The organism is Teredinibacter waterburyi (genome assembly GCF_001922985.1).
Classification (GTDB): Bacteria; Pseudomonadota; Gammaproteobacteria; order Pseudomonadales; family Cellvibrionaceae; genus Teredinibacter; species Teredinibacter waterburyi.
Window position 1 is genome coordinate 115,343 of record NZ_MRUH01000169.1, and the last position, 50,922, is coordinate 166,264.

Below are 50,922 nucleotides of genomic sequence, written 5' to 3' on the forward strand. Positions count from 1 at the left end.
ACACAAAACCTTTGCTGGCGGGTGGCTGGGGCCTATTTCGCGCGAGTTATTTCATCGCGGCGAAGCAGCCGCAGCTATTGTCTATGACCGTAAACAGGATCTCGTTGGATTGATCGAGCAATTTCGCATCGGAGCTCTGGATTCTCCCTACGGCCCTTGGTGCCTGGAAACCGTTGCGGGAATGATGGAGCCGGGTGAGAGCGGCGATGGTTTAATCGCTCGCGAGCTGGAAGAGGAGGCCGGTATTGTTGGCGCTGAGTTGGTGTATATCACCAGCTATTATTCATCGCCGGGTGGTTGTAACGAAAAGATTCACCTATATTGTGCATTATGCGACCTAACCGACGCGGGTGGTCACTTTGGTTTGGCGGAAGAGCATGAAGACATCCGCTTTTCTGTCCATCCCGCCGAAGAGGTGTTCGCAACCATGTACAGCAATCGCACCAATAATGCGGCAACCCTTTTGGGTTTGCAGTGGCTGCAATTAAATCGGTCGCGCCTGCGTGAGCAGTCGCTTTGAGGTATCAAAAAAGCGATGGTGGATTCATCTAAGCCAGACGGTAGGTCTGAGCGCGTCGAGAAGCACAGTTCTGCAAGCGCGCCGGCAGTGGAAGCAGCGTTCGCGCCTATGCCCACTCCGACTAAACTAACCCCCAAAAAAAATATCTCTGTCGATATTAAAAGTCACCATGCTCAATGCGAGCTGAACTTTCATCGCATGCTTACGCTGATGCCAAAGTGGGATGAAGGTGCTCGCGATTGGTCTTTTGCCCTGGGGGCTGGCGGCTTGTTCGTGGTACAGCTTACTGTGCTGGATGCTGCGCCCTATACGACAACCGTTGAGGTTGTGCAGCGGCAGCAAGGTTTACAGCCACCGAGATTAGTGGTGCGGTTATATCACGATGCCAATATGGCCGAAATCGTGTCTTGGGATAGGCATCGGAACTGGCGTCCTCAGTACGAGTATCCCAACCCGCAGATGTACCACGCCGACGAAAAACTAGAGTTGAATCGCTTCCTTGGCGAGTGGTTGGAATTTTGTCACAAGCAGGGTTATGCACAGCCATACAATTGTGAAGTGGTTCGCGTAACCAAGAAATAGCCTCTACGCATTTCGGCAAAATCGGCCCAAACTATTGTCTACAGATACACGGCTCTTCGATGCGGGGCTTTTAATTTATAGAACCTTCAAACGCGAATTGGAGATCATTCAACCCAGTTTTGGTCGATTCGTGAATGCTAGGTATACAAGCGACAAGAACTTAAGAGCTTAAGCCTCAACGCGCTTTCGCTGAGTATCTTAGCTAAGTATTAAGGATAACAAGGATTGCGAGTGGCGCTATGAGACCATTTAGACTTTTACAGATAACGGATTGTCACTTAGGTAGTCAGCCAGGCGAAAAGCTTTTAGGGCTAGATACAGACCAAAGCTTATACGACGTCCTGCAGCTGCTTCAGGCCAACGAGGCGCCAGATATGATCCTCGCCACTGGAGATATCTCCAATGACGGCGGGGTTGCTTCTTACGAGCGCTTTATTCATATTATTGAACGTTACTTCCCCAACACCCCACTGGCATGGCTCCCTGGTAACCACGACGAACCCATGAATATGGATCAGGTGGCGCGCTTACCGATAGAAGCTCACTGTGTGCGTGGTGGCTGGAATATGATATTTCTCGATTCGCGTATACCAATGGAAGAAGGTGGCGACTTGCCTCCTAATGAATTGGAACGCTTGGACAAGCAGCTCGCGGCCTATCCGCGCTTACCTGCGATGGTGTTTCTGCATCACCAGCCGGTACCGGTTGGCAGTGCTTGGCTTGATGGCTATGTGGTGCGCAACCATGAAGACTTTTTCAGTGTTATTGACCGCCACCCTAACGTTAAGGCTATTTGCTGGGGGCATGTCCACCAGTATCACAACAGCCAGCGCAATGGTGTCGAGCTACTTGCTACCCCCTCAACCTGTATTCAGTTTCTACCCCACTCGGACAAATTCGCGGTGGATACAGCGATGCCTGGGTATCGTCGATTCGAGCTACATGCAAATGGCCACTTTGCCACTCAGGTAAGCCGAGTACGTCAAAAAGTCTATAAAATCGACTTCGCCTCTTCCGGCTATTGAGTACATTTTAATTAAGCCTTATCGGGCTAACCCTTCCTAAAAAACCCCGCAATAGCGGGGTTTTTCAATTCTGCGCGCCAATTTTATCCAATTATTAAAAAACTGTTGACAGCGACCGCTCTCGAGAATAGTGTACCACCACACTAGTACACTATGTTGATGTGTGTTGGTGGTGCAGGGCTACTACTGAGCCCTTCATAAGGTACTTATTAATACTAACAATTTAAATCGAATGCCATTTGGCATAACTAACCTAGAAGGAATCGCAATCATGTGGAAAATATTGACTACTCTAACTATCGTCGACGTTGTTTTGTTTGTTGGTATCGCTACTGCTCCAGCCCATACTCGCGCTGTAGGCTTGGATGCCCCCAGCCCAGTTGTGGTTGAGCTTGCTGCTGAAGTTGCCGTTACTGATGTAATTGTTGAAACTAACATCAACGCAGCGCGCTGAGCGTGGTGATTATAGTAGCGGCTGCGATCGCCACTAACCGGCGAATGACAGGTACAATAGCGGGTCTCGCAGTCGCTCTAGTGTTGAGCAAATCAGTATCTTAAATACGTAATTTCGGTGAGTTTTATGGCAGCACTTATTTATGTACATGGATTTCTCAGTTCACCGAAGTCAGCAAAGGCTCAAATTACCAAACGATGGCTAGCAAAAAATCGCCCAGATATCGAGTTCTATTGCCCTAGTTTAAGTGCGTATTCAGAATTGGCGCAGGCCAAACTTGAGGGATTAATAAAGACATTAGAATCCCAAACGGTGTATCTAATCGGCAGTTCGTTAGGCGGCTTCTGGTCTACCCATCTAATTGAACGATGCAGCGCAGACAAGGCTGTACTTATAAATCCAGCCGTGGCGCCACACACTCGCTTTAGTAGTTGGGTTGGCGAAACATTCCAAAGCTACTATTCCGACGACACTTACGAGCTTGATCAAACCGATATCGACAAGCTGGCAGAGTTGGATTGTGCTACATTAACGCACCCCGAAAAATACTGGTTAATGGTTCAAACTGGCGATGAAACGCTGGACTACCGCGATGCAGTGCAACGTTACCGAGCCTGTAAACAGCTAGTGGAAGAGGGCGGCGATCATAGCTTTAGCGGTTATCAAGATTGGTTGCCCGCGATCATAGAATTTTTAGAAGCCTAATAACGATTAGCTTAAATCGAAATACGTCTAAACCAAAACACTCCATACCTCAACAATAAGAGCAGTAACTAGAGCGACATGGCAAATTACAGCGCAGAAGATATTGAAGTACTGACAGGCCTAGACCCTGTTAAAAAACGCCCAGGGATGTACACCGATACAATTCGCCCCAACCACCTAGCCCAAGAGATTATCGACAATAGCGTCGACGAGGCGCTAGCTGGGCACGCACGTAAAATTGAAGTGGTGCTACACAAAGATCAGTCGGTAACGGTGAGTGACGACGGCCGCGGTATGCCAGTAGATTTACACCCGGAACAGAAAAAACCGGGGGTGGAAGTGATTCTTTCTACACTCCATGCCGGTGGAAAATTCTCGAATAAAAACTATCAGTTTTCCGGTGGCTTGCACGGCGTTGGGATTTCCGTTGTGAATGCCTTGTCGCAAATATTAGAAGTGACGATTAAACGCGATGGTCAGGTTTATCGCATCGGTTTTGAAAATGGTGACAAAACCGTAGACCTGCATGTGATTGATACCTGCGGTAAACGCAATACGGGCACATCCGTTCGCTTCTTGGCCAACCCCAAATATTTCGATTCGCCTAAAATTTCTGTCTCGCGTATGCGTCATGTGCTACGCGCAAAAGCGGTACTTTGCCCCGGCTTAGAAGTTGTCTTTACCGATGAGCAATCTGGCGATGTCGATACTTGGTACTACGAAGACGGCTTAAAAGACTACTTAGTTGCCGCGACTCAAGGTTGGGAAACACTACCGGCGAGCCCTTTCATTGGTAGCTTTAGCGGTACCACCGAAGCGGCTGATTGGGCCGTACAATGGTTGCCAGAAGGCGGTGAGGTAATCCAAGAAAGCTACGTTAACCTAATTCCTACCGCTCAAGGCGGCACCCACGTAAATGGCTTGCGCAGTGGCTTGATGGACGCCATGCGCGATTACTGTGAAATTCGCAATATCATTCCACGCGGGGTAAAACTTACTCCAGATGATATTTGGAGTAACTGTTGTTTTGTGCTCTCGTCTAAGTTGGCCGACCCACAATTTTCCGGGCAAACCAAAGAGCGTCTATCGTCTCGTGAGGCTGCTGCATTTGTGTCCGGTGTCGCAAAAGATGCGTTTAGCCTCTGGTTAAATCAGCACACAGAAGATGGTGATAAGCTCGCCGAATTTTGCATTAATAATGCGCAACGACGCGTTCGCTCAAGCAAAAAAATTGCACGCAAGCGCATTACCGCTGGCCCCGCGCTACCGGGAAAACTCGCCGATTGTTCGTCTGCTGACCCCACTAACAGTGAAATATTTTTTGTGGAAGGGGACTCAGCCGGCGGTTCAGCAAAACAAGCCCGCGACCGCGAGCATCAAGCTATCATGCCGTTGCGCGGAAAGATTCTAAATACCTGGGAAGTCGATAGCCAAGACGTATTGGCGTCGCAGGAAGTTCACGATATCTCCGTTGCGCTGGGAATCGATCCCGGTTCCGATGACCTCACTAATTTGCGCTACCACAAGGTTTGTATTCTCGCCGACGCCGACTCTGATGGCCTTCACATTGCCACTTTGTTATGTGCGTTGTTTGTAAGGCACTTTCCGGCGTTGGTTCATTCAGGGCATATCTATGTGGCGATGCCACCCTTGTTCCGTATTGATATTGGTCAGGATGTTTACTACGCATTGGATGAAAGCGAAAAGCAGGGTTACCTCGAGCGCATCGTTGCCGAAAAGAAAAAAGGCAAGGTGAATGTGCAGCGCTTTAAGGGGCTGGGTGAGATGAACCCGCTACAATTGCGAGAGACAACCATGGCTGTCGATACGCGCCGATTAGTCCAGCTGACGATTTCCGCTGAAGACGATACCCATCAAATTCTCGATATGTTACTGGCAAAGAAGCGTTCTCCCGATCGCAAGCAGTGGTTGGAGTCAAAGGGGAATCTGGCGGATGTAGAGGTGTAGCGTTTAGCTATATCAAAGAAAGCCCAGCAATAATACTCCGGTTATCCTAAGCATTCGATATTAACAGGCTAACCGAGTATGTTTTTACAGGGCGGTGTATACACCGCCCTGTAAATTGTTTGTAACAAAACATTGGCTGATATTAATGGCTCACAATATTGAGGTTATCATTCACTTCGATCCAAAGAGCGACCGTACGCTCAACTCCAATTTGTTTCATTTTTCCTTCTCCCATACGACGAACGTTTACACCTAGCTGTCGCAATAAACGCTCACAGGCCAAGCTTGTAACTGTGACGTAGCTTTTTACATTATTTTCTTTCGCGAAATCGTAAAAAGATCTCACCAAATCCAACGTAACGTTACCGAAATTTCCTCTTGCCTTATCAGCCGATCCTTTCTTTACTGCAAAGCGACTGATTTCCCATATCCCTTCGCGTTCTGGTGCGGTCTCGCCTTGAAGTAATTCCGGGAAAATAGATTTAAGCATGTAGTCGCCTGTAGTTGGCAGTGCACGCCAGCATCCTTTTACTTCCTGTGTTTCATCGGTAACGGCAATAAAGTGCGGGTTGAGTTCGTCAAACTGGTCGCGCTCACGGCCATTTTCTGAAGGGATTTCCCAGTCGAGTCGTTGAATAAATGTTTCGTGGCGAAGTTTTAATATGCCATCGATGATTGAAAGGTTGTTGGCGTCGGCTGAATTTTCGGTAGTAAAGATTGTGGTGTTCATGATTGGTCTCGCTCCGTGTTTGTTTGCGAGGTCCAATCTATTTTTTAGGGGGGGTGCTGGTTAGCTGTCAGAAGTGACACTTTCGGAGTGGTGTTGAAAAATACCGTTTAAAATCAGTCGTTTACGGTCTGGTTTTTTGCGACCTGCTAGATCTTGCAGGTAGTACCTAGGGGCGTGCTGGGATAGCCGTAGTGGCATATAGGAAGTGTGAATAACGGGAGTTTGTGTAGTTCGTTTTGCTGATATAGGAGAGGAGATTTACTGAAAGTAAGGCGGTAACAATAATTATTTTGTGATGCGTGACGCGGTAATTGGAGTGGCCTTCATGATGGCGAACTAAATATTGATTGCAGGTAGTGAAACGACTCCGACAATTTTAAATTTACACAGAAGTTAATAAATTTTGAAAGTCGACCGTAAGTGAATGGGTTTAACCGTGTGATGAAAATAGAGTCTGTATCTGCTACCTGCAATTACTGACAGGTAGGCAGATACCTTAAGCATTGATAAATTGTGCTTCATCACGCGAACAAAGGTTAGATGTGAATTTCGTCGTGCCGTGCACAAGCGATAATTTATTGTTGTATTACGTTCGTATATAACAGCCGGTTAACCGGTTGTTGCTTTTCTCCTTACTAGAAGTCCGAGGCAGAGTTGAAGAATTTATCCTCAAACGATAAACCCGCACGCGTACTTAACAACGCCATTAATCTGGCGCTCACCAGTGCGCAAAAAAATTCTCGTCGCGCTGGCGTTGGCTGGAGCTTAACAGACGAAAACTATAACCATCTAAATAGTGGTGGCATGATTGCAGGTGCCGATCCCCTAACATTGCCAGCGGTGATTGACCGCTACGGGGATAAGCTACATTCGCTTGTAATGACTCTTGAACCTCTGCCACGAATTATGGATGTGCAGGGTCTGACTGAAGCACTTGAACGTTCCAGTTGCGCAATAGTTTATATCTGTTATAGAAACGATGAGATGGCTGAAGCGAGCCACTATTGGCAGGATTGGATAGGTGGTTGGCACGGCGAAGTGGTGTACCTTCCATCTAGTGCTGCTGCAATTGAATTGGCTTTGGGGCCCGCAAAGGTCATGCGTCAATTACAGCCGTGGGTAACCGCTGTGTCAGCGGCTGATATGACCGGTAATTCGATACCACTTAAAACTTTCGAGCAGGAATTTGGGTTTAGTGCACAGCTTGATGAGTTGGTAAATCAGTCTCGCGCGATTTGCTATTCAACCTCTCAGGCTGATGCTGTGTCGCTTCTGTCGGAAGATAATTATTCTGGGGAGTTGTTGGAACTTTACGAAGTAAATGATGTGCAGTCGTTTGCGGCGATACTCAAACACTGCGCCACCGAAAGGCGCTGCAGTGTTGTCGCAATAGTGGATGTACGCTTTTTGGCGGAGATGATAGAGAGTAATCTGTGTAACGAAATTATTCATCACCTTGCCGTAGCTGACTGTGTACCAACGACGCCAGCCTCTAGTTTAAATGGGCTTACACCGCCAGTACCCCATTTGCCCTTGAGTAATTGGCAGTTGATAAATAGCTCGTCAATGGGCAATTGTACCCAATTAATTTTACGGCCAATAGAAAACGCTTTGCCGGAGGCGGCGCTAGGGCATAGCCTTAATTAGGCCATACATTATGGCTTTTGCAACGGCGTGTTGGCGGTTGGCCGCGCCGAGTTTTTTGGTTGCACCGGTAAGGTGAAAAATAGCGGTACGTTCGGAAACATTCATGATCTGCGACATTTCCCAGGCCGTTTTTCCTTCGCATGCCCAAAATAGACTTTCCTGTTCGCGAGGAGTTAAGGGATCTAAGGGGGAGCGATCGATATTTAGCTTTAGGTAGGTTTCAAATAGCGAGTAGCTAAAGTACTGAGCAAAAGGCAGCGCGTTCAATAAGCGTTGGTCGAGATCTAGCTCAACCGTGCTGGCGAGGCTAAGAATACACACTTCACCGGACGGTGCTTTTACGGGTACCGATAAGCCATCTACAAGACCGCGAGCTTTCGCGGCTTCCATTAACTGTACTCCAACCGCATCGCAGTACTTATCCATACGCATTAGGCGATTCCACGTAATGGGTACGGTATTGTCGAAGCAGTAACGAACAACTGGATCGCTTTTTTGCATATCGTTTTCAAAGTATCCCTCAGTCCAGTCAGTGGGGTAGTTTGAAATAGTGAATATTTGTGGGGCACTCAACGACGTGGCATTACAGACACCAAACAAATAAAACTCGAGGTCGCAAAGCTTACAGAATTTTAAGCAAATCTCTTCGATTTCGGTTGTTGTCTTGATTTGAGAAAGGGTATCGATCAGAGCGTAAAGCTCATCCATGTGAATGTTCATAAGCGATTACTTTCATACAGGGTTAATTAGTGGTGTTATCCTTTCCTAACTAATTTGTCGGATCTAACCTATTTTATTGTTATTCAAGATCGGTATTGCCTTTAAGAAGACGATTCTAATAAAGATAGAGCCCAACGGTTTAGTTTGGGGTAGCCCTGCTGATACGGAAATTAAAAAGACGCACTGGCATTTAATAACACTGAATCGCTACCGGCTTGAAGAAACTAGCACAGCCGATTAATACAATACAATAGAAAACTAACGCTAATTAAAGTATTCGGCCAAGCATATAGCTGTTGGTGCGGAGTTTACAGACAGTATTAATCAAAGTTGGCGTCTATTATCGGTAATTATCGCTTAAACTAGCAGATATCGGGAGCTCGTTAACGTTAATAGTGAACAATAATGCCTGATGAGTAGACTGTCCAAAATCGTGAATTTTTTAGGGCAAGAGGAATTGCGCGACAGGTTTGCGCTGATGTGGCGGATATAAGATCGTAATAGTTTGGGGAAAGATTTGCGGTAGTGGTGAGGTTTGTCCGATGGTCTTGCCCAGAAGGACAAGACCAAACGTTGGAACTGAAGGCTTAAACATCGCACCCCGATCCTGATAGCGCTAGTGTAATTCTTAAGACTGCAAATCTAAGCGTTACAAGTATGGGCATTCGAAATAAGAACTTTTGAATTAGTAATCGTCAACCATTAACCCCCCATCAATACTTTAGCTAGCACTACAAACAGCTTGATAGTCGGCAAGTTCAATCTCTGCAGTATTGTTTGAGCAGCATTCGCACTTTTCGTCCTTGTGTATATTCAGCTCTCGGAAGCGGCTATTCAAGGCGTCGTAGCTGATCATTTTGCCGACCAATGGACGACCTATGTCGAGTAAAAGCTTCAGTGTTTCAACCGCGCAAAGCATTCCTATCACCCCGGGCAAGACACCTAATACACCCGCATCGCTGCATGATGGCGCTAGCTCTGGTGGCGGTGGCGATGGATAAACGCATCGATAACAGGGCCCCTTAGACGGCCAAAATACACTCATTTGGCCATCAAAGCGGAATATTGAGCCGTGAATAAAAGGCTTATCCAGTCTAACGCAGGTGTCGTTTACAAGGTAGCGTGTGGCAAAGTTGTCGGTACCATCGACTACTACATCGTATTGTTCAAATATTGATAATGCGTTGTCAGCCGACAGCCGTATTTGATGCTCGACCACTTTTACATCGGGATTTAAATGCTCGATGAATGCGCGCGCGCTTTCCGTTTTTGGTTTCCCAATCGTATCGGTGGTGTGAATAATTTGTCGCTGTAAATTAGACGCGTCGACAATGTCGTCATCAATAATACCGATGGTGCCGACGCCGGCCGCCGCCAAGTACATCAATATTGGGCTGCCAAGTCCGCCGGCGCCAATACAGAGTACGCGAGATTCCAGTAGTTTTATCTGACCTTCTTCTTTAACTTCGGGTAAAGTAATGTGGCGCAGGTAACGCTGACGTTGGCTTTCGTCTAGGCTTTTAGGTTGAATAAAGTTATAGCCGGCAGCTTTCCATCCTTCGAATCCTTGTTCCATATTGTAAACATTGGTGTAGCCCATAGTTTGTAGTGTGTTCGCCGCGAGTAACGATCGCAAGCCGCTAGCGCATGTTACTACAACCTTTACGTGCGGATCTTTGAGTTCGCGCTCTGCCTGCATCTCCAGAACGCTACGATCAATATGGATAGAGCTGGGTATAAACCCTTGCGCGCGTTCATCGTGCGAACGAACATCAATAATGACCACTGATTCGCCAGCTACGATTAAATTCTGAAGTGATTGAGGTGTGAGATGCGGAATGCTCTTTTGTAAGCGTTCTCGCAGGTCTTGAAAATGACTACCGCCGGAAATTGCTGGAAGAATTTCAATGACATCGCCATTGGCGATAGCACTATCCAGCCCGTCGTACATTCGGATGTCATCGTTGTTGAGAAAAATATTCACAAACCGATGCAATGATCCGGCTTCGGAAAATAGCTGCTTGCCTACGTCGTGAAACTGCTCGGTTAGATGAGAAAGCGCTTGGCCGACAGTTTTGCCGCTAACTTCCACTTCAGACTGACCATCTGTGTGTAAGCGAAGCGGGCCAGGAATGAGAATAGTCGTCATGGTCATAGTGTCCTGTTGTGAGTGGTGTGTTGATTCAGCATTTACGATTTCTATCGTATTTTCGTTCCAGTGATCCTTGTTACGACTCCACGCTGTTAGCGTTTCCGCAACTCCTGCATTTACGCTAACAATAAGGTAGCTATAGCCCGGCCAAGGGTTGCTCTCGCGCAAATCCGCCTGGGACGGCTTGGCAATATCATCTGGATGGCTATGATAAAAACCGACAATATCTAAACCCATCATTCTCGCATGGTGACTTGCGGCTACCAGCGCATCAGCAGCGAAACTAAATTGCCAGCTGCGATCGCTTTTATTGGCCGCATTGTTTAGCGGAATTGTAGTGCTTACGTACTGTCTTTCGGTCGTAGATTCGTTTGTGGCGCCAATGAGCAAACCACAGGCTTCATCGGGGTAGCAGCGCGTAGCGTGCTGTTGGATCTGCTCCAATGAAGTGGGTGTGATCTGTATCTTACGCACAGGCAAGTAACACTTCTTCGATAAAGGTACCTTTGTCGAGCCGGAATGAAGTGCGTGCGAAGCTTTGCGCGGTTTGATCATGGGTTACCATGATGATGCTTTTACCAAAATCTTTATTTAGCAGACGCAGAGTTTCCAATACTTCATTAGACGTGTCGCGATCCAAATTTCCTGTAGGTTCATCACAAAGCAATACCGGTAAATCCGCAACCAGTGCACGGGCAATGGCGACGCGCTGTTGCTGGCCGCCGGAAAGCTGCGCAGGTTTATGCTTGGCTCTATCGGTCAGCCCGACAAGTTCTAAAGCCGCAGCAACTTTACGCTGACGTTCAGTTCGGGTTAACTTGGTCATAAGCAGAGGCAGCTCAACATTCTGCTGTGCACTTAACAGCGAAATTAAATTAAATTGTTGGAAAATAAAGCCGACATTCTGGGCGCGCCAACGGGTGAGTTGTGATTGGTTAAGATTGTCGATACGAGTATCGCGAAACCAAATTTCACCACTATTAATCGTGTCAACGCCGCCGAGTATGTTGAGTAAAGTTGTTTTCCCCGATCCGCTTGGACCGAGAATTGCGCAAAACTCACCATCTTTTATGGTCATATCTAGCTTGTCGAAAATACCGACGCGCTCATTTGAATCGCTGTAAAACTTATCAACTTTTTTAAGAGTAAAAATCGCATCTTTCATGATTGCACCTGGCTCTAGGCTTTGGGGGGCGCGAAACTAACTTTCACGCCCATCTCGGGAAGAATTTTTGAATCTACATCGGCTATCTTTATACGTACGCGAATGGTCGCTTTAGCTCTATCTGCAGTGGGAATAATACGAACAACCTGACCGCTAAACTTCCAGCCAGGATAGGCATAGAGTTCCCCGACAATTTTTTGATTTTTACTGATTCTTTCGATAAACGATTCATTAACGTCGACGACGATCTCTAATGAGTCCATGTCAACGATCGTACATAAACCGGTACGTGTGTAACCGCCACCCGCTGTACTCGGCGAGATGATCTCCCCTAGCTGTGCATTTTTCTCTGTGACAACCCCTGAAAAAGGTGCCGTTATTACGTAGTCGTTAAGTAGTGTTTGCTGTTTTTTAACTTGCACGATTGATGTCTCGTACTGAGATTGGGCGACTTCAATCTGATTCTGTAAGCTTTTAACCTGGGTACCTAGGCGGGAATAGTTTGCATCGTTGGAATAGCCAGAGGAATGTAACTGCTCTTCACGTGCCAACACATTTAGTGCTTGTTCTAACTCTAATTCTTTGGTGTGAACTGCTAAAAGCAAACTTTTAGATTGCGATTGCAGCAGTTCTAGATCGACTCTAGCTTGAGCGTCATCTAGGGTTGCAATCACTTCCCCTTTTTTAATATAGGTGCCTTCTTCTACATTAATGCTAGTGATTAGGCCGAAATTTTTAGCGGAAACGGTCGCCATGCGCCGTGCAACTATGTAGCCAGATGCTTCAAGAGCGGCGCGCGCGTTCAATTCGCGTGAAGTGTCTGTAGAAGATTTAGGGGCGGAGACTGGCCTAGCTTCGAGAGTGTAGGTATCCTTTAGTTCTGGTGCGGCATCGAGCACGAGGCTTTTGCTATCCAGTGCTACCGATTTACTAGTGTCACCAATATTTGAATATTGGTAATAGGCTACGACAGGCAAGGAAACTAATAAGCCTGCAGCAAAAACCGGCCAGACTACACGTTTGCTACGCGTTGCTGGGACTGCGCGCTCCATACTGAGTTCTTTAAGAAGCTGTTCTTTTGTATTCATTGGGCTGTCACCTTGAGATTGCAAAAATTACAGCGCTAAGCGCTGGTTAACACCTCGATGAGCGGGGATGCATACCGCCAAGAATCCGACTATTGCTGATAATAAAAATGCTTGTAAGGCTATGCTGCCGTTAACCGATAAAGAATAAGAAACTGAATCAAAACTGCTGCCCATAGTGGTGGCGATAAATCCGTCGAATACCAGCAGCGCAATACCAATACCTACCCCGGCACCAACAACGGAACAAAGCAGCGACTCAAATAGGACGCTAATAAAAATACCCCAGCGACTAAAACCCAGCTGCCGTAAAATGACGAACTCGCGACGACGTGAGTCGATAGAAATTTGCATCGCGTTATAGATGCCGGTGAAAGTTCCAATGGAAAGCAGTATCGCGAGCGGCCAGGCGAGGTATGAAACCAAGTTAACCATACCTTCGGTTTGCTTAGAGAAATATTGCTTTTCGCTCTGCACAGCCAAATCTAAACGAATGTCTTCCGCGGAATATAGGGTTAGGTCGAAAAGAGCATCCTTATCAATTAATGCAATGCGTGCTGACTGATATTGATTGTGACGGTTATAGGCGCTTTGAACGCTGCTAAGATCGGCCCAAACTTCAGATTCAAATAAATTACCAGCGAGAGAGAATGTACCAACGACAGTCCAGTCGGAACCGCTTAGGCGCAGGGTGTTACCGACATCTAAGCCTTTTACTTCGCCAGCAATTTTTTCGCCTACCAGTATTTCATTTAGGCCGGGGGAGAACATTCTGCCAGAAGTGAGCTTAAAGCCTTCACGCAATACCGGTCCGTACTTAGTCATGCCTCGCAATGTAATATTTCGTTTAATGTTTTCGGCACGAGTACGGACGCCGACGATAACGCTGAGTTCGGAAGATAAAAGTGTGTTGCCATCCAATTTTTTTACGCCTGGAGCAGACTGTAATAATTCGATTTGCTCACGGGTAAGCTGACTGTTCATTTCGTTCTGTGCCTGACCACTCATCAGCATGGCGATATTTTCAGATCCGGTATTGTTTAGTGCTTGCCGAAACCCTTCGGACATCGACAAAAAACCAACTAAGACAATGACCACCAATGTAGACGCTAAAACAATGGTTCCGGAAACCCAGCGGCGTTTAAAAATATTGCCGAGTGTTATATAAATAAGTCGACTTAAAATTGCAGGTGACATAACTAGGCCTCGCGAGAGAATGCGTCGATTGGTTTCATGGTTGCGGCTAATAACGCTGGTATGCTACAAACTATAGTGCCGATCGCAATTGCAATAGCGAGCATCTCCGTCAGTACTTGAGGAGTAATACTTAAATTGGGTAGCAAGTCTGGAAGGTTCACGCTAATTAGGTGGTTAGCTATCATGGCGAGAAGTAGTCCCGCGATGGCGCCGAGCAATATTAGTAAAAATCCTTCGCTAATGATTAGTGCTAGCACCCCAGTCTTGCCGAAGCCTAGCATTTTCAATATTCCGATATCGCGAGTACGCTGTCGAACAGTTAGTGTCAGGGTGGAGCACACAACTAAAATAATGCTGGTAAAGGCGATAAATAAAATACTTTGTATCATCAGAGAAATATCGCCCAGCTGTTTAAAAAACTCGGTGTGAAAGGCGCGGTCGGTGGTGGTGCTAGTACGGTTATAGAATTGACTGAAGTGCTCATCTATTCGCAACGCCAAGTTCTCTACGGATACTCCGGGGGTGGCTGTAATTACGTAGGTTCCAGCGGTATCTCTAAGAGACGTTCGTGCTTCATTTAAATACTTGTAGTGAGTGATAATATAATTTCGACCACCTGCCTCGGCAGAGTTCTCAAACGTTCCACTCACCGTAAAGGGCCAAAAGTCTTCACCATTGTCGGGGAAAAACATAATGCTTTTTAACGGTATTCTATCGCCTACCTTCCAGCCGTATTTTCGCATTAGTGCTTCGCTTACCAACATTCCACCCGTAGTGGTAAGAAAATTGTTGCGATGCTCATTACTCATCTGCATTTCCGGGTGCTGCTGTATCCATGATTCCCCTTGCACAGCAAACGCCATTAGCATTTTGTTAGGATCTTGATAATAGGCTCCTATCCACGTCGCTGGCGTCACGGCGCTAACGCCCTCAATCTGTTTTATTCGGTCGCGATAGTTGATTGGCAACGGCTGGGTCATGCCTGCCTCGTGAGTCATAATCAAGCGATTCTTTCCGAATTCGTCAGTACCACCGAACATCGAGAAGCGCAGTGCGCCGAGCACGCCATATACTAAGAAGGCAACAGAAATTGTAATGACTAGCAACGAGCTACGCGATTTGTTGGCGATTATTGACTGATAAATTAACGTGTAAAAACTCATTTTTATACTCCTTGTACCGCATTCGCTAATAAGCGAGCGAGATAGCATTCCTGAGTTGGGATTACGCCTAAACGGTTGTTCATCATATGTACCTGCGAACTCAGCATCAATTGCACGGCTGTGTGGAAGTCATCTTCTGTTTCCACTGGAGCACCGGTTAGCGGCGATACTAATTCGCCATTCTTCCAAATACTTTCAAATTCTGTGATCGCATCGCGGATTGAAGCAGACCAAATAGTCTCTAACGTTTGCTTGCTATCGCGATCATTAATACTGTGAAGTAACTCCCCGACAGTTCTAACAATACCGGCATTTGCCTCTTTACCCGCGGATAGTTCCGCCTCTGCTGCGGCTTCAGAATAGGTTCGCCAATAGCTGGCGTAGCCATCAAAAAAATCAAAACCGGAGTTCGAGTCACAGCTGTAGCCGAAAAAAGTTGCCGCCATCAATGACATGGCGCGCATTAAGTGTTGCTGTACGTTGGTATTAGGTTCGCGGCAGATACGCAAAACAATATCGCTAGAAACCTGAAATAATTGTTCGTTAACTAGAATTGCCTGATCACCACCGTAGCGGGTAATCTCTGGTTCGTAGCTAATTGGCACTACTGCACCTTCGCCGTACCAATCTAATGTTTCGATGTTAAGTGTTTCTCCATCAAAAGAGTGCGCGCCATAGTATTGCTCACGGGTTATTGCCTTATCGGCGCTGTAGTCGACAATGACTTCTTGCAGCGCGTTTTGTAGCGCATCAGATTGATATGGTTTGTTGATTTTAAAACGTAGCCGCAGGTGTGGACCACCGTCCCAGTAGCGAATAAAGAACCAACGATCTAAAGAGTTTGAATTGACTAAACGCTGAACTTGCGGTGCTAACCATTCATTGAGAAAGCGCAAGGATTTCTCTGGGTCGGACAAGAATACATGCAGGCTTAGCCAATTGTTTTCATTCATTAGATTAATCCAATTTTATAGTTGGTGCGCCGGTTGAATCCCATTAATACCTGGTAAATAAGTTGCCCGGAAAATTGTAAGTCGTGCTCAATCTTATTTTCCTTAAACATTCTTACCGGTCTGGAAAACAACCCAAACGCGGTTGCAGTTATATTTAAATCTTGTGCCAACATGCCTGCAGCGATATGTACTCGGCGGAACATTTCATCGTCATGCTTTGTCTGTGCTTCGGCAAGATCAACAGTCATCAGCACCGATAGCGTCATAGCAGACATATTAAATTTCAAAACCTTATTTGGTAGCGCCGCTTGCATGTCAGTGACAAGTTCCCGTCCTGTTTTTTGCTGAAGCTGCACAACGCCATCTTGATCGTACAAAGCAACCGGTGCAGAGTTGGCATCCAACCATAAAAAATTTAATTTAACTGAGTCTTCACCAGGGTATACGGGTCGTCTAGCGCGTAGCGCATGAAATGTTGCTAGTAACTTATCCAAAAAGTCTGCAGGTAGCGATTTACTGCTAGGGGCAAATCCTGCGGCATCATTTCCGGAATTACGTTTTCGGAACAGTTTCAGTATATCTATGTGGTGGTGGGGATCGTCACTGTCAGTTGTTACAGGCGAGGCTGCTGCTGCAGGGCTGAACATTGGTATGGGGTTTGCCGAAGGTGCTTGAAACAATGCGACGAGTGCTTCTAGTTTTGAAAATCTTGACGTTAGATCTTTGCGGCGCTGCCACTGTGGGAGGGTGCGCACAACGGATGGCAGCGTTGCCAAGGATAGCGTGGCATCAGGCAGTTTGGCGGGTAGGGCAAACACGGTTGTTTCGAGCTTGTCCACACAGTCGAGCGATTGGTTCCACGTTTCGGGCTTTATCTCGCTTGCTAATTGCTGCCAGCCTAACAAGGTTAAAAGGTGCTCTGCTTGAGATTTAAGCCCACCGATCTCCAGATTTACAGGAAAGGGCGAAAATTCTCCGTACTTGTCTGCCAATTGCCAGTAGTGTGCAACGCCGACTATTGCCAGGGTGGCGCTGCCTAGTAGGTGCTGAAATTGCTCGCCTTCGGCAATCAATTCCAGCGCGTGGTAGTTGGCGTGGTATTGATATAAGCGTGGAATATCTTCGGCGACTACCACCATTACTCTATAAGGGCGAAGGCAGCGTACCGAAGGCACTGGCGTGTGCACTTTATAGGCGTTTTGCGGCTCAAATGTTTGTAGTGCAGCGAGGTAACGTAAGTAGAGCGATAGCTGCTGGCAAAATGGAAGATTAGTCGCGGCTTTGCCACCTTGAAGGTAATCTTTAAGAGACAGCAGTGTGTCTGGCAGGTGAGTGTCGAGGAGCCGCAATTTTGCGGCTCGCGTCGATTGTATCGGTGTGTAAACCTCACCCGCTTTTGGCGGGCGGAACGCCGGCACATCGAGTGAATCAAAGCGGCGATAGGTTCCCATAGCCCACGCTTCTTTATAGTCAAGTCGTTCCATATCGTCGTGTGGCTGCATGATTGATGCTCCTATGGAAAGTTATGTGGGTATGGGTTCAAGTCTTCACGTTTAAACTCACGGCCGGTGTCTAGGTGCGCACTTACTTTGTTGATGCGGTCGAGCGCTTCGCGGCGGTACTGATGCCCAAAGGTGACCGGCGACAAACCCGGTGCCAGAACCTTTACGCAGCTCAGCCCAGATTTTTCTAGCTCGTCAAAATTGAGGTCGATTGCAATCATATCTGTAGCAACATTCAAAACTTTGTCGATGCAATGGCGTAAGTCGTCGGTAAGATCTGGGTTGCGCATTTGTAAGTCTTGCTGCGAATAGAGCTCGTCCAAGGTGTATTTGTGTTGGTCGCCCTCAAACAAAAAACTAAGGCGTTGATAACTTTCCGGTAGGCTATAAAGCAGCACGTGGTCGTTCATTTCACGTACTTTATTTGCGTCGTGCAATAACTCGTGTGCACGCTCACGAAATTGCGGCAAGGATTTCTGGTAAACGCCCATGGAAGTTGTAACTTCGACCAGTGCACCAAAGATGGCCTGTTGCGGGTCGAAGTGGGCACCTGCAGCGCAGTAAGATTTAACTGGGGCATTATCGGAAGGGTCGACGATCATTGCCCACACCACGGGAATGTCGATATCTAGGCGTATATCAAATACATGAAGCTCGAAGCCCTGTGCTTTACTGCGTGCTATTAGCGTTCGAATACGTTCATCTTCCAGGCTCTCTAGGTCGAGCTGACGCGGTGGTATACGCGCATACCAAGAGGTAAAGTAAGCATCGCGCTCGACGACTTCAAGTAAGCCGTACAACATTGCTTCCTCGCGCGAGCCCCCCAGTGCACAACCATTGGATGAGTCGTACACGAAACGGTTAATAGGGTTTTTTATCTGGTCGGCTTTCAGCCAGTAGTAGACCAGTTGCTCCGGCACTAGCACGGGCTTTTGCAGGCGAAACGAATACCCCCACTTCCAGTTGTACTCGAGGTCTTCAGAGTAAGCCATCATATTAAAGCCGGGCATATCCAATTGGTCGTGGTTGTGTAACACAAAATCGCGCGGGTCAACGGCGTGTTCTTTAAGATCGCGGTAGCAACCACGCACCAGGTTTTTTACACCGCGGGCCGCTTGTCCAGAATAGCGTTCGAGCGCTTCGAGTATGGAAACCAGTTCGGATTTTTCACGTGTTTCGGTGCGCCCGTATCCCACTTCGATATTGTTGTCGTGGAAGATCGGTGCCTCTGCCGCGTAAAGTGGCATAAGGTCGGAATTAATGCTGTGAAATACGTGCTTAATCAACCCTGTCCATCTATCGACGTAGGTTTCTTTGAGGTTGCTTAAATCAAGCGTGCTGTTCGCTGCACGAAAATCTCCCGGGTTATCTTTTATTCGTGGCTGTAATTCTAATGCCACCAATTCTGCAGAGTCGTCTGGGCGAACGTCGCAAACAGGGCAGGCTGGGTAGGAAATAACGGGGTGACGGGTAATCTTAAGTGCGTGAGTTTGAATGCGTACCGCGTCTTGGCAGCGGCCGAGGCCCTGCTCGATGTCGTTTAAACGGGACGTTAACTTTTGTACAAAGGCGTCGCGTACCGGTTGGGAAAGAGGTTTACTCGATGTGCGTAGCCGGTCGGTAGGCAGCGTGTCTTGCGCTGTCCAATGATTGCTCTGTCGTAGATTGTTGTTAGCCCACTCCTTCAGGCAAAAAAAACAGCCAGATTTATTAGTGAGCAAGGTTGGCGCCAACCAAATGTCACCTGGCTCGACGGCAATAACAAGCGCGGGCGTGCCGGCGAAGCGCACCTGTGTTAGTTGGCGCTGAATAAAATCGCTAGCATGTACATCGGCGATAATAATGACCAGCTTGGCACTTGCAGTGTCCAGTGGTAATTCTGCAACCACTTGTGCTTGTTGTTGGTAGGCGAGGGATACCGCTCGAAGCGTTGGGGCTTGTAACCCAGTACCCTGATCGACGATTAAAATAGGTTTGTCTGCTGGATTATTCACTTTATGCGCTCCTCGCTATAGTGACAGATCCCACTACGTAGGAATTGGTGGTGAAAACAGTGTCCAATAATTGTTCGGTAACGTTTATTGGGATTAATTGTTCCGAACCCATATCATCCAACGCCTTGCCGCTTAGATATGAGGTTGCAGTTTGGAAGCTGGTAATTATGTCTATGTCGGAACGGTGCTCCAGGTCCGGTAACTGGAAGCGACTACAGGCGGCGCCAAGTGCCTCAGAAATCGCTGTAATGGCATCTACGCCGTACCCAAGTCCAAGAATGTTCGTGTCGGCAACAGCCCGTGCTGCCCAAGCGCGTATGCCTGGCTCGCGGAAGAGCTCAACTTTAATGCGCTGTGGTTGGTAAAGCCGTAGTACGCGCAGTAGCATTTGAACCTCTTCATTTTCAAGTTCGTCTGGAAACGCGTAATAGGACACGGAGTGTTGCTTGAATTCAGCGCTATTGATAACCGCTAGGGTTGTCGCTAGCTGTTTCCACGACTCATAGTCATAGGAGGAAACAATATTGCTATCGTTAATGTTAAAGAGTGTTTTAGCGTACTGAGTAAGCGACCGAGAAAGCGTGCGCATACCGGCGTCTTGTGCGCTTGTTCCCCAGCCGTGTACATCTTGATTGGCGGCGTTAGCGCTACGCGGGTAACGTATGCGAATCGCGTCGTGGTACAGCGGTAATTGTTTTAAGCGTTTGGACGGCTCAGGTGAAAAAGGCCCGAGTATCTCGTCAAAACTCGGCGCTAAGTTCATCAGTAGTGTCTCGTAATCACTGACTGGTCGCCCATCTGGAACCTCAAATTCAACTCGAAAATCGATAGGATTAAGTGGTGCGTTACGATCCAGCGTTGCTACCGGCAGAATCGGGTGATAGTCAACATCTAGCCAGGGTGAAATAATTGCGCAGTGATTGCGCATTTCAGATTTATAGATATTGAAAAAGTGGTTAATAAAACTGTATGCGCACACCGAGCCAATAAGCGCATGGCTAGCGGGAGAATGTAAACTGTCCTGATCGTAATCGAAGTTGGCTGGTAGCCAATTTAAAAAATCTAAATAATTGGTGAAGCCCTGTTCATTCAGCGGGCTGACGAAGCCGTGATTACGGGTTGAGGATGCGACCATAAATGCATGATTGTTCAGCCGAATACTTGCTGAATCGGACACGAATCTATCGAGTACTTGAACTTCATCGGCGGCAAATAGAACGAATTCTTGTCGGCCGGATGACAGCTGCTGGTTAAGCATGTCCTCATTTAAAAGCGTATAGCTAAACCCGCTATCATCCTTAGCTCGACTATCCAGTAACTGTTGGAATTCCGCTAGCTTTAGGCGCGAAGTTTCCATACCTGTGAACAGGATGTCGACATGACCAATGCCAGACATTACCAAACCGTTAAGTGTAGATTTTAGGGTGTGGCCGTTGCCAACAAGGACTATCCGTGTCTCACGCCAGCGGTTGAATTCGGTTAGATATTCACTATCGAGGTTGTCTTGTAGGAACCGCAAAAACTCAAGCGTCTCGCTGTTTTCTCCGAATTGTTCGCAGATGGCTTTTTCTGCAGTCGCATCTATTAGCATGTCGTGTGCAGTTAGCTCTTCGAATAAACGATTAACAAATGGCGCGATTTTATCTGGCAAATTATTGATGATGCTTTCCCTATCGCTACCGGAATCCATAAAGTGAATGACGCGAGAGACTAGCGGATACAAGCCTTTTCCTTTTAGTGCAAAGGTCTTTGCGCCAGCTTCAAACAGCACGCCATCTTCGGTTTCTGCGAAGTACACATAGTTTTTAAGCTTTAACCATTGTGAGCTGATCATGCTGTAGCCTCCTTGCGTGACTCTGTATACCCTGGAATCATAATGTCTTGCCAAGTGATATCGAGAAGGCCCTCAACCGTGGCGGCCGTCATATTACAAATGCAGTATTTTTCCGCAGGTGATACGTTAAGTGCCGGTAGTAGAAAGTAGAAAAAGTTGATCAAAGTTCGGTAGGACATAAACTCCGGAGATTGCAATAGCTTTAATCCTTCGTCATTCTCCAAGGCAATCGCCATTGGGCCTTTTTTCTCACCGTAGTGGAGCTCATCGGGGATGTCTGCTGCAATCACTTTGAGATTGTCTTGAAAAATATTTTCGCCGACTAAAAAATCATGGTTTGTAGCCACGATATTCTCGATACGCTGATAGCAGTCTGCAGCTATCGGCATCCATTCGGAAAATAACGACTGCAGCTCTGGGTCATCGCTAACATTGCCGAAATCGCCAGATAAAATTGCCGCTATAGATACGTCGAGCGAGGCTTTATATTTATTTGCTACGTTATCGAAGTGCGTACGAATGCGGCCGTCATTGTCGTAATGGACCATAAAGAATTCAGCGTGGGAACGGAACGAATTAAAACCGCGCCCTAGCCCATGATTTCGGTAAAAGGTGCCGGCGCCTGCTAAAAGTATACTGAGTGCGACAAAGAAATCGGACTTACGGTGTTGCTTAAGTGACTGCAAACGAAATACTAGGGGTAAGGTCGCCGCAAGGAAGCGGGATTTTAGTTCGCCAAATTCGTTCAGTTTTAAGGTGGAATTTTGAATGAACTTAGCTTTGCTAATTGAGTTGTTTTCTAGCAGTGGTAAATAGGGGCCCGGTTCAATTTCCACCAAAGCGAGTTGCTGAGATGTACGCTGGTAGCTGATTGGGTCTAGCTTTTGGGTTGAAGGATTTTCCTCTAGCCAAGCTAGTAAAGTACTTTCTGATGCGGGGTAAATATCATGATCGAAAGTCTCTGCATCGCAGTCGATTACTAAGTCTACGTGAGGCCCCAGCTTCCAGTGTGGAGCGATAAATACTTGCGATACACGTGTATCGCTGGATAGCTGCTCGACAATTTGACGAAGTGGCCCCGCAATTAGAGCGCTATTATCGGGCTCGAAGTAGGCCACACGAATAACATTTTTCATTTTAATACCCCTTTTACGCAAAAATAGTTAAGTTAGAATTATTATGGGTCTTGCCGATCGGCAGCCTGCCGCGACAATTCAATATGGAATTCGGCGACGTGCTTACGATCGTCTACCTGTACGTGCTGATCGTCTAAACGGGGAAGTACTTCTGCCAATGTCAAATCGAACTGACTGCGCTTTAGAATGCGCGCTAATTGGCGGACGTAGCGTGGGTCGTCGAACCGAACATAGAAGGGCTTGGCATCTTTAAATGACACTTGATTCCAGTCGATACCGCTGTCCGCACCGGCTACTTTGCCATCACCTATTGGAAAGGCTCGTACAAAGGCCTCGTTGGGAAGGTTGTATTCCTCTTTCCATTTTTGGACGGCCATAAAGAAATCAAACGGTGTTAGATTTTCATCTGGAACAAACTCGCGCGGCACCAGGTGCATGCTTCGAGAGATAACCACATTGCCAACAGAAACGCGCGGAATACGGGTAATTTCACCCTCTTTAATTAAGCCGCAATTGAACAGTGTTCCAATGGTATAAAAGTTAAGACCGTTAGCATTATTGATAGCTATAAAGCGTTGCACCTGTGGCATTAGGCTTGGTATTAGGAACCCCTGGTACCAGACATCCAAAATCTTATCGTCTGAATCGATAAAGACAACTTTGTGGGTAACTTCGTCATAGCGCAGGCGTAGATCGCGTATAGATGTTTTTTCGGTTTGCTGCCAGTTGTTAGCAAAGGGCTCAATGGTGATTTCCTTATCGGCCATACGCGGGTGCTTGTTGGCATTAAACCCAAATACCCCAGGCATTTCGGCATACTGCCCCTCCCGTGAACAGCGATTGAGGTAGTCCTTAATGTGTTCTAGTTGGTCGTCGGGCAAAATTTCTAAGAAACGAGACATCAAACCAGAGTTACCGCCAAAAACCTGATTGATGACAAACTTGGGGTTAGTGTCTGCGTTAAAAACCTGTCCTACATAGCTATGGGAAACGTTGCGATTGCGAATTTGTTGAGGCAATTTTGCGGTCAATTCGCGAAGTGTTTCGGCTGAGACATCGACATCAACATCGCTGGCAAGGTAGGGCGCCATAAATGCATCCCAAGAGTCGGCGATTTCGGAATAATTTTTATAGGTATCTGAATCTGGGGCCATCTTATCCCAGCTGGGTTCAAAGCCGAATTGGGCTACACCATAAATGTCATCGAACTCGCGAATCAGATCCAACGGGTTGGTGCAGATATGGTCAGCACCATAGCGCCAGATAAAATAATCGGCGAATTGTGCTTGAATCTTCTGGTTCATGTCCAATATTGGTGAGAGTTCAAGAATCGCGTGTAAGTCGTCACTAAAGGCAGAAATTGTCGATTCCGATATATCGCTCGCGCAATCAGTTAGATAGGTGTTTTCAAAAAAAGCTGGGCGCTCCATAGTGGGATCAATACTTGACCCAATAGAGCTGGCGAGCTCTTGAGATAGAGCCTCTATTTTTTCGGTAACGTCTGCGCGTGTGGCGTGGTCTTGATTTGCGTAACTTTGTACGTACTCACGTAGTTCGCGAATTTTTAAGACCCCGGTATCAAAGCGGCCATCAAAAGCGGCCAATACTTGTTCTGCCCAGTCGAGTATGTCGACCTGTTCGGTAGCGCCGAGGTCAGGTAGTACCAAACCAATGCTAAACAGCTTGTTGATATAGGCAAACGTGGTTTCGTTGTTTAGCTTGGGCGCCTTTTCGCAAACTCGTGCAATTAATTCGTCGGTATATATTCCTGGGTGATCGGAGAGTGTTTGGAGTATGCACTGCAACGCACCGTTAAGCGGAAGCTCAACTCGAGACTCGCCTGTTCCCCAGGTTTTTCCACCGGCGGTATTGCCTTTGTTCACTTGCGTAAAGCGAAGTTTACTATTGGCAAGTTCGATACTTGAGTTCAAGTACAGAGGGAAATAATCTTTCCAGCCAGTGAAGTCTTCAAGAAGTCGATCGACTATTTGTTTTAAAAGCCCAGACTTATATTCAACGCGACTTTCGGTAGAACTCTTGAATTCTATATGAGGACTGGTGCGATTATCGTTAGCCCAGCTACCTACATAAACTACCGTAAGCGCGGACAATGGGCTGGTCTTTGTAGAGCAACGTGTTAGGTACTGGAATAGGGTGTCGTCTAGTTTGCGTTTTTTCTTCGCATTAATAGGGCGAAGTTCGCCATCACCATAAGTATTCTCAAAATCGCGGAATAGCTTTGGATTTGAATAACTAACGCCTTGACGCATGTTGTTTCGTCGCCAGCTGTTACCTAGGTGACGATAAGCACTAGCGACTTCGTTCTCGTATGCTGTTTGGATTTCAGCGTCCATCTGTTCGAGCTTTACGAGTAAGTCATTTGCAGAACTAATGTGGCTGAATGCTTCGTCGTCGAGTTGGCTTTCCAGGTTGGCTAAAGCGCCCGCTTTAACGCGTTTGCCGTTAAAAAGTGCGCGCTTGCTATTAAGTAGATCACGCGAAAGTGTTTTATCTTCGACCCCGGGAATAAGCGCTTCAAGCGTGGCAACGGCGCCAGCTAATGCTGACGATAAGGTTGTTTCGATATGGCGCTTCTTTTCTATGCAGCGAACGGTTAGCCCGCAGCCAGGAAACTTAAGCAAGTCGACAGGTTCGCCGGCAACTCGCAATATATAGTTAGGGTGATAAAAAATATCTTTTGTCGATGATTCGGCGTTGATAGACGTCTTAATAGCAAGGTTGGTATTCATGATTAATCCTTAATTATTATTTTGCTGACCAGCGAAAAATTCGGCTTGATACGACTAGCCCAATTATCCCTGCGGCAACGCAAATGGATGTAGGTAGTAAAGCGACGCTACTAAATAGACTGCCCTGCCACGATAACCGCAAAATATCGACAACATGTTTCATCGGAATAATGTTGGCAATAACCTGTACGAAACCTGGTAGCTGTTCTAGCGGCATGCCTGCGCCAGAAAGCATTAGCATCACCTGAAAAGTAACAATGCTTGCGCCAAAGGCTGCACCGGACGTTTTGAAGAAGGAACCAAACATGAAGCCAAGAGAAAATAGTGCGAATCCGCTCAGGCTAAGGCCAATAAATATTTGACCAATATGCTCAGGTGGAACCCGATCAAACATTAGCCAGCCAAGAATAAAAATCTGAATTGTACCGCCAAGAAAAAGTAGGAATGAACGTATCGTTGTCGCACTAAAAATGACGCTCATGTGCAAAGGCGTAATTACCAGCCGGCGAAAGAAACCACGCTCTTTATATATAGCTAACCCTGGGCCAATATTAAACAGTGCTACATTTAATAGAATAATCCCCATAAAGCTCGCCGTGTACTGATCGTAGTAGCTGACGCTTCCTTCGCCATAAGTCATGTCACGAAACATAAACCCGAAAATCAAATACATTAAGGCGGGAAATACGAACGCGAAAAACATAACCATTGGTTCACGCATAAAAAGTTTACAGTCTAATAAAAGGTACGATTTGAGCTGTTTGGCGTACATTACTGCTGCTCCTGTTTTTTACTTACATAGTATTCGAATGCTTCATCTAGACCGCCGCCTAAACTTGCGGCTTTTTCTCGAATTTCTTCGGGTAACCCGTTAAACACCACACGCCCCTCTGAGAGCATAATAATTCGGTCGCCGAGATTTACCGCTTCATCCATATAGTGGGTAGTAAATATTAGTGTTTTGCCACGTGATTTAAGTGATTTAAGGCAATTCCACAAATCGCGCCGTGAAATCGGGTCGAGCCCTACGGTAGGTTCGTCGAGCAGTACGATATCGGGGTCATTAATAACGGCGAGCGCTAGTGCGACACGTTGCGCCATACCGCCGGAAAGACTTTTAATTTGTATGTCTAGGTATTCGCCCAGTCGTAGCCACTTTACGATCTCGTCGATTGGCAAGGTTTTTTTATAAAGGGATTTGAAAAAGTTTAGGTAGTCGCGTGCTGTAGCACGTTCGAACAGTTGGGTTTCTTGAAGCTGAACACCGATGCGTTCGATGTGTGCGCCAGGGTTTTTAATAAGGTCGTGATCGAATGCTTTTAGCTCACCGCCAGTGTCAGGTGTTTGTAGCCCGCATAGCAATTCCATCAGCGTTGTTTTACCAGCTCCGTTTGGGCCCATAAGAACAGTGGTTTCGCCCAGGAAGAAATTGATGTCGGTTGGCAGAAGTGCTTTTTTGTCGCCATAGGTTTTAGCAACTTGCTTTACGCTTAGCACACTATTTTTTTCAGTCTCTACTGAAGGTGTTGCGGTGATGTGGTCAATCTTTTCTGCCGCTTCCATGGGTATCTCCAGAACTTTTTAATAAAATTAAATTCGCTATAGTTGGTCGGTGAGAGGCTGCCACGCAATGAGGGTGAAACATTGCGTGGCAGTCTCACCAGACTTAATTAGCCGCCAGTACTTGAACAGCTAGAAGAAGAGCCGCAGCTTGAGCAGGAGTTACAAGAGCTAATACCGCTGGACGCGCCAGTTTCCGGTAAAGCCATTGCATCTTTCATGCTTACTACTTCTAAGTCATTCAAATCCAAGCTATCTACATCTACGTCGTTAAAATCAATTTTGTTAGACATTGGTTATTCCTTTTTAAGTTAAGTTTTAAGTTAATTTTTAAAGCTAATGCCGATTAACGGTGAACAGTTGTCTCGGCGATTACTCCTCACAAAACAACGATATGTAATTTAGTATTCTCAATAAAGTTGAGCGATCCATTTAGGGTGTGACACTCGCTCTATTGATAAATAGTAAAACCGGATTTCATTCCTATACATATTTCGCTGCTTCGTAAGTTGTGTCGATGTTGTCCGACGGGGATCACTCTACCAAACATAATTATTTGAACTAGATGTAACAAGTGACAGTGCGGCGGCTTGAAACTCGCTATTGCGGGGGAGCTGAATGCGGTGTTTTGGATGGCAATAGTTATGTAAGTTTATGTTTTAAATGGAATAAACTCGCCGAATATGAAATCTATTATTAACGACGGGAAAGATGTTTTTAGAAGTTAGATAAGCTGTAACTTCTGCCAGTATCCCGATGAATTTTTGCCGTTATTCATAGAACGATATTGGCGTTGTTACGCTGAAGTGAGTATCGCAAAAAGTCTTCATTCTTTATTGGAATGGCGGAACCTTAGCCGTGATTGGTATTTGAATCTGCGAACTCTGCTACCAGGGAGGGGCGGTAGTAATCATTTAGTGGGTGGCGTTAGCGCTCTGTGTTTGTAGGGGGGGGCGCAGGACGCGCTGAATAGCCTAGCGGAGTTTAGTTTGCTAGCGAATGGGGTTGGCATATCGGCTATTTAGAGGGCGATACCTGCAAGATCTTGCAGTAGTGCGATTCAGCGCTTTTGCCTATCCTGTCGTTACGTTGATTACGTTGCTCTTCTGTAGTTAGCCAGTCAACGTTTTTTGGTTTCGAATGTTTGCGTATCCGAAACGCCAAGGACGGCATCCAAACCACTATGGAAAGGTGGAACCAGCATTTGAAGCTCTATCTAATTTGTTAGGCTGGCAAAAATTGCCCGACCGAATTCAGGAGATGAACATGAGAAAGTTTACTTTTAAAACCATCGCACAAGTGTTTGTCGGTGTGGCCTTGGTTGCAGCCCAGCAGCCCGTGATCAGCGGTACTGGTGTAAACGTTACCGTTGCTATAACCGGTGTGCGTTCCGATGAAGGTAGCTTACGCACCGCATTGTGTACCAGTGAAGACAGCTTTCCGTCGGACTGTAAAATTCGTAAAGAAGTTAAGGCTTCGCAAGGCACCGTAAAAGTGGAGTTCGAAGGTGTGGCGCCAGGCCGATATGCATTTGCGGTATTTCACGATGAAAACGCCAACGGGCGAGTGGATATGAAAAATTTTATCTTTCCAAAAGAGGGTTTGGCATTTGGAAAGGATGCAATGGGTACTCGCGGTATTCCAAAGTTTGAGCAGGCCGCCATCGAGATAGAGGGCGAAAGTAAGAGCGTGGTGAAAATGCGTTATATGCGCTAACAGTAACGAAGAAAATCATTCGCTACGTCGCCGTTAATTCGGCGCGCTAGTTTTTGTTGTGTGGTAATTCCCATACGCCACAAGTATTGCCACAAAACACGCTGTAGGAAAGTAGGAGATCTTATGTTTGCAAACCATAACGCTCAGGATAAGACCTATTTTGATGGTACTCATCGAGCCTGCAGCCCCGAAGAAACCTTTAATCGTAATTGGCCGCTGGCAAAACAGTTGGGTATTACCCGCGTAGCGGATATTACCGGGCTCGATACTATTGGTATTCCAGTGTGTGTTGCTATTCGGCCAAATTCACGTGGACTATCAACTTCGCAAGGCAAGGGCTTAGATCTATTTTCGGCCAAGACATCGGCGTTAATGGAAAGCATAGAAAGTTGGCACGCCGAAAATATAGATTTGCCGTTGCGACACAATTCTTATGCGGGCTTAATAAACGCCGGCGAGCAAGTGGTGGACATAACCAGCATCAGTACCTACACCGATAGCTATGTAAGTTCGACCACACCCATCTATTGGGTGCAAGGGCAAGATCTGATTAGCCGCAAACCGATGTGGGTACCGTTTGATACCGTAAGTACGAATTTTACTTGGTCCGGGCGGGGTAGCACTCAGGCCAATTTTGTTATTTCCACTAATGGACTTTCATCTGGTAATACCCAGCAGGAGGCCATTGCCCACGCGCTTGCGGAGGCTGTGGAAAGAGATGCAATTGAACTTGCACGAGACGCCATTCGCGCAGGTGCAACTAGTATCAAGGTAAAACCAGAGACCATAAATGATGCGAACTGCCAAAAGCTATTCGACGCACTAGCACAGGCGGATATTCTCTATGGTGTCTACAACATAACCTCCGATTTTAAGATTCCATGCTTCTCATGCACCATCGTCGACCGAGAGTCTCAAGGACGCTGGCGCACGCTACCGGCTTTTAGCGGGTATGGTTGCCATCCCTCCCCAGAAGTTGCGGTTATGCGTGCGGTAACGGAAGCAATTCAAAGCCGCTTGACGCATATTTCCGGTAGCCGCGACGATATCTTTTGGGCCGAGTACAGTAAGTTGGGCAACAGCGATGACCTAGATCAATACCGTCGTATTATTGAAGATATACCGGCGAGCGTAGACTTTACTAAAATCGAATCGATTAGCAGCCAAGGTTTTAATACCGATATCCAGCAAATGTTGGATATATTAGATAATAAAGGTGTAAGCCAAGTAGTGGTGGTTGACCTTTCTAAACCGAATATAAATGTGCCCGTGGTGAAAGTGGTCGTAGCTGGATTGATGTCGCCCAGCGAGAAATCCGGCACCAAACAAGTGCGCGCTATAAAGCGCGAGGTCAATACTGCGCGAGGATTAACTGCATGAGTGTCTATGTCTTTTTAGGCCCGAGTTTGCCTCTAGCTGAAGCGGAAGCGCTATTAAGTGCGGAGTATTACCCGCCGGTGGCGATGGGTGATATCTATAACATTGTTAGCCAGCGAGCCAAAAGCGGTGATTGCCTGTTAATTATTGATGGTGTGTTCGAACAAGTACCTGCGGTGTGGCACAAAGAAATTCTGTTCGCTTTATCACAAGGCGTACATGTTATGGGAGCTTCCAGCATGGGCGCACTGCGTGCCGCGGAGCTAGATAGCTTTGGCATGCGAGGCTTAGGCGACGTGTACGAAGCCTATGCGAACGGCAGTATAAATGATGACGATGAGGTTGCAGTCGCTCACGCATCGGCGGAGTCTGGATACCGTTCTCTTTCCGAGGCAATGGTGAATATTCGTGCAGCGGTCGCAGACGCGCAGCAGGAAAACTATCTGGATGTGAATACAGCAAGCTGGATCATTAATACTGCAAAAGCGCTGTACTACCCAGATCGAAACTGGCCGACGTTGTTGCAGATTGGCCGCGAGACTGGTTACGAGCAGCAGCTTACGGCTTTCAAAACATTTTTACGAGAGCGCAAGCCAAACCAAAAACGCGAGGATGCAATTGCGGCACTTAATTTTCTAGCACAGCCAGAGAATTTACCCAGCACGCCGTTTAAAGCGGAATTCGTTTTTGAAACTACCAGTTTCTGGGTTGGCCTTACTCGCACCGCTGCAATGAAAGTTACCCTACCTAGAAGTGATGCCCGTGCTAAACCTAACGTTGTTGCCGAACCTTCGATTGGTGAAGGACGGAATGTCGGCATAGATGAACAGGCGGCGCTTGCGCACTTGAAGTCTCAACCCGTGCAATGGCAGAAATACACCACTACAGCTCTAATCGGCAAGTTGGTTAGTGCGTTAGGGGATGAGCTTCATGTTAGCGCAGATGATTATAAGCAGGCTTTAAGCGAGTTCTGTGTAGCGGAAGATCTTCGCTCTGGTGTTGCACTAGAGGCGTGGCTTAGTGCTCGCCAGTTAAGTCGTGCGCAATTTAATGCCGAGATAGAAAATAGAGCGCGGTTGGCAATATTTACGCGTATACACAGTCACGATATTGAGTATCGCGCCCAGGTTCAAAGTAAGCTTGATAATCGCTGGGGGGCCGCGGTCGACTATACGCACAAGGCAAAACTAATGCTGTCGCAGCTGGGCATTCAAAAGCCGAACCTTGAGTCTGCTGGTGTTACAGCCGATCAGCTGCAAGCGTGGTACGAGAAAACCCACAATGTAAATATAGATTTTTCGGATCGCACGGTCGCTCGCTTGGGGTTTGAATCTACACGCGACTATATCAATCAATTACTTATCCAATATATTGTTGAGCAGCGAGCGGCTGCATAACAACGTCGTTCCGTTCAATACTCACGTTTTTATCTAGGTTTCGGTTAGGCCAAGACTTGGGCGCAGGCTATCGAATTTAGCTGAATACGAAAGCATACGTACTATCTCTAAGAAATTTAATCGATATTCGCTAATATTTTTTTAATTAAGATGGTGATCGTTGTTTGGGCAAGACCGTACGAAGGTTAAACCAGCTGTGATAGAGGGAGCCAATTGTACATATTGCAATAGATGTCATTAAAAACCCCGCCTGTAGCGCTTGCCACGATATACCAATAGTGCCACGGAAGTTACCATTCATAACGTGAACGCGAAACGCCCACCACAACAGAGCCTTATGGTTACTGGGATAGGTGCGAAAGAATAAAGGATGGCATTTAAACAGATTTTCGTAGGCATAGTTACGAGAGTAGGACGAGAAAGTTCCAGAGGTTAACCTGTTCGTATGTAACTCATTTTTAAGAATTCCTACGCAGGGCAAGTAATAGGGTACGGCTTCGTTTGTTAGCAGCTTAATAAATAAATCGGTATCTTCGCCAACGTTAAACTTTGGGTTGAAACCGCCACACTCCTCGAACACTTCTTTACGTATCGCTAGGCCAAAGCTAGCGCCAAGGGCAAGGATATTGGCTATTTTTTCGTGTTGTGTCTCAGCGACGGCAGGCTTTCGTACAATTTGAGTCAAATGTTTTCCGCCGACGTGTTGCGGTGGGAATACAAATTTTACACCGCACCAACAATAATCAAACGTCTCTGTTTTAATCGCGGTTGCCACCGCATTTAGATAGCCTGGTGCCATGAGGTCGTCGTCATCTAAAAAAACAATCCAATCGCCACTTGCGTTTCGTACACCGGTATTGCGAGCGACGGATACGCCTAGCGCATTCGGTTGTGTTATGTAGTTTACCGATTTGCCAAATTCTGCTAAGAAATCGCTGTAATCCTCATTGGATCCATCGTTTACAACAATTATTTCGCTGTCGGGTACATCTTGGGCGATAAGCGATTTTACCGCACGACGCAAATGATTAGGTCGATTATGCGTTGGTATAACAATTGAAAATTTAGGCGGAGTCATAGCGCTATCCGGTAGTGTATTAAATATAGTCTTATGTCATTACATACTACCCTTTTGCCCATGCTTAGCACCTCTAAGATCTAACAGCTACGTTAACTTTTTGTGTGGGGTAAGCTAACTGCCAGTATGAAAATATAATTTCGCAGCGTAATTAGTCGTAACTAATTAAGGTTTTTACAATGTATACACCTCCGCCAGAGATATTCTCCACCTTGTGCGATTTCCGTTCTTACTCTCCCGCCCCCTTGTCGGCGGATAATATTAAGTGGTTTAAATATGCTGCAAGGTGTGAAACGGCTACGCTACTTTATAACGAGTTTAACGAACCCAAGGGCTATGTAGTGTGGGCTGAGATCAGTCGAGAAACACTGAATATACTTTGGAAAACAAATCAATTTCCACGTTACATTTACGAATGGGAAGAAGGAAAAATTCGTTTGATTCTCGATGTTTCAATTGACCCGGGCGAACGCGAATCAATAGTCAAGGCGCTGCGAACACTACTGCGCAGCTGGAAAATAGTTGCGTTCAAACGTCGCGAGTTACGCCTGTATGTTCGTAATAATATGCGATTTAAAAGACTCTTCTAGCTCCATATCCATAGGAAATTTGTTGTGAGACCATCCAAATTATTACCGGAAATGCTGGTGCCCTGTGAAGTGAAAAATATGCCAACAGAAGGGTTGGTGTGGGCCGATAGTGCGTTTATTGCTGCTCAATCGTCTGACGCGGCTGTAGCGGATAAGCGCCAAAAAATAACCGATGATTGGTCTATAGGTATAGATGGGTCGCCTTGTTTCGAAGGTGTAGATTTTATCGGGGGCACCGAACAAAAAGTGTTTGGTGAACGCTATGGCGGCTTTGGTACGGCTAAAAATGGTGGTGGTGTACGCTGTGTTAATCGTGGTGACGTGCAAGCTAAAGGTATCGGCGTTAACCCATTAATAGGGCGAGACGCGTTAGAGGGCTACTGTACAGGCTCGTTAAATTTACTGGAAGGTGTTACCGAAACGGTATTTTCGAGAGTGCTGAATCGGGTGTTCCCGTTGGGTGCCGCAAAAATATATGGCTTGATTGCTACCGGCCCGAAAATGTCGACTTATAAAAATGCCGATGTAGAAAAATTCGCGAACGGCGTTGATTGTTGGGGGGCGATTTTGCTGCGTGAAGCCTGTGTCAGGCCAGCCCATTTTTTTCGGACAATCGACTACCAGCGTCACCCAAACTATAAGCACCAGCTAATGTCGGATGTAGCGCGAGTGCGTCGGGTTAATCGTGAGTTTCGAAAATCTTGTGGTGACGATAAGGGTTTTTTGGGCGTGCTTGGCCAGTTTATTAAAAATCATGCAAATCAATTTGCCTTCGCTAGGGTAGCGCGTTTTGCACACGGGGCGGCCACAGCTTCTAATTTGACCTTGGACGGGCGCTGGCTTGATCTGCCTATCTCCAGCTTCCTGCCGGGCAATCGGAACTATCGCTTGTCACTCAATCAGTTGCCATTTTTTAGCGAACACAAGGTTTTGGACCCAACAATTGTCGAGCTGGCCTATACCTATGGGAAGTACAACGAAGTACATATCGATCCGAACCCCTTAATTGAATACTACCATCGGCTTTATCGTTATTATTTACATCGACATTGCGGTTGGGTGTTGGGAGTTTCGAGTGACGCTTGGCCCAAGCCGGGCCAGTCGGCGGGAGCGGATGACTTTGTCGAAATACTGCTCGATATGCTTGATGATAATAAACGCATGATATGGAATTCGCCCTATGTACTGGAGAGCTACGACCCTGTTTCGCAGTTGTTGACTTATTTATTTTCCGAAGGCGGACAGTTGTACCCAGTAGATACCGATCTGCCAAAGCGAATTCAAGCGATGCTGGATGAGCGTTTACCAGCAAATAAAGGTTTAGAGCTTGTGTCGAGTTTTTTTCTGGGTTCGGCCAATGCAGCGGCAGAGACAGTTGCAACGGCGATTCGTGCATTAAAGCGAACGCTGTTGTCTTCGTTATTTTATAGCGGCAGAGTTCGCAGTCATTTAGAGTCGCTGATCGATGCTGAAGATATAAGCGTTTATGAAGAGTTTATAGAGCGATGCGACCGCCAAGCCGATTGGATTTTTGAGGACGATGGCAACTTGGTATATCTGTATCGTTCGTCGGATGCGTGCCTAGCCTGGTCGGTGAACGAAGCGACGTTTGTTGTCGCTAGCTCCGACGGCGTTTTACAAAAATGCAGCTCAGCTTCACAGTGGTTACAGTCAAAGCCTAAGCATATTTTTTGTGTCGACGGCTACGACTTTTTTCCGGTGGTACTGAAAATACTTTCAGCTGCCGAGGCGATTACAGTGGTGAAATCTCAGCCGTACGAGGCGTGCAGTTCCTTTGCGGCTAGCCGTTAGTTGGAATAAAAACCAAAGGCTGGCAGGTTTGATTTTGCATTCGCTGCCATATTAGTCGCCGCAATCAATGCCTTTAGCTTCAATCAAGTGCTGGTAGCGGCTGTCGGTTAAGGTACGTAAAAAACATACCAGAGCTTCAACCTCCTCGGCGGATAATTTATTGCCGTCTTCCAATTCCGTTAAGGCTACCGTTTCACTAACTTCTGGCTCACGCCAAGCCAAGCCCGTTTCTGGGTTAAGGGTGTGAACCGAATCGGTTAGGAAGTGATCGTAAAATTCAATGACGGTTTTTAAATCCCTAAATACACCGTTGTGCATGTAGGGTTCCGTTACCGCCACGTTGCGTAAGCTCGGCACTTTAAACTTGCCTACTTCGCCGCGATCGCTAACAGCGCCGTTTTCGAACAAGCCTTCGTCGATAAAGTCTTCGCCTTTGCCGTTTACTGCACGTATATCGACATTCGCGGGCACACCGATATTGTGATATTCGAAGTTGGTGAACAGCTCTTGTTTGTGGCTGTTGGCGTGTAGCTGGTGGCAGGTGGCGCAGTTGGTAAACTGCTGGGAGAAAAACAGTGCCTTACCTTGCGCCGCTTTCGATAGAGGGTCGTACTGGTATTCGCCTTTTAGCGATAAGTCGTAGAGCGAATCGAAGGGCGCGAATTCCGGTGTTTTTTCAAACTCGCCAATACTGTCGGCCATGGCGGCATAGGCCAATTCCGTATTGTCGAATATGGTGCTGCCGTAAAGCCGTTTCAGCGCGGCAACATAGTCATCGTTTTCTTCTAGGCGCATTACCGCCGTAGCTTTGTCGGCCAGCCCCATTTCAATAGGGTTGGTTGGTGGTGCCTCGGCTTGGGCGGCAAGATTGGTGGCGCGACCATCCCAAAATTGACCGCCAACAAAGCCGGTGTAATCACCCTGTTGGCTATTAAAGCGCGCGTGACTGCTCTGCCCGAAGGGGGGGCTAAACATCGCGTAAGCGGCGCTCGGAGTATTGCGATCACCGAGGGAAAGCTCGTCGTCACCGAGCGACACTGCTGGAATTTCACCCTCGGCATTTAAACGATTGTCGATAAAGGCGTGGTCGGGGTTGTGGCAGGTGGCGCAGGACTGGCTACGATTCTCGGAGAAATTAACATCCGCAAACAACAGTGCGCCTAGCTCAGCTTTTGATGTTATGGCGCTGCCAGACGAGCTGCTAGTAGAGGAGCTGCTCGACGATGAACTGCTGCTAGAGGAACCCGAACCATTACTACTACCAGAAGTTCCGCCGCCACAACTCGCCAAAACAAATGCGCTGCTCAGTATAAGTGGTAGGAATCGCTTGCCCTGCTTACTGCATTTTGTCACCGGAACACCCGCCTGTTAATCACCTAGTATTTGTGAGGAAAAGCACTTTATCACAAGCATCACATATAGTTAACAATAATCGTTCTCGTAAGTAGTTGATAGTAATTATCATTTAGATTATGATCTCCACCACTAATCTTGGCTTCAAACTTTGGCCCCAATGCCTGTATTCAGGTGTTCTTATGTTAAGTGGAACTTCGTTATGACCCTTTTTGTTGATCTGCATAAAAGCGCTACTCGCGCAGTTTTCGGCATTGCTCTCACCTCACTGTTAGCGGCTTGTGGCGGTGGCGGCTCTTCTTCTAGCTCAGATGGAGGCTCGTCATCTAGCTCTTCTTCATCGTCCAGTTCCAGCTCGTCCGGTGCGATGCTTAATATCGACAATGTACGCAAGGTGTTAAACACCAACGCAGACATTGCTTTAGCCGTTTATAGTGACGCGGTCGATACTGCAGTTGAATTGCAAACAGCTATTGCGACTTTTAAAGCCGAGGCAACACAAGATAATTTGGATGCCGCCAAGCGGGCGTGGTTGGTCGCGCGCGAGCCCTACGGTCAGAGTGAGGTTTACCGCTTTCGTTTAAGCCCTATCGATTCTACCGATTACCAAAGTGAAGACGGCCCGGAAGGCGATATTAATGCTTGGCCGTTGGGTGAAGCCTTAATCGACTATGTTACCACCGGTACCGATTTTGGTGATGACCAAGTAGGTGTGAGCGAGCACGCTACTGGTGTGAATTACCCAACTGAAAATATTATTAACTCAAGTGTTACCATTGATACCAGCTTAATTGCCAACACAGCAACTGCAGGTGACGAGCACGATGTTATTGCCGGTTACCACGCCATAGAATTTATGTTGTGGGGGCAGGACTTAAACAATGACGGCAGCGCAAATACCGAATCCGATCGTGAGTTATCGTCCGGCGGCAACCTGCTAAATTCTGGCGGGCATCGACCGCTAACCGATTTCACTACCGACCAGTACGCGGCGCGTCGTTTTCAATACCTTGAAGTTGTAGCCGAAAAATTGGTGGCAGATTTAACCAGTGTGCGCGACGGTTGGGTTGCCGGCGCTAGTTATCGCAGCGCCTTTACGACTATCGAAAACGAAACCGAAGCGAAAGCGAAGTTGGCCGAAATTCTTACCGGTATGGGCACCTTGTCTGAAGGTGAGCTAGCGGGTGAGCGTATGCAAATCGCGTTTAGTTCGAACTCCCAAGAAGATGAGCATTCATGCTTTTCGGATAATACCCACCGCGATGTGTGGCTAAATGCTGAAGGTGTAAGTAATAGTTACTACGGTGATTATACTGGCTACGATAGCACCCTCGACGGCATTGATAATACAACCGATCGTGCGGTTAACGGCTATGGTTTAGATGACTATCTACTCGATGCAGGTTTAACCGATCTTGCCGATTCTGTGGCGGCGGCACTTAGTACCACTGCAACTCACTATACCGAGATTGATTATTCAGCGCGGGTAGACGGCAAGCCATTTGATGTTTTGATCATGGACGAAAACCGCAATGCGGCTAACCCCATATACAAAACGATTATCGCCTTGAATGCACAGTCGACACTTATTGCGGAAGTAGCTAATACCTTAGATGTTGGTGTGGCTGTGGTAGATGGTGATGCTTCTAGTTGTGATACTACTCAGCCGGGTAATAGTTGCGACTAACTTAGTTGGTTGAGACGTTAATATGTCTAACCCGAAATGTATGTTCAACCCGATGTAGTTTATGGGCAAAAAATATCGTTTCGTAACCTTTGTAAAAAAGCCGGTTTTTACCCGGCTTTTTGCGTTTTTGTTTGTATTGCTTGCCAGTTTAAGTTACGCAATATTTTTACTCGGTTGCGATCCTTATAACTCCCCCGTAGGTAGCCGCTTTGATGTGCCCGCACCAACTAAGGCCGAGCTTTTACCTGCAGGAGCGGCGACCATCATGGGGCAGGCTTTTCCGCGCTTTGATCAGGCGGCAGCCAACCTACCGCAAGCGCTCAAGGCGAATTTTTTCGCCGGGAAAGCGCTCGCCGAACAACCTTGGATAAAAGCCCCAGCAACTACCAACGCGCGCGATGGTCTCGGCCCAATCTACAACGCACGCAGCTGTTTGGCCTGTCATATCCAAGGCGGTCGTGGAATTATTCCGGCCAACGATGGCGCCGACTTGGTTAGTGCTATTGTCCGATTAAGCGTCGCGTCGCCGTCTGCAAATGAAATGCAGTTTGTCGAAATTGGCGTATGGCCAGAGCCTCGCTACGGCGATCAACTGCAAACCCAGTCGACCGCCTTGGCGCATCAACTTGGAAAAATTAAAAACCCGCAACAGGGTTACGAGCCCAGTGCCGGAGAAGTACTGCCCGAGGCTTACGTCAGTGTCGATTGGTTAAATGAGCAATTTGTTTACCCCGACAAGACCGCAGTGCAATTGCGTCGCCCCAAGTTAAACTTTAGCTTTATGGGCTATGGCGAATTTGCCGAGGGCGTACAAATAAGCCTACGCAATGCGCCGGCCATTCACGGCATGGGTTTGTTGGAATTAATAGACCAGTACGATATAAATCGCTGGGCAGATCCAAGTGATAATAATCGCGATGGTATTTCGGGTCGAATCAATCAAGTGTGGGATTCGGTGCTACATACCCGACGCCCTGGGCGTTTTGGCCACAAAGCAAACCGACCAAATGTGGCCAGTGCGGTTGCCGCGGCCTTTGTCAATGATGTCGGTATTACCAACCCTATTTTTCCGCAGCAGCCCTGTACCGAATACCAATTAAATTGCCTGCAGCAAATTCACGGCGCGGCAAATCCGTCTGTAAACAAGAATCAACTGGAGCGCACTTCGGGTAAAACGAATGATGACGATGCGGTTGAACTACCACAACATCTTTTAGAACTCGTGATAAATTTTAATCGCAATCTCGGAGTGCCCCAGCGACGTGATGCAACGAGTGAAAGCGTTTTGGCTGGGCGCGAACACTTTTATAGATTGGGGTGTGCGGCTTGTCATAGACCGAGTTATACCACGCAAAAAAGTGCCGATTTTCCGCATTTGTCTGAACAGATTATTTGGCCCTATACGGATTTATTGCTCCACGATATGGGCCCAGAATTGGCCGATGGCCGACCCGACTTTCTCGCCAGCGGTAGCGAGTGGCGCACACCACCTTTGTGGGGCTTAGGCTTAAGCGAACAGGTTAACGGCAGTAACAACCTACTACACGATGGCCGCGCGCAATCGGTAGAAGAGGCCATTCTTTGGCATGGTGGCGAAGCCGCTGTGGCACGGGATCGCTTCGTGCACATGTCGGCAACCGCTCGGGCAAGCTTAATTGCTTTTGTAAATTCACTTTAAAATTACACACTATGATATTCAGTCGAAAAAAAATCGCGGGTCTTGATCTTGCTCGGCGCCGTTATCTTGCGGGTAGCAGCGCGTGGCTGGTGAGTTTGCCTTTTACGGCGAGTCACAGTTTCGCAAATGCCAACACCGGTGTGCATAAAAAGATAGGGTTTGACGATTGCTGGGTGTCGGCTCAGGGCGATAGCCCTGCAACCTACGGCACGGCTTGGCTAAACAGTCGCGACCAAATGATACAAATCGCGAACAGTGGCTTTCGTGGTCACGACTGTGTTGCCCTGGCAAATAAAGACAACCACGTGTTGATGATTGCGCGTCGCCCCGGTCGAACTGCGACGGAATTAAATATATTGTCCGGCGCGCAGAGTGCGCAATTTAGTTGCCCTGAAAATCGTCAGTTTGAAGGTCACGCCTGTTGTAGCGGGGATGGTCGGATGTTGTACACAACAGAAACCGATCGCTACAGTGGAGAGGGCTATATCGGTGTCTATCGCAGTTCCGATTACCATCGTATTGGTGAGTACCCAAGTGGTGGCATTGGCCCTCATCAATTAAAACTTATGCCAGATTTAACCACGCTGGTGGTGGCCAATGGCGGTATGCGCGGCAAAGCCAATAGCGAAACCTGGTTGCCGACAAATTTGGATAGCATGCAGTCGAGCCTAGCCTACTTAAACGCTGCAACCGGCGAGTTGCTGGAGCAGCGTTTTTTAGCGGAAGAAAAAGCCAGTATCCGTCACCTAGATGTTACCGCCGAAGGGGTTGTTGTCGTGGGGTTACAGGTACAGCGCAGCGCAATGACGAGCGATAAAATCGTCGCGCTCGGTGCAGTGCATCGACGTGACAGTGAACTTAAATTGTTAACGGCCCCCGATATCCTCTGGCAAAATATGCGCGACTACGTTGGCAGTGTCGCAGTCAACAATCAGTTTAATCGTTTGGTTTTAACCAGTCCGCGCGGTAATGTAGCGGCGTTTTGGGAGATCGAATCTGGCGAGCTTGCGGGCTACCTCAGCTTGCATGATGTGTGTGGGGCGGCCATGACTGCAGACCAAAGTGAATGCGTACTCTCTAACTCCAGCGGCGCGTTGCGTTTTATAAATATGGCGAATTTGCAAGAACAGCGCGCTAAGCGCCTAGCGTTCGAACAGTTACGTTGGGATAACCATTTGGTTAATGTAAGTGCTCGTTAGCGGGGCGTTAGATGGGCACAATTGAATTTAATATGCTCGATCTCATTGGTCGACGAATAAATATATCCACAGGGGTGGTGTAGATGCAGTTTAGAAAAGTGAGTAGTGGCTACCGTTTAGTAGTTCTGACGGTATTGTCGGGCGTGTTACTGGCCAGTTGCGGCGGTTCGCGCGGCAACGATCCGGTGGTGGCGAATCAGGCTAGCCTCGATGAAACCTTAGTAAGAATAACCGAGAAAACCCTAGTGCCAGCGGTTAATAATTTTGCTGGTGCTGCTGCTCAGTTCGATGCAACGGTTGCCGATTACTGCGCGGCGCCAAGCGAAGCGGTATTGATTGCACTGCAGGATAATTGGCGGCAACTGGCGTCTAGCTGGTATCGCGTTATCCCCTATAACTTTGGCCCGCTTAACGATGATGTGGTCTTCCCCGAATATATTCAGTTCGACTCGCTGCGGTTGCGCGGCACTAACTACCGGGCAACGGTTCGCACACAGGTAACCCAAAATATTCAGGCAGAATACGCGTTAGATGAAGCTTATTTTGCATCGCAAGCCTTTCAGAAGATGGGTTTGTTAGCGCTCGAAGTGTTGGTTTTCGAAACCTCGGGTTTAGCGGATGGCGAAACGATCAGCCCGGCTGAACCGACCAGTGCGAATATCAATTTTGATTATTTTCTATACCCGCGCAAGTGCGAGATGTTAATAGGCGTGTCGCAACAGTTTACCGCGCGCGCCGAAGCAGTTCAGCAAGGTTGGACTACGCAGTATAAAAATAGCGGCAGTAGCTATGCTCAGCTTTTTGCTAGCAATAATTTAGATGCGGGAACCGATAACATCACGGTACTGCTTACTAGCGTGCAGGAGTTTTTAGACTATTTAAAACAGCGTAATGTGGTAGCCATTGCGGCGCAGTCGTCGGGTTACGCTTGGACTTTGTTAGAGCAAAGTATTGATGAGATAGACGGCTTATTAAATGGGAGCCGCACAGACAGCTTTAATATATTCGCCATTATGACGGCCGCAGGTTACACCCAGCCAGTGGCAACGGTGCGCGAAAATATCGCTTTTGCACGAGCCAGCATCGCAAACAAAAATGCTATCGACTTAGGTGTTGCCTTGGCGTTACTAGACGGTAATTTTAAACGTGAAATACCCGATAGCCTCGATGTGGAATTGGGAATCAACTTTACTGACGGCGACTAATGCCAGCGGCAGTCAAGGTCGACGGCCAGAGCGTCTATTCACGAAATTATAATTTTTAAATTGCACATAATCACAGGACCAGAACATGAATTTCTCCCCAAAACATATCTTGCTGCCATTTACCTTTAGCGTGGCAGGCGCGGCACTGGCTTCGTTTAGTTATGCTGCAGAAACCCCACCGCCGGAAGTCGAGGTGCGGGAAAAGCAAACGGTCGAAGCATTACAGCAGCGTATCGAAGAGCTAGAAATAACCCTAAACGAGCGCTTAGAATCCTTGGCAGATGCAGTAGAAGCTAATCCGTCAGCCGAGGCAGTCAGTAGCAATCGTGTGCATATTGGTGGCTACGGTGAAATGCATTACAACAACCTCAGCATAGAAACCAATAGCGAAACCCCAGACCAAGACTTTCGCCAGTTAGAACTACACCGCATGGTGTTGTTTATTGGTTACGAATTTAACGATTGGGCGCGCTTTATTACTGAATTCGAAGTGGAGCATGTTTTGGTTAGCGATGGCGCGCGCGGCGCAGTTGAAATCGAGCAGGCCTATGTCGAATTAGACCTACAAAAAAACATGCATCTAAAAACCGGTGTGCTACTTGCGCCCTTGGGCATCATTAACGAAACCCACGAACCGCCAACCTTTTATGGTGTTGAGCGCCCCATCATCGAAACCACCATAATTCCAACCACCTGGTATGGTGCCGGTGCAAGCCTAAAACAGAGTTTCGATAACGGCGTAACCTACGATTTGATGATTTCGGAAGGTCTCAAAACCGACGACCCAACCTCTAACCCTAATGCCGAGCCATTTAATTTAAAGCAGGGTAAGCAAAAAGCGTCGTTCGCCGCCGCCTACGATATGGCGGTAACAGCACGTGTTGCCTACCGTGGTATTAAAGGGCTAGAGCTTTCAGGTTATACCCAATATCAGCCAGATCTCGACCAAAGTGCCGAAATCTCCTATGCCGATGCAGCCACTCTTGTTGGCGGCCACGCAATCTACCAGTGGGATCAGTTCACCGCCAAGGCGCTTTATGCGCGCTGGCAGCTGGACGGCGATGCCGCGGCAGACGCCGGTAAAGACGTACAAGATGGCGGCTATATAGAGTTGGCCTGGAAGCCGGCTGAACGCTGGGGCCTGTTCGCGCGTCAAAGTGAGTGGTCACAAACAGAAGGTGAGAGCAACAGCCAAACCGACATCGGCGTGAGCTTTTTGCCGCTGGAAGATGTTGTCTTCAAGGCCGACTACCAATTCCAAAGTGGCGACACTCAGGAAACCCAAGGCTTTAACCTAGGCGTTGGCTACCAGTTTTAGATCATCCCCCCGCCTCTAGTTATTGCTAGAGGTACTAAAAACAGCAGGCTGAAATAGCCTGCTGTTCTGCTTGATACTGCTCATAGCGATAATATCTAAAAATAGCTATTGCCCTACATCTTGAAACGATTAAACTATTCGCCACTACATATAGTGCTATTAGCCCAATTCGCCTTGTTTTGTCCTCAGCGATTTCAGACTTGCCTACACAGCCATTGCAAGAAAAGTGAACACTTACCAACAGGTGTACGGATATGTCCAACCAACTGCAAACCAACCCAATTGAAGCGGTCACGCTACAGCCGGCCTCTTTCGATATCTGGCAGAAAAAATATTGCCTCACCGACGACAAGGGCGAAGCGGTCGATAAAACCCTCGACCATACCTACCAGCGCGTTGCCAATACCTTGGCCGACGTCGAACCGAAACGTCGCGACCACTGGTACAACGAATTTCTTTGGGCGCTGCGCAAAGGTGCAATTCCCGCAGGTCGCATTATCTCTAACGCCGGAGCATCGGCCTACAAGCCTGCCACCTCCACCATTAACTGTACAGTCTCTGGCACTATAGAAGACTCGTTGCACGATATTCTCGGCAAAAATATGGAGGCCGGTTTAACACTTAAAGCGGGTTGTGGAATTGGTTATGAATTTTCCACGTTGCGACCACGCGGCGCGCATGTGGCTGGTGCCGGTGCGCAAACCTCTGGGCCGCTGTCGTTTATGGATATCTTCGACAAGATGTGTTTTACCATCTCGTCGGCCGGTGGTCGTCGCGGCGCACAAATGGCCACCTTCGATGTACATCACCCAGACGTCGCCGACTTTATTACCGCCAAGCGTGAAGATGGCCGCTTGCGACAATTTAACCTGTCGCTACTGATTACCGATGAATTTATTCAAGCGGTGAGATCCGATAGTGAATGGTTATTGTCTTTCCCGATTTTGAAACGTGACGAAGCGCGCGATGTGGTTGCCGGTGCGCAAGTGGTGTGGCGCAAGCTAGAACATATTAGCGACCAATACCTGCGCAACGATCGCGGCGATGTGGCCTGCCTGGTGTACGAGACCATACCGGCACGCAAGCTGTGGCATAAAATTATGCGCTCCACTTACGATTTTGCCGAGCCAGGTTTTATTCTTATCGACCGCGTAAACAGTTGGAACAATAACTGGTTCTGCGAAAGCATTCGCGCCACTAACCCCTGCGGCGAGCAACCCTTGCCGCCGTATGGTAGTTGCTTGTTAGGTTCAGTAAATCTCACCGGCTTTGTCGAAAACGCCTTTACCGCCGAGGCGCGTTTTAATTGGGATGAATTCCGCAAGCTGGTGGCCATCTTTACCCGTATGCTCGACAACGTGGTAGAAATTAACGGTTTGGCACTGCCACAACAGCAGGCGGAAATTAAACGTAAGCGTCGTCATGGCATGGGCTTTTTAGGTTTGGGCTCGGCGCTAACGCTGTTGCGCATTCCCTACGGTAGCCCCGCGTCTATCGCCTTTACCGAACAGGTATCCAAAGAATTGGCGCTAACCGGCTGGCGAGAAGGTTTGGCTTTGGCGAAAGAAAAAGGCGCAGCGCCTATTTTCGATGAGGACTTCACCATCACCGAGAGTTTGTTGGCAACGCGCCCAGAACTCGAAAAAGAATTTAAGCTTGGCGATAAAGTAAGCGGCAAAATTTTACACGCAAAATACAGCCGCTATATGCAACAGCTCGCCGAGGAAGATCCAGAACTTATTGCCGCGATTACTGAACACGGGTGTCGATTTACCCACCACAGCTCGATTGCGCCCACCGGCACTATTTCACTTTCGCTTGCCAATAATGCCAGCAACGGTATCGAGCCAAGTTTTGCCCACCACTATTCACGCAATGTTATTAACCAGGGGCGCAAGAGCAAAGACAAGGTTGATGTGTTTTCTTACGAACTATTGCGTTATCGCCAGTTGGTGAATGCCGAGGCAAAACCCTATACCGACGAAGACGACAAAGTGTTGCCAGATTATTTTGTTGTCAGCGACCAAATTTTGCCCGAGCAACATGTTGATGTGCAGGCCGCCGCGCAAAAGTGGGTGGACTCATCGATTTCTAAAACCATTAACGTGCCCACCGATATTGATTTTGAAAGTTTCAAAAGTATCTACCTCTACGCACACGAAAAAGGCTTAAAAGGCTGTACCACCTTCCGCTTTAATCCCGAAGCCTTCCAAGGCGTACTGGTAAAAGAAAAAGATCTTGAGGATACCGAGTACCGATTTACCCTGGAAGACGGCAGCGAAGTAACCTTCAAAGGTAACGAAGAAGTGGAATACGATGGCGAAGTTCACACCGCCGCAAATTTGTACGATGCCCTTAAAGAAGGCTACTACGGTAAATATTAAGGCTGGCGCCACAGATCAGGTAAACATCATGCGAAAAATCGACAAAAAAATTACCGGCTACTCGGTGAGTGCCGCAAATGAAGATGCAAAAAACCTAGCGGCTCTGGCAGAGCCCGCTGTAACCATCGAGCAAATGCACGAAAAATTCGCTCGTCCAGAAACGCTGGAAGGCTCTACCTATAAAATTAAAACCCCGTTGTCGGACCACGCCCTTTATATCACCATTAACGATGTGATCTTGAACCCCGGTACCGACCACGAATTGCGACGACCCTTTGAGATTTTTATCAACTCAAAAAATCTCGAGCACTTTCAATGGGTGGTGGCATTAACGCGGGTTATTTCGGCGGTGTTTAGAAAGGGCGGCGACGTTACCTTTTTGACCGAAGAGCTAAAAGCCGTGTTCGACCCGACCGGTGGTTATTTTAAAAGTGGTGGCCGTTTTATGCCGTCTTTGGTGGCCGAAATTGGCGAGGCCATTGAAACCCACATGAAGAAAATTGGCCTGATAAAACCCGAGGCTCTCAGTGACGTGCAAATGGAAGTGTTGTCGGAGAAAAAAGCCGAGTACGAAGTGCGCAACAACCTACAGCCAAGCGCCGAGGGTTTTCCGGCTAGCGCGGATCTGTGCTTAAAGTGTCACACCAAGGCGGTGATTTTATTGGACGGCTGTAAAACCTGTTTGAGTTGCGGCAATTCTAAGTGCGGTTAACCCGCTCTTTTCTTTCCAGTCTCAACAGTTTTAACGGTTGCCCCAAGGGTTAACGTTGGGTTTAGGTTTTGAGTCGTCGGGTGATGCTTGCTTGCTCCGAGTTGTTTTATCGCTCGGGGCAGTTTTTCCGCTCTGGGCAGTTTTTCCGCTCTGGGCAGTTTTCGGGCTCTGGGCAGTTTGTTTGCTCTGGGCAGTTTGTTTGCTCTGGGCAGTTTTCGGGCTCTGGGCAGTTTCCTCGTTCGAACGGTTAGTTTTGTTGCGGGTAGCGGCGGCGGTTTTAGTGAAGCTATTAGTAAGCGTCGCAAGGTATAAAGCTTCCACCTTGTCGCGCGCCCACGGGGTTTTACGTAAAAACTTCAAGCTAGATTTAACCGAGGGGTCGCTTTTAAAGCAATTAATATTTATCCGCTCGGCCAAGGTCTGCCAACCGAAGTGATCAACCAGTTCGGTAACAACCGTTTCAAGTTTTACCCCGTGGAGTGGGTTGTTGGGTTGTTTTTGTTGCATAAAATAAACCTTGTATTAACGCGAAAAAGGTAGTGCTAGCAGGGTAGGGCTAAGTTTTAAATAAACGCACTACTGGCACGCAGTAGTTGCCCGCATAACCATGCGGCGTAGGTGCCAACCGCATAACCGAGTACAGCCAATAAAACACCTACTGGTGCAAGCGAAGGGTGAAATGCCGCTGCAACCACGGGTGCTGAAGCCGCGCCGCCAATATTCGCTTGGCTGCCAACGGCCATATAAAACAGTGGTGCTTTTAAAAGTTTGCAGGCAAATAACATTAAACTGGCGTGTATAGCCATCCAAATAGCCCCCAGTAAAAATAATATGGGTGCATCGAGTAGCGCGCCTAAATTCATATGGGTGCCTATGGCGGCCACCAGAATATAAATAAACACCGTACCAATTTTAGAAGCGCCAGCGCCCTCTAGTTTGCGCGCCTTGGTAAACGAAAGTGCGACCCCGCCGGTAGTTGCAATTACCACCAACCAAAAAAAGCCGCTGGTTAAACTAAAGCGCGCACTGTTCGGAAAGTTCGCCAAAAACCAAGGGGCTAGGCCGTCGGCACAAAAGTGCGCAAGACCGGTTATGCCAAATGCCAGCGCGCCAATTAACATTAGGTCTGCGGTGGCAGGAATACGCGAACTGCTGCGTTCTAATTGTTCTACTCGGTCTACCAGTGCATCCAGTGCTTTGGTATCGATACCGCGATTGCGATCCAGTCGCTGCGATTTTCCCGCCAGTACTAACAAAACCGCCATCCAACAGTTTGCAATTAATACATCTACGGCGACCATCGCGGTAAAAATATCGTTACTTGCATGAAAAATTTCACGCATAGCGGTTTGGTTTGCCGAGCCGCCAATCCAAGAGCCTGCCAAGGTTGTCATGCCTCGCCATACTTGTTCAACCCCTTGTACTTGAATGGCCTCGGGGGTAAGCCACGCCAACAGAAGCAAGGCGATAGGGCCGCCGATAACAACGCCAGTAGTGCCCACTAAAAACAGTATGAGTGCTTTCGGGCCGAGGTTGATTATGGCTTTAAGGTCAATGCTCAAGCAGAGCAGTACCAGTGCAGCGGGTAAAAGATAGCGCGAGGCAAAAAAATAGATTTTGGAATTGTGGGTATCAATAATATGAAAATTAGCCAGTAGCGCCGGTAAAAAGTAACAGAGCAAAATAGCCGGTACAACGCTGTAGAACGCTTTAAAAAACCGATGGCTGCTGGAATGGGTGTAAAACACTGCGCCGAGTATCAAAAAAAGTAACCCAGCAATGGTTGCGTCGTTGGTAATCATAAAAGCCCTTAGCTTATCCAGCGATCAAAAGGTTCTACGGTAACGATTTCACCTGCGCTCACATTGCCTCGGTCTTGCTCCAAAACCACATAGCAATTACCCGCCACCATGCTAGAAAAAATCGCCGAGCCTTGGTTGCCGGTGCTGTGAACTTCAAGTGTGCCGTTATGGTTAGTTAGCAAGCCGCGCTGGAAATCGGTTCGGCCTGGGCGCTTTTTGAACGCGCTCGCGCTAGGTACTTGTAGTCGCAGCGGTTGCGGAAAGGCTTCGCCACTCATTTGGCGCAATTTAGGCAAGGCAAGTTGGTGAAAGGTAACCGCCGACGAAACGGGGTTGCCGGGTAAACCAAAAAACGCCGTCGCATTTTTGCGATTGTTCGCATCGGGAGTGCTTGTTTGATTATGCAAATAACCAAACGCAAAGGGTTTACCCGGTTTAATCGCCAGCTTATAAAAAGCGATATCGCCTAGGCGTTGTAAAATATCGCGAGTGAAATCCGCATCGCCAACCGACACACCGCCGGAGGAAATAACCGCATCGGCTTGCACCGCCGCTTGCTTAAACGCTTGCTCAATAGCGGCTGGGTTGTCGGCAATAATACCGAGGTCTATCACTTCCAAATTTAGGCGTTGTAATAGGGTGGTAATCATCAGGCGATTACTATCGTACACACAGCCTTGTGGTAATTCTGTACCGGGCAAACGCAGCTCGTCGCCGGTTGAGAATACGGCGACTTTTAATTTTCGGTACACGGCTACGTGGCTAACCCCAAGTGTTGCTAGCATACCAATATGAACACCCGACAAACGCAGGCCTTGCGTAAACACCTGTTGCCCGCGCTCGACATCACTGCCCGCGCTGCGAATGTTTGCGCCTAGCTGAGGACGATGGTTAATGCGCAGCTGTTTTGAATCGTTTAGCGCTACGTTCTCTTGAATAACCACGGTGTCGCAGCCTTGCGGAAGCTGGGCACCGGTCATAATCCGCACACAGTTGCCGGACGGTACTTGTTGGCTGTAGGCGTTGCCAGCGAGTGCTGTACCCACCACCTTTAGCGGGCTGTTGCCATCCCAGCTTGCATCGCAATAGGCGTAGCCGTCCATTGCCGAATTGTCGTAGTTGGGTATTTGTGAGGGCGAGGCTACATCTTCGGCGAGCACGCGATCTAAGCCGCTGCTAATAGCAACCTGCTCGGTTGCCAGTGGCAAGACGTTTTGAGGGCGTGCCTGCTCGAGTTCGGCCAGCGCGGTTTCGAGTGGTTTGAGTCCGGGGCGGTCGCAATCGTTGTTGGTTACTGTCACGTGTTTGAGATCTCGTTGGTCATATTTGCGGCGGGGCGGGTAGCTAGTATAGCAAGCAGGCTTGGCCTTGGCTGCCGAGCATCTACAGTGACAAAAGCGTCAGAATGTGTGCGATAGCGCAAATAATACACCGGCATGGCGCTTATAATTCTATTTCTGATCCGGTTGGTGTAGTTTGTGAGGCTGGTATTGTTTGTGAGTTTGGTGACATTAGCTAGCTCATTTTTCTTTGAATTTTAAGTGCTAGGGTACAAATCTGATGCGGAGTTTATCGAGCCTTAATCGCACTGGCGTGTTGCTGGCGATTACCCTGTGCGGTGCTTCGGTCGCTATTGCCAATCCCAAACTCGAATTTAAAACGGCTTATATGGCCTACCAAAAATGTATTCAAGTCAAAGATTACGGCTGTGCGGTAAGCAATGCCGAAAAAGCATACCTCGCGGGACAAGATGCCTTCCGCCCCGGCAGTATGAATCTCGCCGACCTTGCCTATAACTATGGCAATGTATTGCTCGCCTCCACCAATCCAGTACACAAAGCTAAGTCGCTTGCAGCGCTAGAAGAAGCCTTGCCGTTAGTTAAGGACGCCTTCGGCGAAGAGTCAGAGCGCATGCTTGCTTTGCTAGCAGACTTGGTAGAAGCACAAGGCTATGCGCCGGCGACAGTAGAAAAAAATGTAGGTTACTGGGAGCAGGCAGTAGAGCTTTCGCAAAAGCTGAATGGCAAAAAGAGTGTACCTCACGCGCAAGTGTTAATGCGTGTTACCAATGTGCCATTAAATCAGCCGGGGTACGATTCAGATAAAGCCTACAAGTTAGCCAAGCTCGCCCATAAACTTATCCGGTCGGAATTTGGCGAATCGTCTAGTGCAGCCGGGTTAGTGGCGTTTAGTTTAGGTAGGTATGAACTGTCGATAAAAGAATACAAAGATGCGGTGGATAATTTTAATTCCGCCTTGCCCGGTTTGGCCGACGCCAAAAATGATTCGGCGGAGCGTTTGCGGCAAGCACACATAGGCTTGGTCACGGCATACCAAAATTTGGGTAAACCCGAGCGAGCCACAGAACATTGTATTGCGGTTACCAAACTTGCACCGGTTGCAAATACTAAAGCGATCCAGCCTTTGTATCAGCCTGCGCCAAACTTTAGCGACGATGATCTTGCCAGCACCCAAGCAGCGAGTGCGAAATTCCAGTTCACCGTCACGGCCGAGGGGAGTGTTGCGGATTTAGTGGTAGTGACCAATACCTTTACCGAAGCGATGTTGAATACACTGCAGCAAGCCATTCTGAATTATCGCTACGCCCCCAAAGTTGTCGGCGGCGAAACCACCGACACCAAGGGTGTTATTTATACGTTTAAGTTGTAGCTGTAACTACACCGCTAATGGGGGTCTGTCCCCCATTGTCCTTAAAATATTATTCAGTGCAATGGAAGAGCTGCTGGGTTGAATAAACTGCACGCGTTCGTC

The 50,922-nt window shown here is 47.7% G+C and carries 41 protein-coding genes (1 of these 41 running past the window's edge); 20 read left to right on the forward strand and 21 right to left on the reverse strand.

The window, feature by feature from the left end; all coding sequences use genetic code 11:
• From IDZ20_RS15955 to parE, 6 genes are all read left to right on the forward strand, one after another.
• On the forward strand, positions 1 to 520 hold the 3' portion of the coding sequence (locus tag IDZ20_RS15955) for an NUDIX domain-containing protein (RefSeq protein ID WP_188152444.1). 107 nt of this gene lie to the left of the window's left edge; 520 of the gene's 627 nt are visible here — the last part of the coding sequence; its start codon lies off the left edge, out of view; it ends in the stop codon at positions 518 to 520.
• A 15-nt stretch (positions 521 to 535) separates the two neighbouring features.
• The gene (locus IDZ20_RS15960) at positions 536 to 1,102 is read left to right on the forward strand and encodes a DUF1249 domain-containing protein (protein WP_245792374.1); all 567 of its coding nucleotides are present in this window, start codon (positions 536 to 538) and stop codon (positions 1,100 to 1,102) included.
• Positions 1,103 to 1,341: 239 nt separating this feature from the next.
• The gene (gene cpdA / locus IDZ20_RS15965; protein ID WP_188152445.1) at positions 1,342 to 2,127 is read left to right on the forward strand and encodes a 3',5'-cyclic-AMP phosphodiesterase; all 786 of its coding nucleotides are present in this window, start codon (positions 1,342 to 1,344) and stop codon (positions 2,125 to 2,127) included.
• A gap of 271 nt (positions 2,128 to 2,398) precedes the next feature.
• Complete coding sequence (locus tag IDZ20_RS15970) at positions 2,399 to 2,581, forward strand: hypothetical protein (RefSeq protein ID WP_188152446.1); 183 nt, start codon at positions 2,399 to 2,401, stop codon at positions 2,579 to 2,581.
• Between the two features lie 126 nt (positions 2,582 to 2,707).
• On the forward strand, positions 2,708 to 3,286 hold the full coding sequence (locus IDZ20_RS15975; protein WP_188152447.1) for a YqiA/YcfP family alpha/beta fold hydrolase: 579 nt from the start codon (positions 2,708 to 2,710) through the stop codon (positions 3,284 to 3,286).
• A gap of 78 nt (positions 3,287 to 3,364) precedes the next feature.
• Entirely contained in the window at positions 3,365 to 5,254 is a 1,890-nt protein-coding gene (gene parE / locus IDZ20_RS15980; protein WP_188152448.1) for a DNA topoisomerase IV subunit B, read from the forward strand.
• Between the two features lie 142 nt (positions 5,255 to 5,396).
• Here parE and IDZ20_RS15985 read toward each other — a convergent pair whose 3' ends face one another.
• Positions 5,397 to 5,984 (reverse strand): acyl-homoserine-lactone synthase, encoded by a 588-nt coding sequence (locus tag IDZ20_RS15985; RefSeq protein WP_188152449.1) that lies wholly within the window; start codon positions 5,982 to 5,984, stop codon positions 5,397 to 5,399.
• A gap of 654 nt (positions 5,985 to 6,638) precedes the next feature.
• On the opposite strand from IDZ20_RS15985, the gene IDZ20_RS15990 reads away from it, so the two are divergent.
• Positions 6,639 to 7,631: a hypothetical protein gene (locus IDZ20_RS15990; RefSeq protein WP_188152450.1), complete on the forward strand. Its 993-nt coding sequence runs from the start codon at positions 6,639 to 6,641 to the stop codon at positions 7,629 to 7,631.
• On the opposite strand, the gene IDZ20_RS15995 is transcribed toward IDZ20_RS15990, so the two are convergent.
• The 15 genes from IDZ20_RS15995 to IDZ20_RS16065 form a co-directional block, all read right to left on the reverse strand.
• Complete coding sequence (locus IDZ20_RS15995) at positions 7,611 to 8,351, reverse strand: LuxR family transcriptional regulator (protein ID WP_188152451.1); 741 nt, start codon at positions 8,349 to 8,351, stop codon at positions 7,611 to 7,613. The two genes, IDZ20_RS15990 and IDZ20_RS15995, sit on opposite strands and share 21 nt — an antisense overlap.
• 721 nt (positions 8,352 to 9,072) lie before the next feature.
• A complete protein-coding gene (gene moeB / locus IDZ20_RS16000; protein WP_188152452.1) occupies positions 9,073 to 10,977 on the reverse strand; it encodes a molybdopterin-synthase adenylyltransferase MoeB in 1,905 nt (634 codons plus the stop codon).
• Positions 10,970 to 11,668 (reverse strand): ABC transporter ATP-binding protein, encoded by a 699-nt coding sequence (locus IDZ20_RS16005; RefSeq protein WP_188152453.1) that lies wholly within the window; start codon positions 11,666 to 11,668, stop codon positions 10,970 to 10,972. Before IDZ20_RS16005 ends, moeB begins: the two co-directional genes overlap by 8 nt.
• A gap of 14 nt (positions 11,669 to 11,682) precedes the next feature.
• Positions 11,683 to 12,756 carry an efflux RND transporter periplasmic adaptor subunit gene (locus IDZ20_RS16010; protein ID WP_188152454.1) on the reverse strand — a complete coding sequence of 358 codons (1,074 nt, stop codon included), beginning with the start codon at positions 12,754 to 12,756 and terminating at the stop codon, positions 11,683 to 11,685.
• A 27-nt stretch (positions 12,757 to 12,783) separates the two neighbouring features.
• Positions 12,784 to 13,950, reverse strand: a complete 1,167-nt coding sequence (locus IDZ20_RS16015) for an ABC transporter permease (RefSeq protein WP_188152455.1) — start codon at positions 13,948 to 13,950, stop codon at positions 12,784 to 12,786.
• Positions 13,951 to 13,952: 2 nt separating this feature from the next.
• Positions 13,953 to 15,113, reverse strand: coding sequence for an ABC transporter permease (locus tag IDZ20_RS16020; protein ID WP_188152456.1), 1,161 nt, complete (start codon positions 15,111 to 15,113; stop codon positions 13,953 to 13,955).
• 2 nt (positions 15,114 to 15,115) lie between these two features.
• Positions 15,116 to 16,066, reverse strand: a complete 951-nt coding sequence (locus tag IDZ20_RS16025) for a thiopeptide-type bacteriocin biosynthesis protein (protein ID WP_188152457.1) — start codon at positions 16,064 to 16,066, stop codon at positions 15,116 to 15,118.
• The gene (locus IDZ20_RS16030; protein WP_188152458.1) at positions 16,066 to 17,568 is read right to left on the reverse strand and encodes a nitroreductase family protein; all 1,503 of its coding nucleotides are present in this window, start codon (positions 17,566 to 17,568) and stop codon (positions 16,066 to 16,068) included. The genes IDZ20_RS16025 and IDZ20_RS16030 overlap by 1 nt, the downstream gene beginning before the upstream one ends.
• Positions 17,569 to 17,579: 11 nt before the next feature.
• Positions 17,580 to 19,562, reverse strand: a complete 1,983-nt coding sequence (locus IDZ20_RS16035) for a TOMM precursor leader peptide-binding protein (RefSeq protein ID WP_188152459.1) — start codon at positions 19,560 to 19,562, stop codon at positions 17,580 to 17,582.
• A gap of 1 nt (position 19,563) precedes the next feature.
• Positions 19,564 to 21,396: a hypothetical protein gene (locus tag IDZ20_RS16040; RefSeq protein ID WP_188152460.1), complete on the reverse strand. Its 1,833-nt coding sequence runs from the start codon at positions 21,394 to 21,396 to the stop codon at positions 19,564 to 19,566.
• Positions 21,393 to 22,532, reverse strand: coding sequence for a lantibiotic dehydratase C-terminal domain-containing protein (locus IDZ20_RS16045; protein ID WP_188152461.1), 1,140 nt, complete (start codon positions 22,530 to 22,532; stop codon positions 21,393 to 21,395). Before IDZ20_RS16045 ends, IDZ20_RS16040 begins: the two co-directional genes overlap by 4 nt.
• A 41-nt stretch (positions 22,533 to 22,573) precedes the next feature.
• The gene (locus IDZ20_RS16050; protein WP_188152462.1) at positions 22,574 to 25,282 is read right to left on the reverse strand and encodes a lantibiotic dehydratase; all 2,709 of its coding nucleotides are present in this window, start codon (positions 25,280 to 25,282) and stop codon (positions 22,574 to 22,576) included.
• A 16-nt stretch (positions 25,283 to 25,298) separates the two neighbouring features.
• Positions 25,299 to 26,054, reverse strand: coding sequence for an ABC transporter permease (locus IDZ20_RS16055; protein WP_188152463.1), 756 nt, complete (start codon positions 26,052 to 26,054; stop codon positions 25,299 to 25,301).
• Positions 26,054 to 26,845, reverse strand: coding sequence for an ABC transporter ATP-binding protein (locus tag IDZ20_RS16060; protein ID WP_188152464.1), 792 nt, complete (start codon positions 26,843 to 26,845; stop codon positions 26,054 to 26,056). Before IDZ20_RS16060 ends, IDZ20_RS16055 begins: the two co-directional genes overlap by 1 nt.
• A 107-nt stretch (positions 26,846 to 26,952) precedes the next feature.
• The gene (locus IDZ20_RS16065) at positions 26,953 to 27,135 is read right to left on the reverse strand and encodes a thiazolylpeptide-type bacteriocin (protein ID WP_188152465.1); all 183 of its coding nucleotides are present in this window, start codon (positions 27,133 to 27,135) and stop codon (positions 26,953 to 26,955) included.
• A 973-nt stretch (positions 27,136 to 28,108) separates the two neighbouring features.
• On the opposite strand from IDZ20_RS16065, the gene IDZ20_RS16070 reads away from it, so the two are divergent.
• The 3 genes from IDZ20_RS16070 (at position 28,109) to IDZ20_RS16080 (ending at position 31,332) form a co-directional block, all read left to right on the forward strand.
• On the forward strand, positions 28,109 to 28,558 hold the full coding sequence (locus IDZ20_RS16070; protein ID WP_188152466.1) for a DUF2141 domain-containing protein: 450 nt from the start codon (positions 28,109 to 28,111) through the stop codon (positions 28,556 to 28,558).
• Positions 28,559 to 28,681: 123 nt separating this feature from the next.
• A complete protein-coding gene (locus tag IDZ20_RS16075) occupies positions 28,682 to 29,938 on the forward strand; it encodes a YcaO-like family protein (protein WP_188152467.1) in 1,257 nt (418 codons plus the stop codon).
• Complete coding sequence (locus IDZ20_RS16080) at positions 29,935 to 31,332, forward strand: TfuA-like protein (RefSeq protein ID WP_188152468.1); 1,398 nt, start codon at positions 29,935 to 29,937, stop codon at positions 31,330 to 31,332. The genes IDZ20_RS16075 and IDZ20_RS16080 overlap by 4 nt, the downstream gene beginning before the upstream one ends.
• Before the next feature lie 145 nt (positions 31,333 to 31,477).
• Here the strand turns inward: IDZ20_RS16080 and IDZ20_RS16085 are convergent, their stop codons facing one another.
• Complete coding sequence (locus IDZ20_RS16085) at positions 31,478 to 32,410, reverse strand: glycosyltransferase family 2 protein (RefSeq protein WP_188152469.1); 933 nt, start codon at positions 32,408 to 32,410, stop codon at positions 31,478 to 31,480.
• 179 nt (positions 32,411 to 32,589) lie between these two features.
• Between IDZ20_RS16085 and IDZ20_RS16090 the strand changes: the two genes are divergently transcribed.
• Together IDZ20_RS16090 and IDZ20_RS16095 are read left to right on the forward strand one after the other, a co-directional pair.
• Complete coding sequence (locus IDZ20_RS16090) at positions 32,590 to 33,000, forward strand: hypothetical protein (RefSeq protein ID WP_188152470.1); 411 nt, start codon at positions 32,590 to 32,592, stop codon at positions 32,998 to 33,000.
• 24 nt (positions 33,001 to 33,024) lie between these two features.
• Entirely contained in the window at positions 33,025 to 34,812 is a 1,788-nt protein-coding gene (locus IDZ20_RS16095; protein WP_188152471.1) for a hypothetical protein, read from the forward strand.
• 51 nt (positions 34,813 to 34,863) lie between these two features.
• On the opposite strand, the gene IDZ20_RS16100 is transcribed toward IDZ20_RS16095, so the two are convergent.
• A complete protein-coding gene (locus IDZ20_RS16100; RefSeq protein WP_245792376.1) occupies positions 34,864 to 36,165 on the reverse strand; it encodes a cytochrome-c peroxidase in 1,302 nt (433 codons plus the stop codon).
• A gap of 202 nt (positions 36,166 to 36,367) precedes the next feature.
• On the opposite strand from IDZ20_RS16100, the gene IDZ20_RS16105 reads away from it, so the two are divergent.
• From IDZ20_RS16105 to IDZ20_RS16135, 7 genes are all read left to right on the forward strand, one after another.
• On the forward strand, positions 36,368 to 37,852 hold the full coding sequence (locus IDZ20_RS16105) for an imelysin family protein (RefSeq protein ID WP_188152472.1): 1,485 nt from the start codon (positions 36,368 to 36,370) through the stop codon (positions 37,850 to 37,852).
• A gap of 61 nt (positions 37,853 to 37,913) precedes the next feature.
• Positions 37,914 to 39,530 carry a di-heme oxidoreductase family protein gene (locus tag IDZ20_RS16110; RefSeq protein WP_188152473.1) on the forward strand — a complete coding sequence of 539 codons (1,617 nt, stop codon included), beginning with the start codon at positions 37,914 to 37,916 and terminating at the stop codon, positions 39,528 to 39,530.
• Positions 39,531 to 39,541: 11 nt separating this feature from the next.
• The gene (locus IDZ20_RS16115; protein ID WP_188152474.1) at positions 39,542 to 40,729 is read left to right on the forward strand and encodes a DUF1513 domain-containing protein; all 1,188 of its coding nucleotides are present in this window, start codon (positions 39,542 to 39,544) and stop codon (positions 40,727 to 40,729) included.
• Between the two features lie 83 nt (positions 40,730 to 40,812).
• Complete coding sequence (locus tag IDZ20_RS16120; RefSeq protein WP_188152475.1) at positions 40,813 to 41,934, forward strand: imelysin family protein; 1,122 nt, start codon at positions 40,813 to 40,815, stop codon at positions 41,932 to 41,934.
• Between the two features lie 85 nt (positions 41,935 to 42,019).
• Complete coding sequence (locus tag IDZ20_RS16125) at positions 42,020 to 43,252, forward strand: hypothetical protein (protein ID WP_188152476.1); 1,233 nt, start codon at positions 42,020 to 42,022, stop codon at positions 43,250 to 43,252.
• A 254-nt stretch (positions 43,253 to 43,506) separates the two neighbouring features.
• A complete protein-coding gene (locus IDZ20_RS16130) occupies positions 43,507 to 45,636 on the forward strand; it encodes an adenosylcobalamin-dependent ribonucleoside-diphosphate reductase (protein ID WP_188152477.1) in 2,130 nt (709 codons plus the stop codon).
• Positions 45,637 to 45,664: 28 nt separating this feature from the next.
• A complete protein-coding gene (locus IDZ20_RS16135) occupies positions 45,665 to 46,348 on the forward strand; it encodes a TSCPD domain-containing protein (RefSeq protein WP_188152478.1) in 684 nt (227 codons plus the stop codon).
• Between the two features lie 30 nt (positions 46,349 to 46,378).
• Here the strand turns inward: IDZ20_RS16135 and IDZ20_RS16535 are convergent, their stop codons facing one another.
• The 3 genes from IDZ20_RS16535 to moeA are packed head-to-tail and all read right to left on the reverse strand — an operon-like array spanning position 46,379 to position 49,451.
• Positions 46,379 to 46,855 carry a VF530 family protein gene (locus tag IDZ20_RS16535; RefSeq protein WP_188152479.1) on the reverse strand — a complete coding sequence of 159 codons (477 nt, stop codon included), beginning with the start codon at positions 46,853 to 46,855 and terminating at the stop codon, positions 46,379 to 46,381.
• Positions 46,856 to 46,911: 56 nt separating this feature from the next.
• Positions 46,912 to 48,150 (reverse strand): DUF819 family protein, encoded by a 1,239-nt coding sequence (locus IDZ20_RS16145; RefSeq protein WP_188152480.1) that lies wholly within the window; start codon positions 48,148 to 48,150, stop codon positions 46,912 to 46,914.
• 8 nt (positions 48,151 to 48,158) lie between these two features.
• Positions 48,159 to 49,451, reverse strand: coding sequence for a molybdopterin molybdotransferase MoeA (moeA, locus tag IDZ20_RS16150; protein WP_188152481.1), 1,293 nt, complete (start codon positions 49,449 to 49,451; stop codon positions 48,159 to 48,161).
• A gap of 259 nt (positions 49,452 to 49,710) precedes the next feature.
• Between moeA and IDZ20_RS16155 the strand changes: the two genes are divergently transcribed.
• The gene (locus tag IDZ20_RS16155; RefSeq protein WP_188152482.1) at positions 49,711 to 50,820 is read left to right on the forward strand and encodes a hypothetical protein; all 1,110 of its coding nucleotides are present in this window, start codon (positions 49,711 to 49,713) and stop codon (positions 50,818 to 50,820) included.
• The last annotated feature ends 102 nt before the right edge of the window (positions 50,821 to 50,922 follow it).

Coding starts and splice junctions, on each gene's coding strand:
- IDZ20_RS15960 (WP_245792374.1), top strand. CDS start 536: ATGGTGGATTCATCTAAGCCAGACGGTAGGTCTGAGCGCGTCGAGAAG.
- cpdA (WP_188152445.1), top strand. CDS start 1,342: ATGAGACCATTTAGACTTTTACAGATAACGGATTGTCACTTAGGTAGT.
- IDZ20_RS15970 (WP_188152446.1), top strand. CDS start 2,399: ATGTGGAAAATATTGACTACTCTAACTATCGTCGACGTTGTTTTGTTT.
- IDZ20_RS15975 (WP_188152447.1), top strand. CDS start 2,708: ATGGCAGCACTTATTTATGTACATGGATTTCTCAGTTCACCGAAGTCA.
- parE (WP_188152448.1), top strand. CDS start 3,365: ATGGCAAATTACAGCGCAGAAGATATTGAAGTACTGACAGGCCTAGAC.
- IDZ20_RS15985 (WP_188152449.1), bottom strand. CDS start 5,984: ATGAACACCACAATCTTTACTACCGAAAATTCAGCCGACGCCAACAAC.
- IDZ20_RS15995 (WP_188152451.1), bottom strand. CDS start 8,351: ATGAACATTCACATGGATGAGCTTTACGCTCTGATCGATACCCTTTCT.
- IDZ20_RS16005 (WP_188152453.1), bottom strand. CDS start 11,668: ATGAAAGATGCGATTTTTACTCTTAAAAAAGTTGATAAGTTTTACAGC.
- IDZ20_RS16010 (WP_188152454.1), bottom strand. CDS start 12,756: ATGAATACAAAAGAACAGCTTCTTAAAGAACTCAGTATGGAGCGCGCA.
- IDZ20_RS16015 (WP_188152455.1), bottom strand. CDS start 13,950: ATGTCACCTGCAATTTTAAGTCGACTTATTTATATAACACTCGGCAAT.
- IDZ20_RS16020 (WP_188152456.1), bottom strand. CDS start 15,113: ATGAGTTTTTACACGTTAATTTATCAGTCAATAATCGCCAACAAATCG.
- IDZ20_RS16025 (WP_188152457.1), bottom strand. CDS start 16,066: ATGAATGAAAACAATTGGCTAAGCCTGCATGTATTCTTGTCCGACCCA.
- IDZ20_RS16030 (WP_188152458.1), bottom strand. CDS start 17,568: ATGCAGCCACACGACGATATGGAACGACTTGACTATAAAGAAGCGTGG.
- IDZ20_RS16040 (WP_188152460.1), bottom strand. CDS start 21,396: ATGATCAGCTCACAATGGTTAAAGCTTAAAAACTATGTGTACTTCGCA.
- IDZ20_RS16045 (WP_188152461.1), bottom strand. CDS start 22,532: ATGAAAAATGTTATTCGTGTGGCCTACTTCGAGCCCGATAATAGCGCT.
- IDZ20_RS16050 (WP_188152462.1), bottom strand. CDS start 25,282: ATGAATACCAACCTTGCTATTAAGACGTCTATCAACGCCGAATCATCG.
- IDZ20_RS16055 (WP_188152463.1), bottom strand. CDS start 26,054: ATGTACGCCAAACAGCTCAAATCGTACCTTTTATTAGACTGTAAACTT.
- IDZ20_RS16060 (WP_188152464.1), bottom strand. CDS start 26,845: ATGGAAGCGGCAGAAAAGATTGACCACATCACCGCAACACCTTCAGTA.
- IDZ20_RS16065 (WP_188152465.1), bottom strand. CDS start 27,135: ATGTCTAACAAAATTGATTTTAACGACGTAGATGTAGATAGCTTGGAT.
- IDZ20_RS16070 (WP_188152466.1), top strand. CDS start 28,109: ATGAGAAAGTTTACTTTTAAAACCATCGCACAAGTGTTTGTCGGTGTG.
- IDZ20_RS16075 (WP_188152467.1), top strand. CDS start 28,682: ATGTTTGCAAACCATAACGCTCAGGATAAGACCTATTTTGATGGTACT.
- IDZ20_RS16080 (WP_188152468.1), top strand. CDS start 29,935: ATGAGTGTCTATGTCTTTTTAGGCCCGAGTTTGCCTCTAGCTGAAGCG.
- IDZ20_RS16085 (WP_188152469.1), bottom strand. CDS start 32,410: ATGACTCCGCCTAAATTTTCAATTGTTATACCAACGCATAATCGACCT.
- IDZ20_RS16090 (WP_188152470.1), top strand. CDS start 32,590: ATGTATACACCTCCGCCAGAGATATTCTCCACCTTGTGCGATTTCCGT.
- IDZ20_RS16105 (WP_188152472.1), top strand. CDS start 36,368: ATGACCCTTTTTGTTGATCTGCATAAAAGCGCTACTCGCGCAGTTTTC.
- IDZ20_RS16110 (WP_188152473.1), top strand. CDS start 37,914: ATGGGCAAAAAATATCGTTTCGTAACCTTTGTAAAAAAGCCGGTTTTT.
- IDZ20_RS16115 (WP_188152474.1), top strand. CDS start 39,542: ATGATATTCAGTCGAAAAAAAATCGCGGGTCTTGATCTTGCTCGGCGC.
- IDZ20_RS16120 (WP_188152475.1), top strand. CDS start 40,813: ATGCAGTTTAGAAAAGTGAGTAGTGGCTACCGTTTAGTAGTTCTGACG.
- IDZ20_RS16125 (WP_188152476.1), top strand. CDS start 42,020: ATGAATTTCTCCCCAAAACATATCTTGCTGCCATTTACCTTTAGCGTG.
- IDZ20_RS16130 (WP_188152477.1), top strand. CDS start 43,507: ATGTCCAACCAACTGCAAACCAACCCAATTGAAGCGGTCACGCTACAG.
- IDZ20_RS16135 (WP_188152478.1), top strand. CDS start 45,665: ATGCGAAAAATCGACAAAAAAATTACCGGCTACTCGGTGAGTGCCGCA.
- IDZ20_RS16535 (WP_188152479.1), bottom strand. CDS start 46,855: ATGCAACAAAAACAACCCAACAACCCACTCCACGGGGTAAAACTTGAA.
- IDZ20_RS16145 (WP_188152480.1), bottom strand. CDS start 48,150: ATGATTACCAACGACGCAACCATTGCTGGGTTACTTTTTTTGATACTC.
- IDZ20_RS16155 (WP_188152482.1), top strand. CDS start 49,711: ATGCGGAGTTTATCGAGCCTTAATCGCACTGGCGTGTTGCTGGCGATT.